Annotated in this window: 53 protein-coding genes; 46 read left to right on the top strand and 7 right to left on the bottom strand. The window is 41.8% G+C overall.

Annotated elements, in window-relative coordinates; all coding sequences use genetic code 11:
• The first annotated feature begins 439 nt into the window (after positions 1-439).
• The 28 genes from glyA to spoIID all read left to right on the top strand — a co-directional run bounded on the left by glyA (position 440) and on the right by spoIID (position 28,120).
• Positions 440-1,681 carry a serine hydroxymethyltransferase gene (gene glyA, locus Q8G36_RS00005; RefSeq protein ID WP_289333868.1) on the top strand — a complete coding sequence of 414 codons (1,242 nt, stop codon included), beginning with the start codon at positions 440-442 and terminating at the stop codon, positions 1,679-1,681.
• Between the two features lie 237 nt (positions 1,682-1,918).
• Positions 1,919-2,548, top strand: coding sequence for a uracil phosphoribosyltransferase (gene upp, locus Q8G36_RS00010; protein ID WP_034315825.1), 630 nt, complete (start codon positions 1,919-1,921; stop codon positions 2,546-2,548).
• Positions 2,549-2,571: 23 nt separating this feature from the next.
• Complete coding sequence (gene wecB, locus Q8G36_RS00015) at positions 2,572-3,714, top strand: non-hydrolyzing UDP-N-acetylglucosamine 2-epimerase (RefSeq protein WP_305158415.1); 1,143 nt, start codon at positions 2,572-2,574, stop codon at positions 3,712-3,714.
• Between the two features lie 86 nt (positions 3,715-3,800).
• Positions 3,801-6,026, top strand: a complete 2,226-nt coding sequence (locus Q8G36_RS00020; protein WP_305158416.1) for a S8 family serine peptidase — start codon at positions 3,801-3,803, stop codon at positions 6,024-6,026.
• Positions 6,027-6,483: 457 nt separating this feature from the next.
• Positions 6,484-6,852 carry an ATP synthase subunit I gene (locus tag Q8G36_RS00025; protein ID WP_305158707.1) on the top strand — a complete coding sequence of 123 codons (369 nt, stop codon included), beginning with the start codon at positions 6,484-6,486 and terminating at the stop codon, positions 6,850-6,852.
• A 22-nt stretch (positions 6,853-6,874) separates the two neighbouring features.
• Complete coding sequence (gene atpB, locus Q8G36_RS00030) at positions 6,875-7,570, top strand: F0F1 ATP synthase subunit A (RefSeq protein ID WP_305158417.1); 696 nt, start codon at positions 6,875-6,877, stop codon at positions 7,568-7,570.
• A 64-nt stretch (positions 7,571-7,634) separates the two neighbouring features.
• The gene (gene atpE, locus Q8G36_RS00035; protein ID WP_305158418.1) at positions 7,635-7,859 is read left to right on the top strand and encodes a F0F1 ATP synthase subunit C; all 225 of its coding nucleotides are present in this window, start codon (positions 7,635-7,637) and stop codon (positions 7,857-7,859) included.
• A gap of 165 nt (positions 7,860-8,024) precedes the next feature.
• Positions 8,025-8,546, top strand: a complete 522-nt coding sequence (gene atpF, locus Q8G36_RS00040) for a F0F1 ATP synthase subunit B (RefSeq protein WP_289318259.1) — start codon at positions 8,025-8,027, stop codon at positions 8,544-8,546.
• Positions 8,543-9,079, top strand: coding sequence for a F0F1 ATP synthase subunit delta (locus Q8G36_RS00045; RefSeq protein ID WP_289314312.1), 537 nt, complete (start codon positions 8,543-8,545; stop codon positions 9,077-9,079). Before atpF ends, Q8G36_RS00045 begins: the two co-directional genes overlap by 4 nt.
• A gap of 24 nt (positions 9,080-9,103) precedes the next feature.
• Positions 9,104-10,612, top strand: coding sequence for a F0F1 ATP synthase subunit alpha (gene atpA, locus Q8G36_RS00050; protein ID WP_048685849.1), 1,509 nt, complete (start codon positions 9,104-9,106; stop codon positions 10,610-10,612).
• A 38-nt stretch (positions 10,613-10,650) separates the two neighbouring features.
• The gene (locus tag Q8G36_RS00055) at positions 10,651-11,511 is read left to right on the top strand and encodes a F0F1 ATP synthase subunit gamma (protein WP_101223833.1); all 861 of its coding nucleotides are present in this window, start codon (positions 10,651-10,653) and stop codon (positions 11,509-11,511) included.
• An 88-nt stretch (positions 11,512-11,599) separates the two neighbouring features.
• Entirely contained in the window at positions 11,600-12,997 is a 1,398-nt protein-coding gene (atpD, locus tag Q8G36_RS00060) for a F0F1 ATP synthase subunit beta (RefSeq protein ID WP_101223832.1), read from the top strand.
• Between the two features lie 25 nt (positions 12,998-13,022).
• On the top strand, positions 13,023-13,424 hold the full coding sequence (locus tag Q8G36_RS00065; protein WP_048685840.1) for a F0F1 ATP synthase subunit epsilon: 402 nt from the start codon (positions 13,023-13,025) through the stop codon (positions 13,422-13,424).
• 342 nt (positions 13,425-13,766) lie between these two features.
• Positions 13,767-14,141, top strand: a complete 375-nt coding sequence (locus Q8G36_RS00070; protein WP_076368347.1) for an NADH-quinone oxidoreductase subunit A — start codon at positions 13,767-13,769, stop codon at positions 14,139-14,141.
• 26 nt (positions 14,142-14,167) lie between these two features.
• Positions 14,168-14,644 (top strand): NuoB/complex I 20 kDa subunit family protein, encoded by a 477-nt coding sequence (locus Q8G36_RS00075; RefSeq protein WP_305158708.1) that lies wholly within the window; start codon positions 14,168-14,170, stop codon positions 14,642-14,644.
• Positions 14,645-15,901, top strand: coding sequence for an NADH-quinone oxidoreductase subunit C (locus Q8G36_RS00080; RefSeq protein WP_305158419.1), 1,257 nt, complete (start codon positions 14,645-14,647; stop codon positions 15,899-15,901).
• Between the two features lie 5 nt (positions 15,902-15,906).
• A complete protein-coding gene (locus Q8G36_RS00085; protein ID WP_305158420.1) occupies positions 15,907-17,004 on the top strand; it encodes an NADH-quinone oxidoreductase subunit D in 1,098 nt (365 codons plus the stop codon).
• Positions 17,005-18,012 carry an NADH-quinone oxidoreductase subunit NuoH gene (gene nuoH / locus Q8G36_RS00090; RefSeq protein WP_305158421.1) on the top strand — a complete coding sequence of 336 codons (1,008 nt, stop codon included), beginning with the start codon at positions 17,005-17,007 and terminating at the stop codon, positions 18,010-18,012.
• A 33-nt stretch (positions 18,013-18,045) separates the two neighbouring features.
• Positions 18,046-18,465, top strand: coding sequence for an NADH-quinone oxidoreductase subunit NuoI (nuoI, locus tag Q8G36_RS00095; protein WP_048685828.1), 420 nt, complete (start codon positions 18,046-18,048; stop codon positions 18,463-18,465).
• On the top strand, positions 18,462-18,980 hold the full coding sequence (locus tag Q8G36_RS00100) for an NADH-quinone oxidoreductase subunit J (RefSeq protein ID WP_305158422.1): 519 nt from the start codon (positions 18,462-18,464) through the stop codon (positions 18,978-18,980). Before nuoI ends, Q8G36_RS00100 begins: the two co-directional genes overlap by 4 nt.
• Positions 18,977-19,291, top strand: coding sequence for an NADH-quinone oxidoreductase subunit NuoK (nuoK, locus tag Q8G36_RS00105; protein WP_063236468.1), 315 nt, complete (start codon positions 18,977-18,979; stop codon positions 19,289-19,291). Before Q8G36_RS00100 ends, nuoK begins: the two co-directional genes overlap by 4 nt.
• 34 nt (positions 19,292-19,325) lie before the next feature.
• A complete protein-coding gene (gene nuoL / locus Q8G36_RS00110) occupies positions 19,326-21,197 on the top strand; it encodes an NADH-quinone oxidoreductase subunit L (protein WP_305158423.1) in 1,872 nt (623 codons plus the stop codon).
• Positions 21,194-22,717: a complex I subunit 4 family protein gene (locus tag Q8G36_RS00115; RefSeq protein WP_305158424.1), complete on the top strand. Its 1,524-nt coding sequence runs from the start codon at positions 21,194-21,196 to the stop codon at positions 22,715-22,717. Before nuoL ends, Q8G36_RS00115 begins: the two co-directional genes overlap by 4 nt.
• A 3-nt stretch (positions 22,718-22,720) precedes the next feature.
• A complete protein-coding gene (gene nuoN, locus Q8G36_RS00120) occupies positions 22,721-24,247 on the top strand; it encodes an NADH-quinone oxidoreductase subunit NuoN (protein ID WP_305158425.1) in 1,527 nt (508 codons plus the stop codon).
• A gap of 149 nt (positions 24,248-24,396) precedes the next feature.
• On the top strand, positions 24,397-24,639 hold the full coding sequence (locus Q8G36_RS00125; RefSeq protein WP_034315776.1) for a DUF1146 family protein: 243 nt from the start codon (positions 24,397-24,399) through the stop codon (positions 24,637-24,639).
• A 158-nt stretch (positions 24,640-24,797) separates the two neighbouring features.
• Positions 24,798-25,547, top strand: coding sequence for a YwmB family TATA-box binding protein (locus Q8G36_RS00130; RefSeq protein ID WP_305158426.1), 750 nt, complete (start codon positions 24,798-24,800; stop codon positions 25,545-25,547).
• Positions 25,548-25,579: 32 nt separating this feature from the next.
• The gene (gene murA / locus Q8G36_RS00135) at positions 25,580-26,881 is read left to right on the top strand and encodes a UDP-N-acetylglucosamine 1-carboxyvinyltransferase (RefSeq protein WP_034315774.1); all 1,302 of its coding nucleotides are present in this window, start codon (positions 25,580-25,582) and stop codon (positions 26,879-26,881) included.
• A gap of 201 nt (positions 26,882-27,082) precedes the next feature.
• Entirely contained in the window at positions 27,083-28,120 is a 1,038-nt protein-coding gene (gene spoIID, locus Q8G36_RS00140; protein ID WP_305158427.1) for a stage II sporulation protein D, read from the top strand.
• A 20-nt stretch (positions 28,121-28,140) separates the two neighbouring features.
• Here spoIID and Q8G36_RS00145 read toward each other — a convergent pair whose 3' ends face one another.
• Positions 28,141-28,566, bottom strand: a complete 426-nt coding sequence (locus Q8G36_RS00145) for a VanZ family protein (RefSeq protein ID WP_305158428.1) — start codon at positions 28,564-28,566, stop codon at positions 28,141-28,143.
• Between the two features lie 152 nt (positions 28,567-28,718).
• On the opposite strand from Q8G36_RS00145, the gene Q8G36_RS00150 reads away from it, so the two are divergent.
• From Q8G36_RS00150 to Q8G36_RS00185, 8 genes are all read left to right on the top strand, one after another.
• Positions 28,719-29,735 carry a peptidoglycan DD-metalloendopeptidase family protein gene (locus Q8G36_RS00150; protein WP_305158429.1) on the top strand — a complete coding sequence of 339 codons (1,017 nt, stop codon included), beginning with the start codon at positions 28,719-28,721 and terminating at the stop codon, positions 29,733-29,735.
• 435 nt (positions 29,736-30,170) lie between these two features.
• The gene (spoIIID, locus tag Q8G36_RS00155; protein WP_034315767.1) at positions 30,171-30,443 is read left to right on the top strand and encodes a sporulation transcriptional regulator SpoIIID; all 273 of its coding nucleotides are present in this window, start codon (positions 30,171-30,173) and stop codon (positions 30,441-30,443) included.
• A gap of 310 nt (positions 30,444-30,753) precedes the next feature.
• Positions 30,754-31,755 (top strand): rod shape-determining protein, encoded by a 1,002-nt coding sequence (locus Q8G36_RS00160; protein ID WP_305158430.1) that lies wholly within the window; start codon positions 30,754-30,756, stop codon positions 31,753-31,755.
• Between the two features lie 277 nt (positions 31,756-32,032).
• On the top strand, positions 32,033-32,872 hold the full coding sequence (locus Q8G36_RS00165; RefSeq protein WP_305158431.1) for a flagellar hook-basal body protein: 840 nt from the start codon (positions 32,033-32,035) through the stop codon (positions 32,870-32,872).
• A gap of 49 nt (positions 32,873-32,921) precedes the next feature.
• The gene (locus Q8G36_RS00170) at positions 32,922-33,764 is read left to right on the top strand and encodes a flagellar hook-basal body protein (RefSeq protein ID WP_305158432.1); all 843 of its coding nucleotides are present in this window, start codon (positions 32,922-32,924) and stop codon (positions 33,762-33,764) included.
• Positions 33,765-33,932: 168 nt separating this feature from the next.
• Positions 33,933-34,187 (top strand): DNA-directed RNA polymerase subunit beta, encoded by a 255-nt coding sequence (locus tag Q8G36_RS00175; protein WP_305158433.1) that lies wholly within the window; start codon positions 33,933-33,935, stop codon positions 34,185-34,187.
• A gap of 128 nt (positions 34,188-34,315) precedes the next feature.
• Entirely contained in the window at positions 34,316-34,744 is a 429-nt protein-coding gene (fabZ, locus tag Q8G36_RS00180; RefSeq protein WP_034315755.1) for a 3-hydroxyacyl-ACP dehydratase FabZ, read from the top strand.
• 289 nt (positions 34,745-35,033) lie between these two features.
• Entirely contained in the window at positions 35,034-35,315 is a 282-nt protein-coding gene (locus tag Q8G36_RS00185) for a hypothetical protein (protein WP_305158434.1), read from the top strand.
• Positions 35,316-35,431: 116 nt separating this feature from the next.
• Here Q8G36_RS00185 and Q8G36_RS00190 read toward each other — a convergent pair whose 3' ends face one another.
• The gene (locus Q8G36_RS00190; RefSeq protein ID WP_305158435.1) at positions 35,432-35,866 is read right to left on the bottom strand and encodes a YwpF family protein; all 435 of its coding nucleotides are present in this window, start codon (positions 35,864-35,866) and stop codon (positions 35,432-35,434) included.
• A 355-nt stretch (positions 35,867-36,221) separates the two neighbouring features.
• Between Q8G36_RS00190 and ssb the strand changes: the two genes are divergently transcribed.
• The 8 genes from ssb (at position 36,222) to Q8G36_RS00230 (ending at position 47,904) form a co-directional block, all read left to right on the top strand.
• Positions 36,222-36,584, top strand: a complete 363-nt coding sequence (ssb, locus tag Q8G36_RS00195) for a single-stranded DNA-binding protein (RefSeq protein ID WP_305158436.1) — start codon at positions 36,222-36,224, stop codon at positions 36,582-36,584.
• 541 nt (positions 36,585-37,125) lie between these two features.
• Positions 37,126-38,130, top strand: a complete 1,005-nt coding sequence (locus Q8G36_RS00200; RefSeq protein WP_305158437.1) for an ABC transporter ATP-binding protein — start codon at positions 37,126-37,128, stop codon at positions 38,128-38,130.
• A complete protein-coding gene (locus tag Q8G36_RS00205; RefSeq protein ID WP_305158438.1) occupies positions 38,111-39,079 on the top strand; it encodes an ABC transporter ATP-binding protein in 969 nt (322 codons plus the stop codon). Before Q8G36_RS00200 ends, Q8G36_RS00205 begins: the two co-directional genes overlap by 20 nt.
• A gap of 42 nt (positions 39,080-39,121) precedes the next feature.
• Positions 39,122-40,738 carry an ABC transporter substrate-binding protein gene (locus tag Q8G36_RS00210; protein ID WP_305158439.1) on the top strand — a complete coding sequence of 539 codons (1,617 nt, stop codon included), beginning with the start codon at positions 39,122-39,124 and terminating at the stop codon, positions 40,736-40,738.
• A gap of 115 nt (positions 40,739-40,853) precedes the next feature.
• Complete coding sequence (locus Q8G36_RS00215; RefSeq protein ID WP_305158440.1) at positions 40,854-41,858, top strand: ABC transporter permease; 1,005 nt, start codon at positions 40,854-40,856, stop codon at positions 41,856-41,858.
• Positions 41,859-41,870: 12 nt separating this feature from the next.
• On the top strand, positions 41,871-42,773 hold the full coding sequence (locus Q8G36_RS00220; RefSeq protein WP_305158441.1) for an ABC transporter permease: 903 nt from the start codon (positions 41,871-41,873) through the stop codon (positions 42,771-42,773).
• 206 nt (positions 42,774-42,979) lie between these two features.
• Entirely contained in the window at positions 42,980-46,717 is a 3,738-nt protein-coding gene (locus Q8G36_RS00225) for a S8 family serine peptidase (RefSeq protein WP_305158442.1), read from the top strand.
• A gap of 770 nt (positions 46,718-47,487) precedes the next feature.
• Positions 47,488-47,904: a hypothetical protein gene (locus Q8G36_RS00230; protein ID WP_305158443.1), complete on the top strand. Its 417-nt coding sequence runs from the start codon at positions 47,488-47,490 to the stop codon at positions 47,902-47,904.
• 157 nt (positions 47,905-48,061) lie between these two features.
• On the opposite strand, the gene Q8G36_RS00235 is transcribed toward Q8G36_RS00230, so the two are convergent.
• Positions 48,062-49,507, bottom strand: a complete 1,446-nt coding sequence (locus Q8G36_RS00235) for a PLP-dependent aminotransferase family protein (protein ID WP_305158444.1) — start codon at positions 49,505-49,507, stop codon at positions 48,062-48,064.
• Positions 49,508-49,631: 124 nt separating this feature from the next.
• Here Q8G36_RS00235 and Q8G36_RS00240 point away from each other — a divergent pair, with 124 nt between their 5' ends.
• Complete coding sequence (locus Q8G36_RS00240) at positions 49,632-50,240, top strand: LysE/ArgO family amino acid transporter (protein ID WP_305158445.1); 609 nt, start codon at positions 49,632-49,634, stop codon at positions 50,238-50,240.
• 162 nt (positions 50,241-50,402) lie between these two features.
• Here Q8G36_RS00240 and Q8G36_RS00245 read toward each other — a convergent pair whose 3' ends face one another.
• From Q8G36_RS00245 to Q8G36_RS00255, 3 genes are all read right to left on the bottom strand, one after another.
• On the bottom strand, positions 50,403-53,375 hold the full coding sequence (locus Q8G36_RS00245) for a DEAD/DEAH box helicase (protein WP_305158446.1): 2,973 nt from the start codon (positions 53,373-53,375) through the stop codon (positions 50,403-50,405).
• Complete coding sequence (locus Q8G36_RS00250) at positions 53,368-54,993, bottom strand: hypothetical protein (protein WP_305158447.1); 1,626 nt, start codon at positions 54,991-54,993, stop codon at positions 53,368-53,370. The genes Q8G36_RS00245 and Q8G36_RS00250 overlap by 8 nt, the downstream gene beginning before the upstream one ends.
• Positions 54,994-55,533: 540 nt before the next feature.
• Positions 55,534-56,427, bottom strand: coding sequence for a helix-turn-helix domain-containing protein (locus Q8G36_RS00255; protein WP_305158448.1), 894 nt, complete (start codon positions 56,425-56,427; stop codon positions 55,534-55,536).
• Positions 56,428-56,972: 545 nt separating this feature from the next.
• On the opposite strand from Q8G36_RS00255, the gene Q8G36_RS00260 reads away from it, so the two are divergent.
• Positions 56,973-57,290 carry a hypothetical protein gene (locus Q8G36_RS00260; protein ID WP_305158449.1) on the top strand — a complete coding sequence of 106 codons (318 nt, stop codon included), beginning with the start codon at positions 56,973-56,975 and terminating at the stop codon, positions 57,288-57,290.
• Between the two features lie 28 nt (positions 57,291-57,318).
• Here Q8G36_RS00260 and Q8G36_RS00265 read toward each other — a convergent pair whose 3' ends face one another.
• Entirely contained in the window at positions 57,319-57,462 is a 144-nt protein-coding gene (locus Q8G36_RS00265) for a hypothetical protein (RefSeq protein WP_305158450.1), read from the bottom strand.
• Positions 57,463-57,671: the final 209 nt, after the last annotated feature.

Here is a 57,671-nt window from a genome sequence, read left to right on the forward strand (position 1 = left end):
TCGAATACCTAAAAAAGAAAGGCTATACAATCGCTCCATCTGAACAACAAACTGCATAACCAGTTAAATAACGACATAGTACATTTACCCCCATCAAAAAAATGAGAATATGGAGGGTTTATTTTAGCATGGCTTTTTTACTATTGTGTTTTCATACAAAAAATCCTTACTTAATAGTGCTAATAGAATGGCGATTTCGCTTATGAAATCTAGGGTGAAAGAGCTATTTATCATAATTTTGATGTTAAATACGAACATTTTTAAATGAAAAAACATCTAACGTTCGATAAAATTAGACTATCACTTCTAAATTAGACATGTTAAAATGGAGTAGAATTTCTAATGAATTATTGGTAAGGCTTTTTCATGCTTTTTTGAAGGCATGTTGCACATAAATACTAAAAAGCGAATCACGCACATTTTGAGGAGGAATTACGGAATGAATCGTTTAGCAAAGCAAGATGAGCAAGTGTTTAACGCAATTCAACTGGAATTAGGGCGTCAAAGAAGTAAAATTGAGCTTATTGCTTCTGAAAACTTCGTGAGTGAAGCTGTCATGGAAGCGCAAGGGTCGGTCTTGACTAATAAGTATGCAGAAGGATACCCTGGAAAACGTTACTATGGCGGTTGTGAGTATGTAGACATCGTTGAAGATCTAGCACGTGAGCGCGCGAAAGAAATTTTCGGCGGGGAGTATGTGAATGTACAGCCTCACTCTGGAGCTCAAGCCAATATGGCCGTTTACTTTACAGTGCTTCAAACTGGCGACACAGTGCTTGGAATGAACCTTTCGCATGGAGGTCACTTAACACATGGAAGTCCAGTTAACTTCAGTGGTGTTAACTACAATTTTGTTGAATATGGTGTAGACGAAAAAGATCACCGTATCGATTACAATGATGTATTGGAAAAAGCGCGTCAGCACAAACCGAAATTGATCGTAGCGGGTGCAAGTGCATATCCACGTGAAATTGACTTCAAGCGATTCCGTGAAATTGCAGATGAAGTCGGGGCTTATTTAATGGTCGATATGGCGCATATTGCAGGTTTAGTTGCGGCTGGATTACATCAAAGTCCAATTCCTTATGCTGACTTTGTAACGACAACTACTCATAAAACACTTCGCGGACCACGCGGAGGGATGATCATCTGTAAAGAAGAATTCGGTAAGAAGATCGATAAATCCATCTTCCCTGGAATTCAAGGCGGTCCGTTGATGCATGTTATATCCGCTAAGGCTGTTGCATTCGGAGAAGCGCTTCAAGATGAATTTAAAGTATATGCACAACAAATCATCGACAATGCTAAACGTTTGGGCGAAGGTTTGAAGAAAGAAGGGTTCACTCTTGTTTCTGATGGAACGGACAATCATTTGATTCTTCTTGATGTGCGCTCTACTGGATTAACGGGAAAGATCGCAGAGCATGTTTTGGATGAAATCGGTATTACCGTGAACAAAAATGCGATTCCTTATGACCCGGAAAAACCATTCGTTACAAGCGGTATACGTATTGGGACTGCGGCAGTGACATCACGTGGCTTCGGATTGGAAGACATGGATGAAATAGCTGCAATCATCGGACTTGTTTTGAAAAATAATGAAGACGCAGCTAAACTTGAAGAAGCGAAACAGCGTGTTGAATCATTAACGAACAAATTTGAATTATATCCTTCATTGTAATATCGGAACTGCTCCCTTTTAAAGGGAGCGGTTTTTTTTGTATCTTATGGAAGGTCATTGTGTTAGAAGAGTCAGAATAGTGAAAATAGGTCTGAAATCTAAACCTTTATTGAAGATTGAACCATTTTTCTGTAAAATAGGTTGAAGTGAATTTTAAAAGACACGAAAATTTTTCTATTCGATTAGGGAAATCATAAAAAAGCGCAAAACTAAGCAATGGAATTGGAGAGATGCTAAATGGGAAAAGTTTATGTTTTCGATCACCCGTTAATTCAACACAAATTAGCCTATATACGTGATATAAATACAGGAACAAAAGAATTCCGTGAACTAGTGGATGAAGTTGCATCATTGATGGCATTTGAAATCACGAGGGATATGCCGCTGGAAGAGGTTGAAATCCAAACGCCTGTAAGCACAGCGAAAGTGAAAATGCTTTCTGGTAAAAAAGTGGGGATCGTCCCGATTTTACGTGCAGGCATAGGGATGGTGGACGGAATCATTAAGCTGATTCCTGCTGCAAAGGTCGGACATGTTGGTCTTTACCGTGATCCAGAAACATTGAAACCGGTTGAATATTATGCGAAAATGCCAAGTGATTTGGCAGAAAGGGAATGCATAGTCGTTGACCCGATGTTAGCCACTGGCGGATCAGCCATCGAAGCGATCCATTCCATTAAAAAGCGCGGTGCAGTCAATATTAAATTCATGTGTTTGATTGCAGCTCCAGAGGGTGTAGAAGCTTTAAAAGAAGCTCATCCTGATGTTGATATTTATATTGCGGGTCTAGACGAAAAACTGAATGAACATGGTTATATCGTTCCCGGTCTTGGAGACGCAGGAGATCGTTTATTCGGCACAAAATAAGGAAAGAAACTGAGGTGTCACGAATGAATAAACCGATAAAAGTCATGACCATTTTCGGGACGAGACCAGAAGCTGTCAAAATGGCTCCCTTAGTACTCGAATTTCAAAAACACCCAGAATATTTCAAGCCGATCGTTGCTGTTACGGCTCAGCATCGCCAAATGTTAGATCAAGTTCTCGAACTATTTTCCATACAGCCGGACTATGACTTGGACATAATGAAGGAAAGGCAAACGCTTGCTGACATTACAACAAGAGCATTAAATGGTCTTGATTCCGTAATGAAGGAAGCTAAACCTGATATTGTTCTTGTACACGGTGATACAACCACAACGTTTGTCGCAAGTCTGGCAGCTTTTTATAATCAAATTGTCATTGGGCATGTAGAAGCGGGGCTGCGCACATGGAATAAGTATTCCCCCTTTCCCGAAGAGATGAATCGACAGCTTACAGGTACGATGGCAGATTTGCATTTTGCGCCGACTTCGAAAGCGGAGGGGAATCTGCTGAACGAAAACAAGAAGGATAATATCTTCGTGACGGGAAATACGGCAACCGATGCTTTAAAAACGACTGTAAGGTCCACGTATTCCCATCCGGTTTTAAATGGACTTGGAGAAGACAGGCTCATTTTGCTTACCGCCCATCGCAGGGAAAATCTAGGGGAACCCATGAGGAATATCTTCAGGGCCGTAAAGAGAATCATTGCTGAGCATGATGACGTTCAAGTGGTATATCCTGTCCATTTAAATCCGCTTGTTCAAGAATTAGCAAACGAAATTCTCGGGGACGATCCGCGGGTTCATTTGATCGAGCCGCTGGATGTATTGGATTTCCATAACTTCGCTTCAAGGGCCTATCTGATATTGACTGATTCTGGAGGAATCCAGGAAGAGGCACCGTCACTTGGTGTACCTGTCCTAGTTTTAAGGGATACGACCGAACGTCCTGAGGGGATTGCGGCTGGAACCTTAAGATTGGCTGGTACTGATGAACAAACCATATATAATTTGGCACATGAATTGCTCACCGATCAAGAGGTGCACGAAAGAATGTCCAAAGCTTCGAATCCATATGGGGACGGAAATGCTTCTGTCCGCATAGCTGAAGCCATCCGTTACTATTTTAAGCAGGTAAATATGCCGCCAACTAGATTCGACTCATAAAAAAGGAAAAGCCACGCGCTTTTCCTTTTTTTATTTGCATACTCCAAGGTTGTTGAGAAAAGATAACTGCTAAGGGGATGATTATGTTGGCAAAGAAAACGTTCATAGTGTTTGTTTTCCTTTTTATATTTACTTATCAAAATGAAAAGGGAATGGGATCCGTCATTCTGCCGCCTTTACCAAAGCTATCTGAATCTAAGGAAGTAACGGTTGTTGTCACGATGGATAAGGCGTTTCAGCGAAAAAAGATCGAAAAGCTGCTTCAAAAATATCCATCCCTTCAATTACGGAATGTTTATTCGGTGGCCCTGAATGGATTTTCCCTTCATGGGAAAATGAATGAGATAGAACAACTTAAAAAGGAGGATGAAATTCAGGCTGTAACGGAAGTATCCGTTTATCAAGCCGTGTTGGATAAAAGTGTCCCATACATAGGAGGAGGCAGGGTCAGGGGTTTCTTTGATAAGGAGAATCACCGGATCACCGGGAAAGGGGTAAAAGTAGGAATAATAGATACTGGAATCGATTATACACATCCAGATTTGCAACGTGCTTATAAAGGAGGCAAGGACCTGGTTGATGGTGATGAAGATCCGATGGAAACCAAAAATCAAGGCGACCTGGATACATTACATGGTACTCATGTGGCAGGCATCATTGCAGCCAATGGAAAAATGAAAGGCGTCGCACCAGAAGCGGAGATATATGCATATCGAGCTTTGGGACCAGGTGGTGCAGGAGATACAGATCAAGTACTGACGGCCATTGAGTCAGCCATGAAGGATAAGGTGGATGTATTGAACCTATCTCTGGGTAATAACGTCAATGGCCCTGATTTACCTATCTCCCTTGCGTTGAATAAGGCTGTGGAAAGCGGCATCGTTGCCGTGACATCAAACGGGAATTCCGGTCCGGCTGTATGGACCGTCGGCTCACCCGGAACAGCGGAAAAAGCGATTTCCGTTGGGGCCTCGACTCCTCCCTTAAGGGTTCCGTATATGATTTATGGACTTGGATCGAAAAAGCATCAATCTCATTTAACCCTGTTTCAAGGCTCTAAAAAATGGAACCTGACGTTTTCCGAGGATGTCATATATGGGGGGCTGGGTAATGAAAAGGACCTGAAACATGTTCGCGATAAGATTGTTTTGATGGAACGTGGCACACTTACCTTCCAGCAGAAAGTATCCAATGCAGAAAAGGCAGGTGCAAAGGGGGTAATTGTTTATAATAATACGAGCGGGACCTTTACTGGAAGCTTGGAAAAAGAAATGAACATCCCAGCTGCTTCTATTAATAGAAGAGATGGATTGCAGCTTAAGCAAATCATGGAGCAAGGGCAGAGCAAAACCGTTCAATTTGTTTATAAGAACGAGCAGGATAGGCTCGCGGATTTTAGCTCCAGGGGACCGGTAACCGTATCATGGGGAATAAAGCCTGACGTATTGGCACCGGGAGTGGCAATTGAAAGTACCATTCCTAAAGGATACATGTCCCTGGATGGAACAAGTATGTCCGCACCGCATGTTGCAGGAGCATGCGCCTTAATCCTGCAAAAACACCCTGAATGGACTCCTGATCAAGTGAAATCTGCATTGATGAGCACTTCAAAGCCATTGAGGAAATCTGTAAATCAATTGTATCACACATATGAACAGGGGGCTGGACGCATCCAGGTCGACGAAGCATTAAAAGCGGACACGCTCTTGAATCCAAGCTCATTGTCCTTTGGGATGTATACAAAAAAAGAAGGAATTGAAGAGCATCATGAAACGATAGTCATAGAAAATACCGGAACGGAAATAAGGAAGTACTCTTTCATGGTCCCATTAAAAGAGACGGGACTCACTTGGGAATTGCCGAAATCCCTGACTTTGAACCCGAAGGAAAAGAAACAGATAAAAGTGGGACTGCAGGTCAACCCAGCTGAGCTTAAAAAGGGAGTCTTTGATGGATACCTCATTATAATGGAAGGAACCAAAAGAATATCCCTTCCTTATTTATATGTAAAAGAAGAGCCGGATTATCCAAGGATCATGGGATTTGATTTTGGACAAGGGGACCGGGAAGGCACATATCGATACGAAATGTACCTTCCGCGTGGGGCTGAAGAATTCGGTATTGCCCTTTATGAGGAAGATAGCTTGAAATTCGCTGGATATTTGGATTGGTCCAGATCGGCACCTTCCGGTTTGATCAAAAAAGATGTATTGAAAAAGAACTTGCCGCCTAAAGGAGTGTATAAAGCGATAATCTTTGCGAGAAGGGGCGGAAGGGAAGATCGGATAGAAAAGACGTTACTTATTGAGTGAATAGGGGACAATAAGTAAAATAAAATGGATGTCAATAGTATAAAAAATATAATTTGTGAACAATTCGTTAATAATTACAAACCTGTGACAAATTTCACTAACCACTCATTGACAATGATTCTAGCCTATTGTATGCTAACAAAGGATGTAAAATGAGAGGGTTTTCAGTAGCCCGGCATGCAGATTTTTACAGCATGAAATGTTTTCTATCCTCCACCAAATTCAACCGCGAGGATGCAACTTGCGTCAAATGATCGCCGTCTAAAATGGCTATGACTTTGATGTCAGCGATTCTTTCTCAAATAGTCGGATCAGTTTTGTTCGGTATCTTCATTTACTTGTCAGAACCTAAGATTCGAACCGCTGCTATTAGTAATTGGCCTTCTTTGTAGACTTGCTAGGTTTACAAGCAATGCTTCATTCAGTACGAAAATATTTCTCAGGAGATTAAATGAAAATGCCAGAAATGAAAATCATATTCAACAGGCAGAGTAAATATATAATTTTTCTTCTGGCGGTTTATGTTGTTGGATGGGGACTTACGAGTTATCAAGCCGTTTTTGCTGGGCTTATACTGGGTACGAGTTTGAGTTTATACAATTTATGGCTGATCAATCAGAAAATGAAAAAATTCAGTCAGGCGCTTGATGAGGGAAAGAAAACTAAATCTCTTGGGACGATGACACGAATGGCATCCGCAGGTCTAGCGGTACTCATTGCATTGGAATTTCCGGAGCATTTTCATCTGATTAGTGTTGTATGGGGATTAATGACAGCTTATATTGTCATTTTTATAGATTTTTTCATCCAATTAATACGTCGATAGCGGGGAAGAGAGGTGAATATAGTTGAATCATGGAGCACCCTTATACGATTTTATGGGTCTAACCTTTAACTTGAGTAACGTCCTAATGATTACAGTTGCCAGTCTAGTTGTGTTCATACTTGCTGTGCTTTGTACACGTAAGCTGGCAATGAAGCCAACTGGCATGCAGAATTTCATGGAATGGATTATGGATTTCGTTAAGGGTATTATTAATAGTAACATGGACTGGAGAACAGGTGGTCAGTTTCAACTGCTTGGTATGACTTTGCTAATGTACATTTTTGTGTCCAATATGCTAGGTCTTCCGTTTGCAATTAGTTACGATGGAGTGCTTTGGTGGAAATCACCAACAGCCGACCCAGTTATCACATTGACTCTTGCAGTCATGGTTTTAGGTTTAACGCATTATTATGCTATAAAAATGAAAGGCGCCAAGGGTTACTTTAAAGCTTATAAAAACCCAATGACACTTGTAGAGGAATTTACAAACTCCTTGACACTTGGTCTGCGTCTATATGGTAACATTTATGCTGGTGAAGTTTTGCTGAGTCTATTAGCGGGAACCCTAGCATTTAGTGGAGCTGCCGGATTTATTGGTGCAATTGTGCCTACATTAGTATGGCAAGGCTATAGTATTTTCGTCGGTAGTATCCAAGCGTTTATCTTTGTCACGTTAACAATGGTTTATCTGTCTCATAAAGTCAGTGACGACCATTAATTATAAGTTCATTTAGAACTAAAAAAATAATAAATTTTGATACAATCTAAGGAGGATATTTATAATGACAGGTTCAGTAGGTCTTCTTGCAGCAGCAATTGCAATTGGTTTGGCAGCACTAGGTGCAGGTATTGGTAATGGTATGATCGTTTCAAGAACAGTAGAAGGTATCGCTCGTCAACCAGAAGCTCGCGGTATGCTTCAAACAACAATGTTCATCGGGGTAGGTTTAGTTGAGGCGATGCCTATCATCGCGGTAGTAATCGCATTTATGGTATTTGGTGCTTAATAGAACCTTTAAAAAGTTCAAAAATGGCGAAGTTCGTTCCATGTGAACCTTCGCCTTTCCTTTATGTCCACAATCCTGTTTTTATACAGTTTAAGAGCATAGTTTTCTAAAGTTCATATAATGAACGCTTTAAGAAGTGAAACTCGTGAAGGGAGTGAACCAAGCGTGTTAACAAGCAGCTTTGTACTTGGGTCAACGTCTCATGGCTTTAATGGCGGAGACATGTTATACCAATTAGTAATGTTTATCATTTTGTTAGCGTTGCTGAAGAAATTTGCATGGGGTCCTCTAATGGGCATCATGACTCAACGTGAAGAACATGTTGCAAATGAAATTCAAGCAGCTGAAGCTAGCAGACAAGAAGCACTTAAATATTTAGAAGAACAACGTGAAATCGTAAAACAATCTCGCACTGAAGCGGGACAACTCATAGAAAACGCAAAACTTCAAGGTGAAGCACAGCGTGAAGAGATCGTGAATCAAGCACGTCTTGAAGCTGACCGCGTCAAAGAATCAGCTAAGCGTGAAATCGTACAGGAAAAAGAAAAAGCCATTACGGCATTACGCGAGCAAGTGGCATCTTTATCCGTACTTATTGCTTCTAAAGTAATAGAAAAAGAACTATCCGAAGCAGATCAAGAGCAATTGATTAATGACTACATTCAAGAGGCAGGAGAAGGGAAATGAGCGATATAACAGTAGCAAAGCGTTATGCCGTTGCCCTTTTCCAAATTGCGAAAGAGCAAAATCTCATTAACCAACTTGAAGAAGAGCTTCGCATAGTGAATGAAGTTTTTACAAATGATAATGAGCTATTAAGCTTCCTGGCTCATCCTAAAATGACTAAAGATGCAAAAGGCGCTTTGATTGCAAATGCTTTTGCAAGCCTTTCTTCTTCCGTTCAAAACACTGTGATGTTAATGGTGGAACGTCATCGTACAGATGATGTGACAGCAATGGCACAAGAGTTCATCGAACTTGCGAATGAAGAAAACTCAGTAGCTGATGCAACGGTCTATACAGTTCGTCCATTGACTGAAACGGAAGTGGAAGCTGTGTCTACATCTTTTGCTGCAAAAATCGGCAAAAGAAATTTACGCATTACTAATATTACGGATAGCAATATCCTTGGCGGCATCAAACTACAAATCGGTAACCGCATATATGACGGGACGATTAGCGGTAAGCTAGATCGCCTTAGCAAACAACTATTAGGTTAATATTCACAGATAGGGGTGAAATTCATGAGCATCAAAGCTGAAGAAATCAGTGCGCTGATTAAAAAGCAGATTGAAAACTATCAGTCGGAAATTAAAGTAAGCGATGTTGGTACGGTTATCACTGTTGGTGATGGTATCGCACGCGTTCATGGTTTAGATAATGCAATGTCTGGGGAGCTCTTAGAATTTTCCAATGGTTCAATGGGATTAGCACAAAACCTTGAGCAAAATAACGTGGGTGTTGTTATTCTTGGACCATTCAGAGACATTAAAGAAGGCAGTGAAGTTCGCCGTACTGGAAGAATCATGGAAGTGCCAGTTGGAGAAGAATTAATCGGACGTGTCGTGAATCCGCTTGGACAACCATTAGATGGTCTTGGCCCGATCGCTACGACAAAAACTCGTCCAATCGAAAGCCCTGCAACAGGTGTAATGGACCGTAAATCAGTTCATGAACCTTTACAAACAGGTATTAAAGCTATCGATGCATTAGTTCCAATCGGTCGTGGACAACGTGAGTTAATCATTGGTGACCGTCAAACTGGTAAAACATCAGTTGCGATCGATACAATCCTTAACCAAGCTGACCAAGATATGATCTGTATCTATGTTGCAATCGGTCAAAAAGAATCAACGGTTCGTGGAACTGTCGAAACACTACGTAAAAATGGTGCTTTGGATTACACAATCGTTGTATCTGCATCAGCTTCTCAACCAGCACCACTTTTATACCTGGCTCCATACGCTGGTGTGACAATGGGTGAAGAGTTCATGTTCGCTGGCAAGCACGTTCTTGTGGTTTATGATGATCTTTCTAAACAAGCATCTGCTTACCGTGAACTTTCCTTGCTACTTCGCCGTCCTCCAGGTCGTGAAGCATTCCCAGGGGATGTATTCTACTTGCACTCCCGTTTACTAGAACGTGCAGCAAAATTGAATGACACTTTAGGTGCCGGTTCAATCACTGCGCTTCCATTTGTTGAAACACAAGCAGGCGACATCTCTGCTTACATTCCAACAAACGTAATTTCCATCACTGATGGTCAAATCTTCTTGCAATCCGATTTGTTCTTCTCGGGTGTACGTCCTGCGATTAACGCTGGTCTATCCGTATCCCGTGTTGGTGGGTCTGCACAAATTAAAGCGATGAAAAAAGTTGCCGGTACATTACGTCTTGACTTGGCTTCATACCGTGAATTGGAAGCATTCTCTCAATTCGGTTCTGACTTGGATGCTGCAACACAAGCAAAGCTTAACCGTGGTGCGCGTACAGTTGAAGTTCTAAAACAAGATCTAAACAAACCGATCAAAGTTGAAAAACAAGTCATGATTTTCTATGCATTGACTAAAGGTCATTTAGATGATATTCCTGTATCGGATATCCTTCGTTTTGAAGAAGAATACTATGTGTTCCTAGATCGTTCTCATCCGGAATTATTAGATCACATTCGCACAACTAAAGGTCTTCCTGAAGATGCTGCTATCGTTGCTGCAATTAACGAATTCAAAAAGAACTTCGTTATTTCTGAATAATAAAGGTCTAACTAATTTATAAAGGGTGGTGAGAATGAATGGCCTCTTTACGCGATATTAAGTCTCGGATTACTTCAACGAAAAAGACGAGTCAAATTACAAAAGCGATGCAGATGGTATCTGCTTCTAAAATGAACCGTGCGGAAGCTAATGCTAAAGCATATGTTCCATATATGGAAAAAATTCAAGAAGTGGTATCCAGTATTGCGAACGGAAGCACGGATGCATCGCATCCAATGCTTACTTCACGTCCCGTTAAGAAAACCGGTTACTTGGTAATCACATCGGACCGTGGATTGGCTGGGGCATACAATAGTAGCATCCTTCGCCACGTTCATAAAACCATTCTTGAACGCCATAAATCCAATGATGAGTTCGTCATTATCGCAATCGGAAGGGTTGGCCGTGATTTCTTTGTCAGCCGTAACATGCATGTAGAGCTTGAAGTAATTGGGGTTCCCGATCAGCCGTCTTTCGCTGACATTAGCTCCCTTGCAAAATCAACAGTGAATTTATATCTGAATGAGCTGTGTGATGAACTTTATATGTACTATAACCATTATGTCAGCCCAATCCAGCAGGATGTAACGGAAAAGCAAGTCCTTCCGTTAGCTGACTTCAATACTTCCAATGCAACATTGACTTCTTATGAATTTGAACCGAATGCAGAAGAAATTCTTGAGGTATTACTGCCTCAGTACGCTGAAAGTTTGATTTATGGTGCTTTGTTAGATGGTAAAGCAAGTGAGCACTCTGCACGTATGACTGCAATGAAAAATGCGACCGATAATGCAAAAGAGTTGATTGACTCACTTTCATTACAATATAACCGTGCACGTCAGGCAGCGATCACTCAAGAAATTACAGAGATTGTCGGCGGTGCAGCAGCTTTAGAATAAAATCATTAAAGGGGCGGTCGGCCCGGACGATATGCTGGCCGTTCCATAAACTTGATAGTCGTTATAAGCAACGTTAGGAGGGAAAACGATGAATATAGGACGCGTTACTCAAGTTATGGGTCCGGTTGTTGACGTGAAATTCGAAGACGGACAACTTCCTAAGATCTATAACGCGTTAAGAATCGAAAATACAGCGTCTGGTACAGGACTAACTCTTGAAGTAGCCCTTCAACTAGGTGATAATACAGTTCGTACTGTAGCAATGTCTTCCACTGATGGTTTAACTCGTGGTGCAGAGACTGTTGATACAGGAGCTCCAATTTCAGTACCTGTAGGTGAAGTTACTCTAGGTCGCGTTTTCAACGTATTAGGGGAAAACATTGACCTATTTGAACCACTTACAGCAGAGGTGCGTCGTGATCCAATTCACAGACAAGCACCAACATTCGAGGAATTATCAACATCAGTTGAAATTCTTGAAACGGGTATTAAAGTAGTAGATTTACTTGCACCTTACATCAAAGGTGGTAAGATCGGTCTCTTCGGTGGAGCCGGTGTTGGTAAAACTGTACTTATTCAAGAACTTATTAATAACATCGCACAAGAGCACGGCGGTATCTCGGTATTCGCTGGTGTAGGTGAGCGTACTCGTGAAGGGAATGACCTTTTCTACGAGATGACTGATTCTGGTGTTATTAAGAAAACGGCGATGGTATTCGGACAAATGAACGAGCCGCCAGGTGCACGTATGCGTGTTGCCCTTAGCGGTTTGACAATGGCTGAATATTTCCGTGACGAACAAGGACAAGACGTTCTTTTCTTCATCGATAACATTTTCCGTTTCACACAAGCAGGTTCTGAGGTTTCTGCCCTACTAGGCCGTATGCCTTCAGCGGTAGGTTACCAACCAACGCTTGCTACTGAAATGGGTCAATTGCAAGAACGTATCACTTCAACAAATAAAGGTTCTGTTACATCCATTCAAGCGATCTATGTACCTGCCGATGACTATACGGATCCGGCTCCAGCTACAACTTTCGCTCACTTGGATGCAACAACTAACCTTGAGCGTAAACTTTCTGAAATGGGTATCTACCCTGCAGTTGATCCATTGGCGTCTTCTTCTCGTGCCCTTAGCCCAGAAGTTGTTGGAGCTGAGCACTATAAAGTGGCTCGTCAAGTGCAATCGACTTTACAGAAATATAAAGAACTTCAAGATATTATTGCCATCTTGGGTATGGATGAATTAAGCGAAGACGAAAAAGTAATCGTTGCCCGTGCTCGTAGAATTCAAAACTTCTTGTCGCAGAACTTCCACGTGGCTGAACAATTCACTGGTCAAAAAGGATCTTATGTACCAGTTAAAGAAACAGTCCAAGGATTCAAAGATATCCTAGCTGGAAAATATGACGAACTTCCTGAAGATGCTTTCCGTCTAGTTGGCCGCATCGAAGAAGTTATTGCTAAAGCAAAAGAAATGGCTTAATTAAAGGGACCTAGGAGGGAATGAAATGAAGACCATTAAAGTCAATGTTGTTACTCCCGATGGCCCAGTATATGATGCAGAAGTTGAAATGGTAAGCACTAAAGCTAAAAGCGGTGAGCTGGGAATCATGGCTGGACACGTTCCAACTGTAGCCCCGCTTACCATTGGTGCTGTCCGTCTTAAAAATGGAAGCAACACAGACTATGTAGCTGTAAATGGTGGCTTCTTAGAAGTTCGCCCTGATGTGGTAACCATTTTGGCTCAATCTGCTGAAAGAGCTGAAACTATCGATCTTGCACGTGCTCAAGCAGCAAAAGCCCGTGCTGAACAAAGATTGCAGAACAATGATGGATCAAATGATGCCAAAAGAGCTAATTTAGCGCTTAAACGTGCCATCAACCGAATCCAAATTGCAGAAATGCGATAACTTTAATTGATGAAAACACCTGATCGAGCCATTCGTGGTAAGATTAGGTGTTTTTTTTAACCAAAAGGTTTTTGAGGATTATTGACATGGAATATCGGAATTTGGAAAAAAAGGTCGAATTATAGAGTAAAGTATTTTCCATTTTAAACCTTAACTCGTCGACATGCTTTTATCCTAATGTTATAATGTATACGCTTACATTTATTGCTTCATACCCCCTCCTTTCACGTTGCTTCTAAAAGAATGTTACCCTGCATAATATTTAAAACGGTATCCAAAAAGAAGACAAGCAAATTTAAATTGTACCCATTTAACATGATTTATCCATAAAGGGAGATGAACATGGGACAGCTGCATATTTACCAAAATAACTATTTAATTGTATTTGTTTTCCTTTGTCTAGGCATTTTATTACCCGTAATCGCTTTATTTCTTGGTAGACTGCTAAGGCCTTATAAACCGACAGATATGAAATATACGACTTATGAAAGTGGAATCGAGCCTTTTCAGGATTCAAGGGTTCAATTCAATGTCAGGTATTATCTATTCGGATTGATGTTCGTCATATTTGACGTAGAAACGGTTTTTCTTTACCCATGGGCGGTTGCCTATGATGAACTCGGACTGTTTGCATTGATTGAAATGCTGTTTTTTGTCCTGATCCTTATGCTAGGGCTAATCTACGCTTGGAAAAAGAAGGTGTTAAAGTGGAATTGAAGTTGGATGAACTTACCCCTAAAGAAATGGAAGAATTGCGCCACAGCATTTTTTTATCCACACTTGAACAAATAAAAGGCTGGGCTAGAAGTAACTCACTCTGGCCAATGACTTTCGGTTTGGCATGTTGTGCAATTGAAATGATGGGTGTCGGCTCCTCTCATTATGATTTGGACCGATTTGGTTCATTTTTTCGGACATCACCCAGACAATCGGATGTCATGATTGTCTCAGGAACGGTAACGAAAAAAATGGCTCCAATAATAAGTAGATTATACGAACAAATGCCAGAACCGAAATGGGTTATTGCAATGGGATCCTGTGCAACTGCTGGTGGGCCTTATGTTCACTCTTACTCAGTGGTCAAAGGAGTAGATCAAATTGTACCTGTCGATGTATATATACCGGGTTGTCCCCCAAACCCAGCTGCACTTATTTATGGAATCAATAAATTAAAAGAAAAAATCCGTTACGAGGCGAAAACCGGAAAGCGGGTGATATAGATGAGTGAAAAGGAAGACTTAGCAAAACAAAAGGCAGCGGCAGCGGCCAAGGCGAAAGCAGCGGCACTGGCCGGAAAACAGGCGAAAGAAGAAGCAGCGGAAAAGCCGGAAGGCGAAATGGATATAGCGAAGCAAAAGGCAGCGGCAGCGGCCAAGGCGAAAGCAGCGGCAATGGCCCGAAAACAGGCGAAAGAAGAAGCGGCGGAAAAGCCGGAAGGCGAAATGGATATAGCGAAGCAAAAAGCGGCGGCAGCGGCCAAGGCGAAAGCAGCGGCAATGGCCCGAAAACAGGCGAAAGAAGAAGCAGCGGAAAAGCCGGAAGGTGAAATGGATATAGCGAAGCAAAAGGCGGCGGCAGCGGCCAAGGCGAAGGCAGCGGCAATGGCCGGAAAACAGGCGAAAGAAGAAGCGGCGGAAAAGCCAGAAGGCGAAATGGATATAGCGAAGCAAAAAGCGGCGGCAGCGGCCAAGGCGAAGGCAGCGGCAATGGCCCGAAAACAGGCGAAAGTAGAAGCGGCGGAAAAGCCGGAAGGCGAAATGGATGCAGCGAAGCAAAAAGCGGATGCAGCGGCCAAGGCGAAGGCAGCGGCAATGGCCCGAAAACAGGCGAAAGAAGAAGCGGCGGAAAAGCCGGAAGGCGAAATGGATACAGCGAAGCAAAAGGCAGTGGCAGCGGCCAAGGCGAAGGCAGCCGCCGTTGCCAAAGCGAAAGCGGCTGCTGCGAAGAACAGGACTGCTGTAAAGGAAAGCAAGGAAGTTAACACCCCTAGCGAACTTTCTCCAAACCAGTCGAAACTCGATCAAATTGTTTCTGCTATTGAAAGCCATGTAGGACAAGGGGCATTATTAGAGCACTATATTAATAGATTATCAAAAGATGTACCCACTTTAGTGGCTAATCCGGATACATATTTCTCAATAGCAAAATTTTTGCGGTACGATGAACAGCTTAACTTTTCATATTTATCGGAACTTCATGGTACGGATTTTGAATCCCATATGGAAATCTATGTACATTTACATTCATTCAAAATGAACCAATCAGTTGCCTTGAAGGTGAAGCTTGATAGGGATTCTCCCGTTATTCCATCATTGGTCCCATTATGGTCAGGAGCAAATTGGCCAGAATGTGAAGCGTATGATTTATTAGGTATTAACTTTTATGAACATCCTGATTTAAAGCGGATTTTACTTGGTGAAGATTGGAAAGGGTATCCCCTTAGAAAAGATTATCAGCCTTATGATGTGGAGGTGTAAGCCCAATGTTAAGGACGGAAGAAATGCTTCTCAATGTCGGGCCGCAGCATCCGAGTACACATGGTGTTTTTCGGCTTGTCATCAAGATTGACGGTGAAATTATAAAAGAGGCTACACCTGTCATTGGGTATCTGCATCGCGGTACGGAAAAACTAGCGGAAAATCTGCAATATACACAAATAATCCCATATACCGATCGGCTCGATTATCTAGCGGCAATGACAAATAATTATGTGCTTTGCCATGCTGTTGAGACAATGATGGGGGTGGAGATTCCCGAAAGGGCAGAATATTTGCGGGTTATCGCAATGGAATTGGGCAGAGTTGCAAGCCACCTTGTCTGGTGGGGGACATACTTGCTGGATATAGGTGCGACGAGCCCTTTTCTATATGCCTTTCGAGAACGTGAAATGATCGTTAATTTATTGACTGAATTGTCAGGGGCACGCCTTACATTCAATTATATGCGTGTCGGAGGTGTGAAATGGGATGCTCCTGAAGACTGGATCGAGAAGGTTGCCGAGTTTGTCCCTTATATGAGGGAGCAGCTTGCCGGTTACCATGAGCTTGTGACAGGGAATGAAATCTTTGTTAATCGGGTTAAAGGGGTGGGCATCTATACGAAGGAAGAAGCCTTGCAGTATTCGCTTAGCGGTGCCAACTTAAGGTGTACGGGTGTGAAATGGGATTTACGGAAAAATGAACCATATTCCATTTACGACAGGTTCACATTTGATGTTCCTACAAGGGAAGAGGGTGATGCCTTTTCACGCTATCACTGTAGAATGGAAGAAATCGAAGAATCACTGAAAATCATCGAGCAGGCTGTTGAGCAATTTCCAGAAGGGCCGGTCCTTGCTAAAGTCCCTAAAATAATAAAGGTTCCTAAGGGTGAAGCATTTGTCCGAATTGAATCACCAAGAGGGGAAATCGGCTGTTATATCGCGAGTGAAGGGAAAAAGGAGCCATACCGTTTGAAATTTCGCAGACCTTCGTTTTATAATCTGCAAATTCTTCCGAAATTATTGGAAGGGGAAAATATGGCGAACTTGATAACGATATTAGGTGCAATCGATATCGTTTTAGGGGAGGTGGATGGATAAATGATCAAGGATCTTCTCCACTCCGCTCCAAGTCTACTGAATTTTGGCATTTTTTTTGGTTTGGCAGTCCTGCTCCTGTTCGTCGTATTAGGGTTTGTAACCTATGGAATCCTTTCAGAGCGAAAAATCATGGGATTCATGCAGATGCGTGTCGGCCCAAACCAAATTGGGGGGAAATGGGGTCTCTTGCAGACCGTTGCTGATGTTTTGAAACTCCTGATCAAGGAAGATACGATACCAAAAAAAGCTGATAAGCCGTTATATATTTTAGCCCCGGTAATTGCTTTTGCTCCTGCTTTCATGGTCCTTGCCACCTTGCCATTCACCGATGCCTTCCAATTTGCTGATATAGGTGTCGGATTGCTTTATTATATGGCGATTTCCGGCATATCGACCATCGGCATCGTCACTGCGGGGTGGGCATCCAATAATAAATATTCTTTAATTGGCGGAATGAGGGCAGCCGCGCAAATGATATCTTATGAGATCCCTTTGGTGATGTCCCTAGTGGGAATCGTCCTCTTAACAGGCAGTTTAAACTTGAATGATATAGTTGCAGCCCAGGAAAAGGTTTGGTTCATTTTTCTCCAGCCGATTGCGTTCATCGTGTTTTTTATTGCATCGGTTGCCGAGTTGAACAGGGTTCCTTTTGACCTTCCGGAAGCGGAATCAGAACTTGTTGCAGGCTATCATGTTGAATACTCTGGATTTCGCTGGGCCTTCTTTATGTTATCCGAATATGTGTATATGTTTGCAATGGCAACGCTAACCACTGTATTATTTTTAGGAGGATGGAATTCTATTCCGTTTTTGGATTTTATTCCGGCAGCCATCTGGTTCGGTCTGAAGTTCAGTGCCGTATTCTATGTATTGGTCTGGATTCGTGTAACCTTTCCTCGTATAAGGGCCGACCAATTGATGGAATTCGGGTGGAAAGTCCTGCTTCCGGTTGCATTAGCAAATATATTTTTGACGGCACTAATAAAAGAATTGATTAACCTTTTTTAGAAACTAAAGCTGGTCGGAAAGCGAGGGATTTATATGCTTGGTTTAGCAAAAGGTTTAACCTATACATTAAAGAACTTGACGAGGAAAAAAGTGACCTATGACTACCCGAATGAGCCGCTTCCGCTCCCTGACCGATTCCGCGGAATCCAAAAATTCTATCCTGAAAAGTGTATTGTATGCAATCAATGCGTGACGATTTGTCCAACGGATTGTATTCAATTAACTGGTAAGAAACATCCGGACCCGTCGAAAAAAGGAAAAATCATCGATACGTATGACATCAATTTTGAGATTTGCATTTTATGTGATTTATGTACGGAGGTCTGCCCTACAGAAGCAATCGTGATGACGAATCAATTCGAGCTGGCCGAGTATAGCCGTGATCATTTATTTAAAAATCTGGAGTGGCTGGATGAAAATGATGAAAATATCCGGAAGGTGAATAAAGTATGAGTTTGTCGGGTGAATTAATTGCCTTTATTGGTTTGGCACTCGTCGCGATATTAGGCGGGGTGCTGCTGATTACCTTAACAAAAGTGGTACACATGGTAATTGCACTTGTTTTTACTTTCTTGGGCATTGCAGGCATTTATATGCTGCTATCGGCCGAGTTTGTCGCCATTGTCCAAATCCTTATTTATTCAGGGGCAATTACGATCGTGATGCTATTCGGGATTATGCTGACAAAACACCAAGAAAATGATGCACCCGTTAAAGGGGGCTGGGGGAATTTCTCCTTTCTGGCAGCGATTGCTGGATTTGCCGTGGCGGTTTATCTGGGGATTTATAATCTGGATATACCTGTACAGCCAACGGCCTTGCATGAGGAAAATACAAAGCAAATAGGAATCGAACTTTTTTCAAAATATGTGATTCCATTTGAAGTGATGTCGGTACTCCTGCTGGTTGCTTTAGTCGGTGCCATTGTATTGGCTAAAAAAGATGATGAGGAGGGAGATCGATCATGACGGGAGTTCCCTTGTCGGCTTACCTTGTATTGGCACTCGTTTTATTTTGTATAGGGCTGTATGGGGCTTTGACGAAAAGAAATGCGGTCATTGTTTTGATTTCAATCGAGCTGATGCTCAACGCTGCGAATATCAATTTAGTTGCCTTCAGTAAATTCGGGGTAACGCCATCCATTACGGGTCAAGTTTTTTCCTTATTCACGATAACAATCGCTGCGGCCGAGGCAGCTGTAGGGCTGGCTATACTAATGTCCCTTTATCGCAATCGGAAGACGGTCAATGTCGATGAAATGGAAATTATGAAGCATTGAAGGTTTATATAAATGAAGAAGGGGATTTGATACGATGATGGAGCACGCATGGCTCATACCGATCTTTCCACTCGTCACGTTTCTGGTTCTGCTTCTATCAGGCGGGCGGTTGCGGGAACGAGGGGCTTTTATAGGAATAATATGTACATTGGCTTCGTTTGTTTTATCGTTGCTTGTCCTGATAGAACGATTTAAAGAACCTACTTATAATATATCGATGGATTGGCTTTCCTTCGGAGGGACGCAACTTACAGCTGGATTCGAAATCAATCAGCTTAATGCCTTGATGCTTGTGGTCGTTTCCCTTGTCAGCCTGCTTGTCCAGATATATTCGAAGGGGTATATGAAGGGTGAAGTGCGATTCTCCATTTTTTATGCTTATCTGGGCTTCTTCACCTTTGCCATGCTTGGACTTGTCATGGCACCCAATTTATTACAACTTTATATCTTCTGGGAATTGGTCGGGGTGGGGTCTTTCCTGCTCATTGGGTTTTACTTTTATAAACTGGAAGCTAAGGCTGCAGCGAAGAAGGCATTCATCATGACCAGGATTGGGGATGTAGGGCTCTTAATCGGCATCATTCTTCTATTCTGGGAAACAGGCAGCTTTGAATATGGAGAGATCTTTCAAGCCGTTCAATCGGGCATGATATCAAGTGAAAAACTGACTTTGATCGCTATTTTGATTTTTATCGGTGCGGTTGGAAAGTCTGGACAATTTCCACTTCACACATGGCTTCCTGATGCAATGGAAGGCCCGACTCCGGTTTCCGCTTTGATACATGCAGCGACCATGGTTGCTGCAGGGGTTTACCTGGTGGCGGCCATGTTTCCGTTATTCATGGCTAGTGAAGCAGCGATGCAGGTCGTAGCAATAACAGGTGGAGTTACAGCCATATTTGCCGCAAGCGTTGCCATAGTGCAAAAGGATGTTAAGCGTGTATTGGCCTATTCGACAATCTCTCAGCTTGGTTTTATGATGCTTGCTTTAGGTACTTCGGGATATGTGGCCGGGGTGTTTCATTTAATGACCCATGCCTTTTTTAAAGCATTGCTGTTTTTGGCAGCAGGCAGTGTTATTCACGCTATACATACACAGGATATGGAAAAGATGGGCGGCCTATGGGGTAAATTGAATTGGACTGGGCCGCTGTTCTTGACTGGCACTTTGGCGATATCGGGGTTTCCATTGCTCTCGGGTTTTTTCAGTAAAGATGAAATTCTAATGGCAGCCTGGGAGAATGGTAGTTATATACTGTTTGGTCTGGCAGTGGTTACCTCCTTTTTAACTGCGTTTTATATGTTCCGTCTGTTTTTCATGATGTTTGCAGGCGATTCGCGCAGTCAAGTAAAACAGGTCAAGGAATCACCTTTCATCATGTTAATTCCCATGCTCGCATTGGCTTTGCTTGCTGTAATCAGCGGGTATATCCAAACACCGTGGTTTGGAACTTTCCTTGGGGAGTGGCTTGTGGAGGGAAATGAAACTCTTCTAGGTGCCAGCCATAGTGAGGGGCCCGTTTGGATAATGTTGATGGCAGTGTTTGTATCTCTGGCCGGGATATACCTTGCTTATATGTTATACGCTAAAAAGAAGTTACCTCGGGAATGGCTTGTCAAAGAAAACTCCGAGGTATATAGGGTTTTGGAAAATAAGTATTATATTGATGAGATTTACCATTTTACTGCAGGCTATGCAATCAAAGGCTTTAGTATATTCCTATCTTATATTGAAAGGTTCATTGTCGGTGGCCTGGTTTCCACTGTAACAAGTTCAATAGAGGGATTGGGGAAAATAGGGTCTAAACTGCAAACGGGACAGGTACAGCAATATGGAATGATAGCCTTTCTGGGACTTGCGGTACTGTTGGTGATTTTTGCAGTGACTGGGGGGTATCTAAGATGAATGTCTATTTGCTCTCGCTTTTAGTGTTTTCACCGCTGCTGGGCATAGTGATGGTTGCCCTTATGCCGAAAAAAGAGGAAAGGACGATTAAACAATTTGGCTTTTTCGGAACACTGCCTCCCCTATTCCTATCGTTCTTTCTATGGAGCCAATATTATTCGGGTGTGGCCCTATCCTTATTTGACATTAAGTTGAATTGGATCAGGTTTGGTAATTTGGAGATGTATGATCCCAAGCTCTTCACGGTTGACTTTGAGTTGGGGCTGGATGGATTAAGTCTCATCTTCATATTACTGACAACAATCATTTCATCACTGGCCGCAATCGCATCCATTTATATAAAAAAAGAATGGAAAGGGTATTATTTGTTATTTTTGATCCTGGAGATTGGAATGCTCGGTGTCTTCACGGCAGAAAATTTGGTCCTTTTTTTCATCTTTTTTGAAATGACTTTGATTCCTGCTTTCTTTTTAATTGGTAGGTGGGGCTTTCTGGAGAGGGAGAAAGCTTCTTATAGTTTTCTGATTTATAATGGCGTTGGTTCGGCTGTTTTACTGGTGGCCATTTTGATTTTGTTTGCCAGGACAGGTACGACTAACATTGCAGCATTGACACAGATGATGACAATGGGCGGTGTTTCGCTTTTTGCACCCATATCCGGTTCGATGAAATATGGTTTATGTCTCGCCTTTCTCGTTGCATTTGCGATAAAGCTGCCCGTCTTTCCCTTTCACAGCTGGATGGTGCGGGTCCATGCAGAAGCACCTCCATCCATAGTCATGATACATGCGGGTGTCCTATTGAAAATAGGGGCATACGGAATCATCCGGTTTGGTATGGGGATATTTCCTGAACAATATAAAAGCTTGGCCTTTACCATTGTCCTATTTGGGGTCCTCAGTTTTTTATATGGTGCATTTCTAGCATTGGTACAAACGGATTTCAAGCTCGTTTTAGCCTACTCATCAATCTCACATATGGGTATCGTCATGATGGGGCTGGGAGCTTTGAATGAAGCGGGCATTCAGGGAGCTATTTTTCAAGTCATCTCACATGGGCTAATTGCTGCTTTGTTGTTTTTCTTGGTAGGAGTGTTGTATGAGCGGACGGGAACCACCATGCTTCCTAAGCTTGGGGGATTGGCCAAGTCGATGCCGGTTTTTTCAGGGTTTATGTTAGCTTGCGGGATGGCTTCACTCGGTTTGCCTGGCATGTCCGGCTTCATCAGTGAATTCATGGTATTTCTTGGCTTATTCAAGAGTCAGCCGTTGCTTGCGGCAATAGGGGTGATCGGCCTCGTATTAACCGCTGTTTATGTACTGAGGGCCGTCATGCTGATGACTTTCGGAAAAAATGATAGCTTGATAGAAAGAGAGAAACGGGACCTTGGAAGCTGGGAGTTTGTCCCGGCATTGGTTCTTCTCGGGTTGATTATATCTGTTGGGGTATACCCAAATTTGTTAGGCGGGCCTCTTCAAGGAACGATTGAAGCCATGATGCTAGCTCTAGGGGGGCGATGAAGGATGGATTGGAACACGATGCTTTCTTATGATTGGGGAGCGATGATGCCGGAATTCATCATCCTTGGAACGACCATGATTCTTTCGATATTGGATTTATTCTGGCCGAAGCACTTTAATCGGAGAAAACTGGCATGGCTCGCGCTAACCGGAATCATTTTGGCATGTTTGTCACTGATTAGCCTGCTATCCTTTGAGACAGTCAGTATCTTATCCGATACGTTTCGTTTAGATTCATTTGCAAAAGCTTTTAAGCTGCTACTGTTATTCGGAGCGGCCCTAATCATCCTTCTGGCTGAAGGATATGAACCGCAAGAGGGGCTGAAGGAGCACCGGGGGGAATTTTATTATCTGTTCCTGACCGCTTTGCTTGGAGCGATGGTCATGTCCTCAAGCGGTGATTTGATAACGCTGTTCGTTGGACTGGAACTTCTTTCAATTTCATCTTATATATTAGTCGGAATACGCAAGCATGATCGGAAGTCCAACGAAGCGTCCATGAAGTATGTGATAAACGGCGGCATTTCCACAGCGTTCACTTTATTCGGGATGAGCTATTTATATGGAGTGACCGGTTCCGTCAATCTAGGTGAAATGAGCCGGACGATGGCTGCGATGACGGACGGCCAGCTGCAATACATTATGGGACTCGCTTTCTTCATGGTATTTGTCGGTGTATCCTTCAAGATAGCTGCGGCACCATTTCATATGTGGGCACCGGATGTCTATGAGGGGGCACCGACACCGGTCGCAGCCTTCTTGAGTGTAATTTCGAAAATGGCGGGTTTCGTCATCATCCTGCGCATTTTTCTCTCGTTGTTCCTAACAGCTTCCGGTGATACGTTCGGAGCGCTCGAATTTTTGGAAAAAAATAATATCTATATAGCTTCATTGGCGGGGCTGACGATCATCATTGGAAATGTGGTTGCGTTAAGGCAGCAAAATTTAAAACGATTGTTCGCCTATTCAAGCATCGCTCATGCGGGTTACCTGCTTGTAGCGGTGGCAACATTGGGCGGGGGATATTTCCTGCTGGATACTGTCTGGTTTTACCTAATGGCTTATGTATTAATGAATATCGGTGTATTTGCAGTCATTCAGCTGCTCTCCAGCCAAAGTGGGTCAGAAGATATTAGCATTCTTGCAGGACTGGGGAGGAAATCACCGTATCTTGCTATGGCATTCACCGTATTTATCCTATCGCTTGCAGGAATTCCCGGGACGACGGGTTTCATTGGCAAACTCAATATCTTTCTTGGAACATTCATAACGGAGCCTGGACATTTTGTCCTTGCGGGAATCATGATTGCAGGTACCATTGTGTCCTATGTGTATTATTTCGGATTATTGGTGCAGGTCTTTTTCCGGCCCATTCATTCAGAGAAGGCCATTGAAATTCGTCCGGGTCTTTACACCGTGTTGATCTTTTGCGTAATAGGCACCATACTTTTCGGGGTGGCGCCAAATATTGCCTTTGATTTTATTCATGATCAATTTGGCGAATTCACAGACTTTATTTCGAGTAAATGATATAATGCCTGTATCAGAGGCTTGTTCCATTGGATCAAGCCTCTATTTACAGTTTTAAAAAGATATTTTGTAATTCTTCCTTTTAAATTCCAAATATGAAGGGGTTTTGTGTTAGAATAGAATTTGGGTGTCTTTTAGGAGGTATGTACATGTTTTCAGCAATGGGACAGCAGGCTTTAACGGGAATTATTGCACACTTGTTTTTCATCGCAGTTACCTGGTGGGCTTTACAGGCATTACATTTTGATAAAATGTTAAGATCCAATTCGGTCATCAAGGCCAGGGTTTTATATATTTTATTAACGGTTGCCATCGGTTCAGTTGTAAGTAATTTCTTCCTTGACTACCTGGGATTTGCAAACCAACTCCCGTATATGTTTAGTAATGACTGATAAGCTGTAAGACTTTTCTTATAGCAAAATATGATTCTACTCTTGTATTCGCTTTTGCTTCCTGCCAGTTTAAGGGGAAGGTGTCACCAATTGTCGGAAAACTCGAAGTATGATCTCTCTCCTTATGGAAAGAATGTGTAAAAGGGGAGGGATTTAACATGTATTTTTTAAATAAAAAAATGTTAACATACATAGTATTTCTTGGTTTGATGGTGATTTTAATTGGGAATAGTACGATTGTGGCAGAAAGTAAACCAGATATAGTTAAATTGGTGGGACTGTTACAAGATGATAAAGATTTAGACATAGGGGATTGGTCTGTACTCACTAGAGAAATAAATAAAGAGATTACAACTAAACAAGAGTTTGAAAGCGAAGTTACAGCTTTAAAACGAAAATACCCTCAATTTCAATGGCACCGGAAAGATGATGCTTCCGGCTGGAAGGCTGAGGCGTTAACTTACAATGTCGATTCAGGTCTGACCGAGTCTATCAAAATAATGACAACGGAAGAGAAATTTGATAAAGTTACCTATGTCATTTACGAAGTGAAGGGGGAAAAGTGGAAGAAAGCCAATGCGGCATTTTTTACTGCTACGTTCCAAAACAGGGTGAATGACCTATTTATAGGGACTCCTTCAATTTTTTCTTGTATTAAAGGGTCTATCAATGATAATATGGATTCGGTTTTAAACTCTAAAACTGAAGACCTGTTAGATATGTTCCAAGCAAGGGAAATTGAGAGTGTGCATGAAACAAACTTTACATCTATATCTGCACATTCAACATTGTTTAAACAACCTTTGACAAAAGAAAAATTAAATTTGCAGTTTGGGCTACGGACAGAAGGATTGGGTGACCGAACGAACTTTGTAGTTGGCACACCAATCATAACGTTTGAATATTAATATAGAGAAAATGGACGCGGAGGGGAATACTTTTGGAAAAAATCATCGTCCGCGGCGGAAAAAGGCTTAGCGGGACAGTTAAAGTAGAAGGTGCTAAAAACGCCGTTTTGCCAGTTATCGCTGCAACATTATTAGCAAGTGATGGGAAAAGTATCATTAAAGATGTTCCTACGCTCTCCGATGTATATACAATCAATGAAGTATTGCGCAACTTAAATGCAGATGTTGCCTTTCATGACAATCAAGTAACTGTAGATGCATCAAGAGAGTTATTAGAAGAAGCACCATTTGAATATGTACGTAAAATGAGAGCTTCCGTTTTAGTGATGGGCTCATTATTAGCAAGGAATGGCCGGGCCCGCGTTGCTCTTCCTGGTGGCTGTGCCATCGGATCACGTCCTATCGACCAGCATTTAAAGGGCTTTGAAGCGATGGGAGCAAAAGTGAAGGTCGGCAATGGTTTCATTGATGCCGAGGTAGAAGGCAGACTTAAGGGTGCAAGAGTGTATCTTGACTTCCCGAGTGTGGGTGCCACTGAAAACATCATGATGGCAGCAACACTTGCTGAAGGTATAACTATTCTTGAAAATGTGGCCAAAGAGCCTGAAATTGTAGATCTTGCGAATCTCCTTAATAAAATGGGTGCCAAAGTCAGAGGTGCCGGTACTGGTACGATGAGAATCGAAGGTGTCGATAAATTATATGGCACTGAACATACGATTATACCTGACCGTATCGAAGCTGGTACATTCATGACTGCGGCCGCTCTTACTGGCGGCAATGTTCTTGTTCAAGGAGCTGTACCTGAACACCTTACTTCCCTTATTGCTAAAATGGAGGAAATGGGCGTTAAAATTCTTGAAGAAGAAGATGGATTACGCGTTATCGGTCCAAAAACCTTGAAGGCCATTGATATCAAAACAATGCCGCATCCTGGTTTCCCGACTGATATGCAATCACAAATGATGGCATTATTATTGCGTGCTGAAGGAACAAGTATGATTACGGAGACCGTTTTCGAAAACCGTTTTATGCATGTTGAGGAATTCCGTCGCATGAATGCCAATATTAAAATAGAAGGTCGTTCCGTTATCGTTAATGGACCAACTAACATTCAAGGTGCTGAAGTAGCTGCAACAGATTTACGTGCCGCGGCAGCGCTCATCCTGACTGGATTGGTTGCAGATGGCATTACTCGTGTTACAGAATTGAAGCATCTTGACAGAGGGTACGTGAATTTCCATGGTAAATTGGCATCTCTAGGTGCTGATGTGGAACGTATTAACGAAGATGTACCTGCTGAAACTAAAAAAATTGCAGATTTAAACGCATAAGTTAGCTTATAAAACCATTCACGTTCGAGTCATTGAACCGTGAATGGTTTTTTTGTCTTGTTCCGGGTTCATCTCCTACAGTTAAATAGTTGTCGTTTTTCTATTCATAAAAGCTTGTCCTTCGACATACATTTGTTATGTAAAGATACCTGCTGATACGATTATACGGCAGAGAAAACAAGTGTAGGGAGGCTCAGGAATTTGAAAGCATTCAAACCGATGATCGTACTATTCATAGCAGTAGCATTCGTAATTATCATGATTCCAGCAGTGCTTGTGCTTCCATTTTCAAATGATAAGACAAGTGGGCAGTTAACCGAACAATTAGAAAAGAAAGTGAAGAATGAGGGTAAAGAGGTAGCTGCAAATGAAATGAGTTCCGTAGAAGTTGCCGTTTACCGCACATCTGCAAAAAAGATTGAAAAACTGCCGATTGAATCGTACTTGATTGGTGTGGTTGCAGCTGAAATGCCAGCTGACTTTGAAGAAGAAGCGCTGAAGGCACAAGCATTGACAGCGAGGACCTATATTGTCAATCAGCTCATAAGCGAAAGTCGATTAGGCTTGCCGGATGGTGCCGATGTAAGCGATACGGTCATGCACCAAGTTTATAAGAATAATGATGAGCTGAAAAAACAGTGGGGCTCTGATTATAAATCGAAGATGCAAAAAATCAACAAGGCTATAAAGGAAACGGCGGGTCAAATCTTAACCTATGAAGGAAAACCGATTACTGCCACTTTTTTTTCGACCAGCAATGGCTATACGGAGAATTCCGAGGACTATTGGCAAGCTGATTTCCCCTATTTAAAAAGTGTATCCAGTCCGTGGGATAAAGAAGAATCACCAAAATTTTATAATAAAGTTGTAGTAGATACTGCAGATTTTGAAAAAAAACTGGGAGTAAGTCTTTCTTCGGGAACATCAATAGGGACTGTCATTGAAAGAACATCGGGTAATCGCGTAGGTGTAGTGGAAATCGGAGGAAAGAAAATGACAGGAAAACAGATTCGTGAGAAGCTCGGGCTGACATCATCCGATTTTGACTGGGAGCGTCAAGGCAACCAGATTGTCATCACGACAAAAGGGTCTGGACACGGAGTTGGAATGAGCCAATACGGTGCAAATGGCATGGCCAGGGAAGGGAAAACCTATGAAGACATCGTGAAATATTATTATAAAGGCGTCAAAGTTCAGTCTTCAAGTAAGTGGCTGAATACGATGACGGCAAAAAAATGAGAGATGGGGATTCCCATCTCTCATTTTTTTTCGTTTAATTTTTCTATAATCGTCAAAAAGCCCCGTTCACGCTTGAAATAATGATATTGAACATGAAAATAGACTGCAGCTACCCCAATGATATCTTTAATGACATCTATTAAGGTAGAGGAGCGGTATGGGATGAAAGATTGGTGGTATTCATCAATAACTCCGTAAAGGCAAGCTACAAGGGCCGCCAACAGGCTTAAACCAGGTTGCAGTTTTTGATTAGCAGCAAGTGCCGAAACTAATAATATATACAAAAGGGCAAATTCGACGAGATGAAGTGCCTCTTTGATAAATCGGTCAATTGAAGATGAGGGAAGATCAAGAATCATATCATCAGGGTTACTCGACATTATCCAAATGGCAATCATATATAGAAAAGGCAATAACGTTAACACAAGTTTAAAAGCTTTTTTCATGATTTAAACATCCTTCAACAGTAAGATACCAAACATTTTACCATTCTACGAATAAAATCGGTTTCATTTCCACAAAATAAATCTAAAATTTTTTTTTCCTGAATGTATATAATCTTAACAAAATGTTCAGAATGATTGCTGAGGTGATTAATATGAGAGAGGAAGAAAAGAAACCAACTTCCACAATCCGACGTATACTAAAACAACGTTGGGCATTATCAGCAATCTATATCGCAAGTGCAGCCATAATCTTAGCCGCGGCCTTCTTATTACAAAATAGTTTTGATGATTCAGCTAAAGATGGCAAAGAGGAATCGGCTGAAACAGGAAAAAACTATGATCAGCCTTCTGTAGAGGTTAATAGCAATCTTGAGACAATCAAGATGCCTGTAGCCGATGCAGACAAATCGGTTATCAAGAAACAGTTTTATGATGTGAATGCGGATGAAAAGGCACAAGAAGAAGCATTGGTTTTCTACAACAATAGATATGAGCAAAACAAAGGTATAGACATTGCAATGGAAGATGGAAAGTCTTTCGATGTAAAAGCTTCCTTAAGTGGAAATGTAACGAAAGTTCAAGACGATGCGTTACTTGGAAATTTAGTTGAAGTAGAGCATGAAGATGGCGTCGTTACTCGTTATCAATCTGTTAAAGACATTAAGGTTGCAGTCGGTGACAAAGTGAAACAAGGACAAGCAATTGCTACAGCTGGAAAAAGCCAAATCAATGAAGAGGCTGGCGTACATGTACACTTCGAAATCAGAAAAGATAACATTGCGTTAAACCCACTTGATTTCGTTGATAAACAAGCTTCTGCGATTCAATCGGCAACTGATGCCGAAGGAAGTGAACTTGAAGATTCAGCTAATAAAGAAGAAACACCTGCAGTCGAAGGGTCTGAAGCTGATAAAGGAGAAACACCTGCAGTCGAAGGGTCTGAAGCTGATAAAGAAGAAACACCTGCAGTTGAAGGATCTGAAGCTGATAAAGAAGAAACGCCTGCAGTCGAAGAATCTGAAACTGGCACGGAAGAAGCACCTGCAGTTGACGAAACTGACGAGAGCACTGATTTAGAGAGTGGCACTGATGAGGAAGGCTCTGTCCCTGGTGAAGATACAACTGAAGAAAGCGATTCCTTAAAAGATTCGTTAAATCAATCTAATTAAGATTAAGATTTTTAATAAAATCAAAACAAAAACCTAGATCGTTACGAATGACAACAACTGAAAATTTGGTAAAAGGAAGCCGTTCACTTTGAACGGCTTCCTTTTTTTCTTTCGAGGAAATATTGGCCAATATGCTGAAACCTTTGAATTTCTGACAAATTTCTCGGGAAATAATTTGCGCTTTATGAAAATAAATAGATGAAAATCAGAAATAAATCCAAACCTCCTGTCCCATTAGGCATATATTCTTAACCAAGCTAATAAGATGTTATAAACCATGCAAAGAGAGTGTTTGAGGTGAGGAATCGTTTATTACAAATTATCTAATAGGTGAATAATTCTATCTTTCATTGTTTATAGGGCAGCGGTATTCGATTCGAAAAATACGAATCTCATTTCACACTTCTCACATCCAATTTGGGGAGGTCGAGTGGTGTGCACGATTACATCAAAGAAAGAACTATCAAGATAGGAAAGTATATCGTGGAAACTAGAAAAACAGTCCGCGTCATTGCAAAAGAGTTCGGAGTCTCTAAAAGCACGGTGCATAAAGACTTAACTGAGAGGCTGCCAGAAATTAATCCTGATTTGGCTAACGAAGTGAAGGATATATTGGATTATCATAAATCCATTCGTCACCTTAGAGGTGGAGAAGCGACAAAATTAAAATATAAACGTTCTGAAAGAGAAGAAGAAATCGTTAAATGATACTTTTTAATCATTCCGGCAATTGGAAGTAAATCGGGCAATCGGGGAATGAATAAGGGGACATGAAAGTGAGTGTCAGCTTTATTCTTAACCTTGATTGCGGTTCCATGCCGGGATTTTTTTATGGGGAAATACGGAAATGTAGTACTATAGGCATCGATTTTTTTTACATTTTGTCAAAATAGGAAATAATAGTCTATATTAGTGTTTATTTATAATTCATACTTACTTGTGTCAATGCAATATGGTAAAATAAACAATTAGGACAGAAGTAGGTTATATGTGAGGATATTCAAGGAGGATTTAAGAAATGTTTGCTAGAGATATTGGGATAGATCTTGGAACAGCCAATGTTCTTATACATGTCAAAGGTAAAGGAATTGTGTTAAATGAGCCTTCGGTAGTTGCGATTGATAAGAATACGAACCGTGTTCTTGCCGTCGGGGAAGAAGCTCGTAAAATGGTAGGCCGTACTCCAGGAAACATCATCGCAATCCGTCCTTTAAAAGACGGTGTCATTGCGGATTTTGATGTTACAGAATCGATGCTTAAGCATTTTATCAATACATTGAATGTGAAAGGCTTCCTTTCAAAGCCTAGAATTTTAATCTGCTGCCCGACCAACATAACAAGTGTCGAACAAAAGGCGATTAAAGAAGCTGCTGAAAAAAGCGGCGGGAAGAAAGTATTCCTTGAAGAAGAACCAAAAGTGGCTGCAATCGGTGCCGGTATGGATATTTTTCAACCAAGCGGCAATATGGTCGTAGACATTGGCGGGGGTACAACGGATATTGCCGTTCTTTCAATGGGGGATATCGTTACATCTTCTTCTATTAAAATGGCCGGTGACAAATTCGATAATGAGATTTTACATTATGTCAAGCGGAAGTATAAGCTCCTGATTGGTGAACGGACAGCGGAAAACATTAAAATCCAGGTTGCAACCGTCTTCCCTGGATCTCGTAATGAAGTCATCGATATCCGTGGGCGCGATATGGTATCGGGATTGCCTAGAACCATTTCGGTCAATTCGAAAGAAATTGAGGAAGCTCTTCGCGAGCAGGTTTCCATCATTGTACAAGCTGCAAAAAGCGTACTTGAGCGGACGCCGCCAGAACTTTCTGCTGATATCATCGACCGCGGCGTCATTTTAACTGGTGGGGGAGCATTGCTTCACGGGATTGATTTACTCCTTGCTGAAGAACTTAAGGTCCCAGTACTCGTTGCCGAGCAGCCAATGGATTGTGTAGCAATCGGAACCGGTATCATGCTTGATAATATGGATAAATTGCCACGGCACAAATTCAACTAAAAAGCGGATGGAAATCCGCATCATAAGATAGGGGTCTAAGGTTCAGACAAACGTGAGGCATAGTGAAAGTGCGTGCAGTTCTATTACTGATGAGCAATAGGCCCTCTTCTTTTAGTCGAGAATTTAACACCATTCCTTTAAATCTGACCTAGCCTACGATATAGACAAATTCTTCTGCCTAATGCTTTTCCTTTTCCTTAAGATACTTATGTTCATGACCGATAAGATAGATATGAGATTGAACGGGATAAGTTATGTAGATTGAGGAGTGAAGAAAATGTTAAGAGGTTTTTATACGGCTGCTTCCGGGATGCTTACACAGCAAAGGCGCACAGAATTGCTCACAAACAATATGTCCAATGCGAATACAACAGGGTATAAAGCGGATCAAATGAGTGTAAGGTCTTTTCCGGAAATGCTCATAAGCAACATGGGTGGTAAAACGGTTCCTACGGAGAACAAATTGCACATGCCTGGATTATCCCAGGTTGGGGGGCTCAGTACGGGTGTTTACGTACAGGAGGCGAATTCTTTATTTACCCAGGGTACATTGGAGGAAACACAGCTTAATACGGATATTTCCTTGGTTGATGAAAACCTTCCGATCAATGAAGGAACGGGTCGGCCAGGGTCGGTGTTTTTTACTGTCCATGATGGTGATGGAGCTATCCGTTATACGCGTAACGGCAGTTTCACCCTGGATGGGCAAGGTTATCTGACTACACCTTCCGGTCATTATGTATTGAACGAAAATAATGAAAAGATCCAGCTTGATAGCGATCAGTTCACAGTAGCGGAAAAAGGTGTTATTTTAGAAGGAAATGTTCAAACCGCACGTATGGGCATCGGTTATTCGGATGATCCGTCATTACAGCTCATCAAGGATGGGGAAGGCCTATACAAGGCTGTGAATGATGGGGATTTACCTAGCGCATACGCGGCTGCAGATGTCGGTTTTTCTACTAAGCAAGGCTTTCTTGAAGGCTCTAATGTTGACCAATCGAGAACGATGACAGAAATGATGTCGGCATACCGCTCTTTTGAAGCGAGTCAGAAGGTTCTTCAAGCCTATGATAAAAGTTTGGATAAAGCGGTCAATGAAGTTGGCAGGCTTTAATTGAACAGTAGGTGAAATTCGGAAATTTGAACATGTAAGGGGAAAAACCATGAATCGGACGATGATGACGGCGACGAATACGCTGAACCAACTTCAAAGTAAAATCGATCTAATAAGTAATAATATCGCGAATGCGGACACGACTGCCTACAAAAAGACCCAAACGAGTTTCAATGACTTATTGACACAGAGTTTCAATAATCAACCGAGTGAGACCAGGGAAAGAGGAAGATTGACCACACCTGGCATCCGGCAAGGAACAGGTGCTATGATAAGCCAATCTCAATTGGTGCTTTCACAGGGAGCGTTAAAGACTACGGACCGCAACCTTGATGCTGCATTCACCCGGGACGACCTATTCTTCACTGTAAGCGTTCAGGACGATAATGGGGTCAATACAAGGCTTACAAGGGATGGGGCCTTTTATTTATCTCCTAATGCTAACGACCAAATGATGCTCGTTACCTCTGCTGGACATAAAGTCCTTGATGAAAATGGTGAACCGATCCTCATAGAGGGAAATATTAAAGACATTAAGATTTTGGAAAATGGCTTATTGATAGTGGATACAGAAGATTATGGCGAAAAGAGTTTTGGGCTCGGAATTGTCTCGGTCAAGAAACCACAATTTCTTGACCGGCTAGGCGGAAATTTACTTGGCCTGCGCAAAAACTTCAATGCCTTGGGTGTTGCTGAAGACGATATCATGACTGCATTAACAGAGGATTCCCGCAACCAGGCAGCAGTCCGTCAAGGCACTCTGGAGTCCTCAAATGTCGAACTTTCCAAAGAAATGACGGATCTAATCAATGTTCAGCGGTCTTACCAATTTCAATCCCGGGCGGTAACGATGGCTGATCAAATGAGCGGATTAGTCAATGGAATCCGTTAAGGTATCTGGTAAATAAAATGTCTCCCTGCGGAATTAGAGCAAATCGGTTATAATGAATTCATAACAAAGAGAATCATTCGTGCCGATCATTTTGCATAGCTGCTGAATTTCTGGTGTATAGGGAAAATCAGTCGGCGAGTTTTCTTAAAAGGAGCTTTCACATTCTATATGGAACAAAATCGTGTAATGAGACAACAAATTGAAGAAGAGATACAGGAAGTTGAGGCGAAACCGAATCGTAGAATCAAGGTCCGTCTTTTGCCCATTTGGCTTCGTTTACTCATTGTTATCGGATTGATTTTCATTGCTGTATTATCCGGGGCACTATTAGGATATAGTGTGATTGGTGGAGGACATGCAATGGATGTTTTCCAAAAATCCACATGGACCCATATTATTGATATAGTGAACAAGGGCGCGTAGTTCCATGTTTTTTTGAAGTAGTTGCTGTCGTTAGCGGATTTATATTACATGGCAACTACGCCTCTGTCTACATGACAGGGGCGAATTTACGTTATGTTTGAAATATTTAAGTCATAGGAGGAACAAGTATGCTTGATATCACACAAATAAAGGAAATTATCCCGCATCGTTACCCATTTTTATTAGTCGACCGGATCATAGAAATAGATGAAGGGAAAAGAGCGGTTGGATTGAAGAATGTCTCAGCAAATGAAGAATTCTTTAATGGTCATTTCCCCGATTATCCAGTTATGCCTGGAGTTTTAATTGTAGAGGCATTAGCACAAGTTGGCGCTGTAGCCGTTTTGAAACAAGAAGAATACAAAGGGCGGCTTGCATTTTTTGCTGGGATTGATAATTGCCGCTTTAAAAAGCAAGTTAAACCAGGTGATCAGCTGCGTCTGGAAGTGGAAATAGTGCGTATGAGAGGGTCAATGGGTAAAGGGAAAGCAGTGGCAACGGTAGATGGAGAAACAGCATGTGAAGCCGATATCATGTTTGCTTTTGGTGACAAATAAGATTCATTTTCAGTGAAGGGGAAATAGGATATTTTAACTGCATTTTCCGAAAAATGGTTTAATGAATCGTGAAGCGGTGTATATAAAGCACTGCATTGCTTTTTAAAGCAAGAGCGGTTTTTAGAACTTTCTATTCTCCCTTTGAATGCCGGACATTTTTATGTCCGGCATTTTTTAATGATTAAATTCCAATTAGCAGATTTTCTTTTTAAATTTAAAATAGGACGCAAGTTATTTTCACATTCGGGCAAAATAGCTAATGATAAAGAAAGAAGGGAGGTTGCCAAAAATGATGAAGAAAATTTTTGCACTAATTGGGGGATCTTTATTATCTATTATGTTCCTTGCTGGATGTGGAACGGATAATGATGACAACAACAATCCCGCACCAGAAGAAGATAACAACATCATTGAAGATGATAACAACGGTAAAAATGATAACAACGGCACGGATGATAACGGCATGAACGGTAATGATGATGGATTGCTTGAAAACGACGATAATAACGTCGATAATGATGCCGATGACTTGATTGAAGACGCTGATAAAAATGACGACAACAATAAGTAAGTAGCACAGAATGACAAAGACTGGCTTAGGCAAGAAGAGGATTACTATCCTTATTCGTCTAAGTCAGTCTTTTTTATGTGCATTCGATTAGGGGATGGGAATTAAGGGAAGGGTTTTTATTTATTGGTTGCTAATTTAGGCTTTGAGCGGATTTTTTGCTTGAACTCATTTATTAGTTCATCGCCGACGAGACCCTTTTGGACCAAATCTTCAAGAAGGAGTTCGGCATATTTGCTCCGTGTTTTTTGGATGTGACCAACGAATAGAAGGCTATAATGGCTGCCGACTTTTCTTATTGTGCGTAGTACAGTGTGAAACAAAGCCGGTTCATTATCCTTGTTGGTAATGACGGCCTGGATATACACCTCTCCGTTTATATCGGGAAGTGAAGGTTCAAGCTCTTTGAAATGATTTTCTTCTACAAAGGCTTCCAGTAACCACGATCTAGCGTCGTTTTCTTTATTTATAATCAATCCATCTGTTAATACAATATCAATCAAGTTAAAATTTTCAGTTACAATTTGCAACGAGATCAATTTAAATGATTTCATCTAATTCCTCCGTTTCTTGCAAGAAAGAGCGGTAATTACCTCTCTTTAACGTAAATTTTGGTACATATCGATTAATCCTTTTAAAGGTAATTATATCATACTAAAAAAAAGTCCCTTAATGAAATGAAAACCCAACATTTGTCTAAATTATGAAGGATAGGATATAAATTTGCAAAATATTTAATTTTGTTAACTATTCGTTTTTCACCTGATTTTAATCAATAAAAAATGATTTTGCATCAATCCAAACGGTTTTTTATGAAGAAAAATGAGGTAAAAAGACCATTTCCTCCATTTTTTAATCAATGGAAGAAAGAGTATGATTAAAGCATATTAAAGAGGAAGGAGTGAAAAAATGATTAATCAAGTTACCCTCGTCGGCAGGCTTACGAAGGATCCCGAATTAAGATACACACCCGATGGCAAGGCTGTTTCCAATATCACGTTAGCAGTCAACCGGAACTTCCGTAATACTGTCGGTAACTATGAGGCAGACTTTGTACAGTGTATCATATGGAAAAAGTCGGCTGAAAATACTGCTCAATATTGTAAAAAAGGTGCCATAATCGGCATAACTGGCAGAATACAAACAAGGAGATACGAAAATCAGGAGGGTAAATATGTATATGTAACTGAAGTGGTCGCCGAGAGGGTTCAATTCATTGGGTCTAAACAAAATGATGTTAAGCCTCAGGAATTTGAACATATTGGTTTATAGTGTTACGTGGAGGGTGGGCATGATAGCTTCCCTAAGGACGGAACAAGATTGTTTTTAAGAAAATGTTAAGAGTGGAAAAACCTAAGTGATTTTTTCCGTCATGTGGTGAAGACCCATGAAAACTTGTAATAATGAATATTAGGACCGATAATTTGATGCTTACTCAATTGGAAACACAAAAAAATATTTATATGACCATAATGAAAAAAAATGCACAAAATTTCAGAAATATTTAGTGAAACCTGACAGTAGTATATAGAATTTATTTTTCATCCATTCATTCCCCAGAGCTAATAAAGCTTCTTCCCCGCTGGAACCCCCGATTTACCCTCAACAAAATCGAGTTATCTGATTTCCCCCTTGTAATGACTGCAAATAAGCAGTCTTTTTTTGTGCCAAAATGTGTGTAAATAGAAAAAATAAAAAAATAATTCTGTTAAATTAGAATTTTTAGAAAATATATTGTAATATTTTAATTTTGATGCAATAATAAACCCAATAATATAATTGGAAAAAAAGTTATATATTAGGAAGTGATTTGATGGACGAACCAATTATTAAGGTGAATGGGCTGCGAACCAGTTTTCGTACTGACGATGGGGTGATCCCTGTCGTGAATTCAATCGATTTTCATGTCAATCCTGGTGAGGTTTTAGGGATTGTAGGAGAATCGGGATGCGGAAAAAGCGTAACTTCTCTGTCCATCATGGGTCTGGTTTCTTCACCGGCTGGTAAGGTGGAGGGGGAAATCCTTTTTAAAGGAGAGAACATCGCAAATGCCTCTGAAGCGAAAATGAGAAAAATTCGCGGGAATGATATAGCGATGATATTTCAGGAACCGATGACAAGCTTGAATCCTGTGTTCACCATTGGCGAGCAGTTGGTCGAGACGCTTCGGATACATAAAAAATGGAACAAAAAACAGGCCCGACATAGAGCGGTGGAAATGTTGAAGCTGGTTGGGCTTGGCCGTGCCGAGGAATTGCTCAAAGAATATCCGCATCAGCTTTCAGGTGGAATGAGACAAAGGGTCATGATAGCAATGGCCATGATTTGTGAGCCGAAACTCCTTATAGCCGATGAACCGACAACGGCTTTGGATGTGACGATCCAGGCGCAAATCCTAGAGTTAATGAAGAATTTAAATAAAGAAACAGACACGGCAATCATGATGATTACCCATGATCTTGGGGTAGTGGCGCAAATGTGTGAACGTGTCATTGTCATGTATGCCGGCAAGGTGATAGAGGAAGGAAATGTGCAAACGATTTTCCAAAACCCTAAGCATCCTTATACGGTCGGTTTACTTCAGTCGATTCCCGATATGCGAATAAAGAAAGATCGCCTTTACTCGATACCGGGTAATGTGCCAAAACCTGGGACAAGCAACCTAGGATGCCAGTTTGCCCCTCGGTGCTCCCATGCCATGGAGCAATGCATAAATGAGACCCCGTCTCTATTGAAATTCGAAGAGGGTCAGCATGTTCGCTGCTGGCTGTATGAAGATGGGAAAGGAGCTGCCTTTCATGAATCAAACATTGGTTAAGGTAGAAAACCTAAAGAAGCATTTTCCGATTAAAGGAGGGGTTCTAGGCAAGACAATTGGAGAGGTCAAGGCAGTTGATGGTTTGTCTTTTTCCATTTATAAAGGGGAAACCTTAGGACTTGTCGGTGAAAGCGGTTGCGGAAAGTCGACGACGGGAAGATTATTGCTTCGATTGCTTGAGCCGAGTGAGGGTAATGTTTATTTCGAAGGAAAGGACTTGACAGCTTTATCTTCCAGTGAAATGAGAAAGATGCGCCGTGAAATGCAGATGGTCTTCCAGGACCCATTCGCTTCCCTCAATCCCAGGCATACTATTGAAAAAATATTGGAAGAACCGCTCATCGTTCATGGGGTTAAAGATAAAAAGGCGCGTAAGGCCCGTGTACAGGAACTTCTTAAGGTTGTTGGCTTAAGCAGTTACCATGCTAAAAGGTATCCGCATCAATTCAGTGGGGGCCAGCGGCAGCGTATTGGCATCGCGAGGGCACTTGCAGTCAACCCCAAACTGATCATTGCCGATGAGCCGGTATCTGCACTGGATGTGTCGATCCAGGCCCAGGTCTTGAATCTGTTGCAGGATTTGCAGGAAGATTTTGATTTGACCTACTTGTTCATTGCCCATGATCTTGGAGTGGTAAGGCATATCTCCGACCGTGTCGGTGTCATGTATCTTGGACATATAGTTGAATTGACGGAAAGTGAAGGACTTTATGAAGATCCTCTTCACCCATATACGCAGGCTTTATTATCAGCCGTGCCCATCCCGGATGTGGAATACAAGGGGGATAGGGTAATCCTGCAGGGAGATGTTCCAAGTCCATCAAACCCGCCCAGCGGCTGTCCATTCCATACGAGGTGTCCGAAGGCGATGGCAGAATGCAATAAGGAAAAGCCAATCCTGAATGAACATAAACCTGGTCACTACGTTGCTTGTCATCTATACAATTGACACGACGTATACATAAATTCGCAAATAATAAGGGGGAAGAATATGAAGAAAACATTGGCATTATTGCTGACTGGTATCCTGGCTCTTTCGCTAGCGCTTGCGGGATGCTCCTCGTCTACATCAAAAGAGAAAGATGATGGTAAAGGGGGATCGAGTGAAGCGAAGGGCGGCGTATTGATATATGGTAAAGGCGGAGACGCTGTCGGTCTTGACCCAGCTATCGTAACCGATGGGGAATCATTCATCGTCACACAGCAGATTTTTGAAACGCTTGTGAAATATGGGGAAGATGATACGGAAATCAATCCGGGTCTTGCAGAATCATGGGAAGTGTCCGATGACGCAAAAACATACACATTCAAATTGAAAACCGGAATCAAGTTCCATGATGGTACGGATTTCAATGCAGATGCTGTCGTAAAAAACTTTCAACGTTGGGCACAAAGTAAGGATGAGGGTAAATTTGCATACTATGCCTCCATGTTCGGAGGATTTGAAGGTGATGAAGGCCATGTTATCAAAGAAGTAAAAGCGATTGATGCCAGCACGGTGGAATTCACTTTGAACCGTCCGCAGGCGCCGTTCCTGAAAAACCTTGCCATGCCTACATTTGCAATAGCCAGTCCGGCTGGAATTGAAAAAGAGGGTGACGACTTCACCAAAAATCCAGCTGGTACAGGTCCTTTCAAATTCAAATCATGGAAACCTGGCGATACGATTGAAGTGGTGAAAAACGATGACTATTGGCAAGATGGACTGCCGAAACTTGATGGAATCACTTTTAAGGTCATTAAAGATAACTCTGCGCGTTTAAATGCTGCAATCAAGGGTGAAATCGACCTGATGGACGGGTTGAATCCAAGTGATATCAGTAAGGTTACAGGAGATGAAAAACTGCAAATATTCGAACGAGCATCCATGAACGTCGGGTACTTTGCTTTCAATGTTGAGAAAGCACCATTCGACAAGAAAGAAGTGCGTCAAGCCATCTCGCATTTGATCAACAAAAAGGAAATCATTGATAATTTTTATGAAGGCACAGCAGAGCCTGCCAAGAATCCTATGCCGCCATCCGTTTCTGGCTACAATGACAAAGTTGAAGACTATGATTACGATGTAGAAAAGGCGAAAGAACTGCTGAAAAAAGCTGGACTTGAAGACGGATTTAAAATGGACCTATGGGCAATGCCGGTACCGCGCCCATATATGCCAGATGGTCAAAAAGTGGCTGAAGCCATTCAAGCAAGCCTAAAACAAGTCGGCATCGAAGCGAATATCGTTTCGTACGAATGGGCTGCATATTTAGAGAAAGTGCAGGCCGGTGAAGCCCAATCCTTCATGATGGGCTGGACAGGCGATAATGGAGATGCGGATAACTTCCTTTATACATTATTGGATAAAGATAATATCGGCTCCAACAACTATGCCCGTTATGCAAACGATGAAGTCCATAAACTGCTGATCGAAGCTCAGTCCACGGCAGATGAAGCCAAGCGTAATGAGTTGTATGGAAAAGCCCAGGAAATCATCCATGATGAAGCTCCATGGGTTCCGCTTGTACACTCTTTACCGCAGTTAGCCGGATCTAAGACGGTCAAAGGGTTTGTTCCACATCCAACTGGGTCACAATCCCTTGTTAATGTTTCTCTAGAAAATTAACCGTACGAACCGGGTAGTATGGAGTCTTGCATGCTTCCCGGTTTTGTTATGGAATGCATTTCAAAATGATCGAGGGTGCTTCGAAGGAACCTTATTTAAAAGGCGGGTGATTGTTTTGTTTTCCTATACTGTACGACGTTTAGGATCTCTCATTCCAGTATTACTCGGAATGGCGTTTATTGTATTCATGATGATTCGGGCGATTCCTGGAAATCCAGCACAGGTGATTTTAGGGCAGCAAGCAACGGAAGAGGCAGTCGCTGCAATGACAAAAGAACTTGGTCTGGATAAACCTTGGTTCATTCAATTTTGGGATTACTTATCAGGCCTGTTAAAGGGTGACCTCGGTGTTTCGTTAAAAACGAATAGTCCGGTTTCTGAAGAAATTGGGCCATACCTAATGGCCACGATAGAACTGGCCTTGATTGCCATGATCATCGCTGTGGTTATAGGCGTGAATGCAGGAATAATATCAGCTTGGTTCCAAAACTCATGGTTTGATTATGTCGCCATGGTGATTGCGTTGATTGGTTTGTCCATGCCTATTTTCTGGCTGGGATTAATGGAGCAATACATCATTTCAATTCAATGGGACTTACTTCCGACGACAGGGCGGGACAATATCAGGGATCCCGTTGAGGCCATAACCGGCCTGTATTTGATAGATACACTCATTGCTGGCAGGGTTGATCAGTTTTTCGAGGTGATTAAACATCTCATTTTGCCGGGGATAGCGCTTGCGACCATTCCGATGGCCATTATTGCAAGAATGACACGTTCGTCCATGCTGGAAGTTATGAGATCTGATTTCATTCGTACGGCTCGTGCTAAAGGAATGAAAATGTTTTGGGTTGTTTACAAGCATTCCTTTAAGAATGCCCTGATTCCAGTGGTGACGGTTATCGGGCTGCAGACAGGATTACTTTTAGGCGGCGCCATATTAACGGAAAATATTTTTGGATGGCCAGGTATCGGTACATATATTTATGATGCAATACTATCTCGGGATTATCCGGTGATACAGTCCGGAATTCTCGTCATCGCCTTTTTATTTGTCATGATTAATCTAGTTGTGGACTTGTTGTATGCAGCGATCGATCCTAGGATTAAGTATAAATAGGGAGGGAAACTCATGCCTGAAATAGCAACGAACACTTCACCAATCCTTCCTCCAAAAGAGGCAGAGGAAAAAGTCATCTCTCCCTGGAAGGAAGGATGGAAAAGTTTTAGGAAAAATAAGGTAGCCCTTGTGGGTCTGGGGATTGTTTCATTTTTCATCCTAATCGCCATCTTCGCGCCTGTTATAGCACCTTATTCATTTGAGGGGCAAAAGCTAAGTGATAAACATTTGGCCCCGTCTGCGGAGCATTGGTTCGGAACGGATGAATTTGGCCGTGATATTTTGAGCAGGGTCATTTATGGATCGCGCATATCAATAGGGGTCGGCTTCTTATCTGTTGCCGGATCTGTTGTGGTTGGGTCTTTTTTGGGAATCATTGCCGGTTATTACGGCAGGTGGATAGATACGATCATATCGAGGGTCTTTGACATCATTCTGGCCTTTCCAAGTATCTTGCTTGCCATTGCTGTCGTAGCCGTTTTGGGGCCCTCCCTTCGCAACGCACTTATTGCCATTGCCATCGTCAATGTCCCGATATTCGGCCGGCTTTTACGTTCACGGGTCTTAACGGTGAAAGAAGAGGAATATGTAACGGCTGCAAAGGCAATTGGAATGGGGGATGGTCGCATTCTCCTTCACCACGTCCTTCCGAATAGCCTTGCACCGATTATCGTTCAAGGTACCTTGGCGATTGCAACTGCCATTATTGAGTGTGCAGCACTCGGCTTTCTCGGTCTCGGTGCACAGCCGCCAGCACCAGAGTGGGGAAAAATGCTTGCCGATTCCAGGGCGTTCATCATTCAAGCACCATGGACGGTTCTTTTCCCTGGGCTTGCGATCATGCTTACGGTACTCGGCTTTAACCTAATGGGGGATGGGCTGCGCGATGCCTTGGATCCAAGAATGAAAAACTAGAAGTAAAAGGGTGATGTTAGTTTAACATCACCATCTTTTTGTCGTTTATCTTGTAAATCTATTAAAACATAAAAAATAATAACAAAATCCTAGTTTTAAATAGGAAAATAGTGACTATTATCTCTTAAAATCACTCCAAAAGTTGTGATACTTTTATACTCAGTAAGAATATTCCAAAAATTTCTTGTTTAGAGGAGGAAAGTTCATTGATTAAACGTAGCTTGTCCATTCTAGCAATCTTTCTATTAGTATTTACTGCAAGCGTTTCCGCAGCCAAGCTCCCAGATCCCCCGACAGGCTCGGGCGGTGCAGGTAAGAAGAATCAGGAAAGTATTATAAAGCTGAAGAAAAATGATTTGGGGAAGAAATACAAAAGTAACGAGAAGGTCAGGGTCATCGTAGAGATGAAGGAAGCCCCGGCAATAGAAACAGCTTCGAAAGAAGGGAAACTTTTTAAACAGCTATCGAAAAATAAGAAACAACAATTAAAGTCCGAAAAGCTAGCTAATCAGAAGAAATTGAAAAAAAAGGTGAAAGAGAAAAAAATAGCTTTCAAGGAGCTTGAAAGCTTTACGACAGTCGTCAATGGGTTCAGCGGTGAACTTCAGTATGGTGAAATCAAAAAGGTGGAAGCCATGCCTGAAGTTGCTGAAGTACATATAGCGAATGAATATGAACGTCCTGTAGAAAAACCAGAGATGCTTTATAGTAAAGAACTTGTCCAAGCCCAGGAAGCTTGGCGGGAATATGGATATAAAGGGGAAGGGATGGTCGTCGGGATTATTGATACTGGAATCGACCCATCTCACCGCGATATGGTCCTGAACAACGAGAATAAGGCAGAACTGACTGAAAGTGAAATTAGCGGGATAAAGGAATCTAGCCATCTATTAGGCAATTATTATACGGCGAAGGTTCCTTATGGATACAATTACATGGATGAAAATGAAGAAATCCTTGACCTTGGTGAAGGGGCTTCCATGCATGGAATGCATGTAGCAGGTACGGCCGGTGCCAATGGAGATGAGGAGAATGGCGGCATTAAAGGGGTTGCTCCTGAAGCCCAGCTGCTTGCTTTAAAGGTCTTCGGGAATGATCCCGACATGCAGACAACTTGGGGCGATATATATATTAAAGCGATTGACGATGCCATCATCCTTGGGGCGGATGTGCTGAACATGAGCTTGGGCTCCACTGCAGGTTTTGTATCGGCAGAAGATCCGGAGCAGCAGGCGGTATCCAGAGCTGTTGATAATGGGATCCTCATGTCGATTTCAGCAGGAAACTCGGCACACTTTGGAAACGGATTTGCAAACCCATCAGCCTCGAACCCGGATATTGGCGTTTCAGGTTCACCTGGACTTGCTTACGATTCTGTACAAGTGGCATCGGTAGAGAATAACTATATGGATTTGGATGCAGCGACTTATGATATAAACGGACAAGCAGGAAAAGCTCCGTTCATGTCGGCTTCAAGCGTACATCCCAATGCTTTGAAGGATAAAACACATGACTTGGTGGCTGCAGGTCTTGGGACGCCAGAGGAGCTTTCCAAAGTGGATGTTAAAGGCAAGTTCGCCCTCATCGAGCGCGGCACGCTTTCTTTTATAGAAAAGGCGCAAAACGCCCAGACAGCAGGAGCGACAGGAGTCATTATTTACAATAATGCCGATGGATATATTTCCATGGCAACAGATCCAAGCATCACCATTCCTCAGCTGTTCATGTTGAAATCGGATGGTGCAAAGCTGAAAGCGGCTTTAACGGATGGCGAAAAGGTGGAGATTACCTTTAATGGTGATAAAACAAAAGCTGTAAATCCAGAAGCAGGGAAAATGAGCTCATTCAGTTCATGGGGAGTCGCGCCTAACTTGGATTTCAAACCAGAAATCACTGCTCCGGGCGGACAAATTTATTCGACGCTGAACAACGATGAATATGGAATGATGAGCGGTACTTCAATGGCGGCACCACATGTTTCCGGAGGCTCGGCACTGGTTCTTGAAAGAGTGGATAAAGAATTTAAATTAGAAGGATCTGCCCGGGCTAATTTTGCTAAGAACCTGATGATGAATACTTCAAAACCATTAATGGATCAAGGTGTCGTCAATAAGGCCCTTGACTGGGAAAACACTTATTCGCCTCGCAGGCAGGGAGCAGGAGTCATGCAGCTGCAATCTGCATTGTCCACACCTGCTGTCGTGACCGAGGCATTCACGAAAGAAGCGAAGGTTGCAATGAAGGAGATCGGCAATAAGTTCGCCTTTACTTTAAAGGTTGAAAACTTCAGCAACAAAGCAATTAAGTATGATGTAAAAGGAAATATCCAAACAGACTATGCAATCCAGGGACAACTGGGTTATTCCGCTAACGAGCTGGAAGCACAGGAAATTAAGAACGCTTCGATTAAAATCAATAATAAAAATACAAATAACATTACCGTTCCTGCAAAAAAATCGGTTACATTCGAAGTGAAAGTGGACATATCCGATGCAAAGGTACTTGGCGATGACCTTCAGACTCTTGTAGACATTGACAAGGTCTTTCCAAACGGATATTTTGTTGAAGGGTTCATTTCATTGAAGGATCCAGCCGATACGAACCCGGCACTGAATATACCGTATGTAGGATTTAAAGGGGAGTGGGGCAAAGCCCCGATCCTTGATGGCACTAAATATGATAAAGAGTCTTTCTATGGCATGGCAGGAGGAGTATCGACAGCAGGTAAAGATTTCACTTACCTTGGCTATGACCCAGCGGGGAAAGCATTCAATGGCAAAAATATTGCAATTTCCCCAAATGGTGATGGTGCACAGGATGACTTCGTGCCGGTCCTATCATTCTTAAGAAATGCGAAAAAGGTAGAATACAATATATTGAATGGTGAAAACAAGTCAGTCCGGAAACTTCGCACAGAGAATAATGTACGTAAGGACTATTATGATGGCGGACAAGGGACCGCATACACCCTGGATCCGGCCCGTAAATGGGACGGTAAAATCAATAATGCACTCGCTAAGGATGGGGTCTATTATTTTGAAATCAAAGCGATGATAGATTACGAGGGTGCAAAATGGCAGACGTTTAAAATGCCTATCAAAATCGATACGGTAAAGCCGACAGTCAGGATTTCGAAAAAAGGCAATGTATTAACCATCCAAGGTAAGGATAATTTGAATGGTTCAGGGCTTGCTTATTACGATGTACAAGTCGATGGGGCATCCATCATGGTAGAGCCGCTCCCGGCTAATGCGAAACAATTCAGCCTACCTGATGTAAAAGGGGAAAAGGTTCAGGTTGTGGCAATTGACTATGCAGGTAATGAAAAAACGGCTGAAACCGAATTAGCAAGTGATTCAGCTCCAATCGATAATCATGCACCAGCTGTAAAGATCAAGAGTCCTGAAGCCTTGAGCGTGAACAATAAAAATAAAATCAAAATAACAGGAGAAATTGAAGAAGCGTCGGAAATAAAGGAATTCAAAATCGACAATAAAACGGTACCTGCAACGTATAACAAAACGAATAATAAATATGAATTCTCATATGAAAAGAAATTTGAAGATGGTGTCCAAAGCTTCACGGTTAAGGCAACCGATAAATGGGATAACACGGTTTCCTTTAAACGGACGTTTATTGTCGATGCAACAAAGCCGGGTTTAAAAGTTAAAGGTGTACCGGAAACTGTGGGAGTCAAAGGCAAAAATCCTAAAGTGGACGTGACGGTAGAAGATAATTTCGATGAAATCCGCCTTTACCTGAACGGAAGCGAAGTATTCTATCATGAATTCAAGGAACCATACAAAATGCGTGCCTATAAGAAGAAGATAGAGGATTTGGAGCTGCCGCTTAAAACAGGCAACAATAAGTTTGAATTTAAGGTGACCGATCTTGCAGGAAATGAATCGAAGAAATCCTTTAACATCAATAAAGCAAAAAAATAACGAAAGGCAGCCCTCTTATCCAAGAGGGCTTAGACTGTAGACAAATTCGAAGAAAGCGAGTGTGCCTACAGTTTTTTTTTGAAAAACGTTCCAGCTTATTTCAGAAACCTGCTCCCTTTCCGCCGACTGTCTGCCAAGCCGCATCAAAGTAAACGTCTGTGGGGTCTCGACTAGCCAGTTATTCGGCAGGAGTGTCGCAAATTTCTTCAATCTAATGAGGGTTTCATTCCATATAAAAAGGTGAAAATTCATGAAGGATAATCAAGTTCCACCTTTCTAATCATGGTTTGGGGTAATCCATTAACGAATCTCCTTTTGTACGAAGCCTACAGTATTCTTTAAAAAAACATACCAGTTGATTGGAATGGAAGGTACGAGACTCCTGCGGGAAAAGCGTGTCCAAGGGAGACCCCACAGGCGCAAAGAGCGCCGAGGAGGCTCCCGGACCGCCCGCGGAAAGCGAGTGCCTGGAGTGGAAATCAACGTTCCAATTGTACAAACCCTCAAAAAAATTGTAGGTAAAATCAATTATTATCGAGTTGGTGTATTGTTAAGCCCTCTTATCCAAGAGGGCTGTTTTTGCGTAATAAGATTTTCGGATTATGAATTTGAAGTATGAATTCTTTCGTGCTGATTTTGGAGTAGTTTGCTGTGTCTTCACCGTAAAAATAGGGAAATCTATTAGTGAGGAAGTATTTTCATTATCCGGCAGGTATATGGTGCGGGATAAAAGAATTAGGTATAAAGAACCTAATAAAAGGAGGGTATCTATGAATTATAAGAAGAAATCTAGCAATAAAGTAACTATTCGTGGAATTACAGTGAAATTCGAAAGGAGAGGAAGCGACAGGTCATATCTTACAAAGCCGAGTTTCTTTGATGCACTTCAGCACGTCAATTCTCCCTTTGAAAAGGATCCCCGCTCAGATTCACCCTATCAGGATTTTCCTCTATGTCAGGAGGTAACCCTTTCTTTTTTTGAAAGAGGTGCTAAAACATCTATTAATTATGACCCCCACCAAGAAAAAATCATCATTGAGGTAAGTTCAGAGACATATCAGACGAATAAGGGTGAGGCGCTTACTGCAATCCTCGATCATATCATGATCAACCATGGCTATCACCATTCTTTTTTCATTATCCAGCAAAAAGAGCGGAACGTAAAAATTGAAGCGGCTACTCCGTGATTTCATCTTCTAAAACTATCTTGGGCAGGGCATTGTAAGGCATGAGACTTCCGTTAATGTAACGTAATTCGAAAAGATACTTTACTCAATAAGGGTAGAGCTGCCACGGCAGCTCCACTAATGTTTTAATGATGAGCTTCCCCTATCCTTCAAGATGTCAAACCAACCGCCGAATGATCTTTGAAAGGGTTTGGATGCCATAAGCTAATTGTTCCTCCGAGGCGTATGAATATGAAAGCCGTATATGTGTATGGTTATTTGGTTCGTATATGTATCCCGGATTAAGGAGTATGTTCTCCTTTATCGCTTGCTTGAAAAGGTTTGGATTCACGATGGGTTTACATAATTTTAACCATATATAAAATCCGCCTTGAGGTATTTGCCATTCAGCCAGTCCCCTAAAATATTGATTGAGCAGAGTTAATGTAAAATCTCTACGTTCTATCAACTCATGCCTTAGCCACTCCAAATGCTTTGAATATTGACCATTTGCTAACCACTCTGCCACAAGGTGTTGGGAAAGTGCACTGGAACCGTAATCCATTTGCATTTTAATGTCCGCTAAACGTTCAATCACAGTTATGGGGCCAGTAATCCATCCGATACGCAATCCGGGGCTTAATGTTTTGGACATACTGCCAATGTGCAATACAAGGCCATCTGCATCAAGGGATTTTAAAGGCGGCGGTGGTTCCTTTTCAAACCACAAATCACTGTATACGTCATCTTCAATAATCGGGATCTGTTCTTTTTTGCATAGTGATAGGAGGTTAAGCCTTTCTTCTTTTGTCCATGTAGTATTCGTTGGATTGTTAAACGTTGGAACCGTATAAAACAGTGACGCTTTCTTCCTTCCATTGATGCGCTTTATTTGTGTCGGGATACTTTCATGGCCTTGTATTGATAAACCTACCAAGTGCATGCCCGCAGATTGAAAAGGGTGAACGGAATTTAAATAGGAAGGGGATTCATGTAAAATCATCGATCCCTTTTGAAGTAAACCAACTGAAATCAACTGGAGTGCCTGAAGCCCGCCAGAAACGACCATGAGGGAGCTGGGACTTGTGTTGATCCCTTTTGTTTCTAAATAAACACTTATACATTGGCGAAGTCTCTTATCACCCTTGGGTTCGGAATAACCTAATGAGTGGGCATCAAAAGAAGTGGATCGCAACGTCTTTTCGATTTGTTTTGTAGGCAATAGAGCTGGAGATAGTTCGCCCGTGCCTAATCTGATGATGGCAGTGTCCGTTTCATACTGATTAATGTCCTGGATCGTTTTTAAATTAGGTTCATGAAGGCCATTACGGACATAGTTTTTCCAGTCAGGCTGTTTGCTGGAGACGAGCACATTCCATGTATTGTTCGAAACGAATGTGCCGGACCCAATCTTAGTTTCCAATAATCCGTCTGCAATCAACTCATCTATGGCTGTGATGATGGTACTTCGGTTTACACCAAATGAGTCGGCCAATGAGCGTTGTGATGGAAGCTTAGTACCAACTGGCCATTCCCCTCGTGTAATTTGTTGTTTGATCCAATCTACTATTTGTTGGTGAAGTGATTGGTCGGAAGTCCGGTTTGGTCTCCATTCGATAAACATACGAAAACCACTCCTTTCATGTTCTATATTCATCATAAATTGGTTGGTTTGAAAACCAACCAATTGGATGGTCAATTCCTTTGTTTTTTTCATTATACTGAATATGAAGGGAGGGGGTATTCGTATGGGGCCATTTTTTCACGGATTATTATTGGCATTAGGGCTGATACTTCCGTTAGGAGTGCAAAATGTATTCATTTTTAATCAAGGAGCAATCCAATCTACAATAAAAAAAGCATTGCCAGCAACGATCACCGCTGCAATTTGTGATACAGTGCTCATTCTGTTAGCTATTTTAGGTGTTTCGTTGGTTGTCATGCAATATGATTGGCTGCGCCTTACATTAATCATAATCGGAGTTATATTTTTATTGTATATGGGTTTTCAGATTTGGTTTGCCAAATCGAATGCACAGTCAGGTGCCCAATCCATGCAGATGTCGACCAAAAAACAAATTGTATTTGCCCTATCCGTCTCATTACTGAATCCGCATGCAATTTTGGATACGATAGGTGTAATCGGTTCGAGCTCACTTGTTTATTCAGGAAAAGATAAAATGATTTTCACCATAACGTGCATCTTTGTGTCTTGGTGCTGGTTCCATGGACTATGTCTAGCGGGGCGATTGCTGAAAAAGGTTGATACATCTGGAAAATTCCTTGGAATAGTAAATAAAATTTCTGCAATCATCATTTGGATTACAGCTCTCTATATGGTGAAATCACTTTTTTGAATCAGATGAACGTATTCGGACTAGACCATGCCAGGTATTCAAGAGTTTAAAAGTTACAGGATGCTTATGTATAAAAAAAGGGGAATGCATATGCATTCTCCCTTTTTTTGCCTTGATAAGCAAACAACCTGCCCTCATTCATCTTCATATCGTGAGAGCGGTTTATTGAAGAGCAACCAAGTCCTTGATTTCTTCTGTGGAAAGTTCGGTGATCCAGTTGTCACTGCTGATGATCTCGTCGTTCAGGGCTTGCTTTTTATCAAGCATCTGGTCGATTTTTTCTTCCAGGGTCCCTGTGCAGATTAGCTTATGAACGTGAACGAAACGCTGTTGCCCAATTCGGTAAGCACGGTCGGTGGCTTGATTTTCAACAGCTGGGTTCCACCAGCGATCATAGTGAATCACGTGGTTTGCTTCCGTAAGATTAAGACCAGTGCCGCCTGCTTTCAACGAGAGTATGAAGATGGGGAATTCCCCATCTTGGAATCGGGTGATCATTTCATCACGCTGCTTCTTGTTCGCACTCCCGTTCAGGAACGGCACTTCAAAGCCATATCGTTTTTCCAGCAATTCTTTAATCATATTGCCCATCCCGATATATTGTGTGAAAATGAGACAGCTTTCATCCTGTTCGCGGACAGCATCGATAAGCTCGGTCAGCTTCTCTAGTTTGCCTGATCGGGTAGGCGCCTTCATGATGTTTTCCTTTTCCGTCTCTTTTAAGTAAAGAGCTGGATGATTGCAAAGTTGCTTGAGCTTATTCAGCATCTGAAGGATGATGCCTTTTCTTTCAAAGGCAGACAGTTGTTCGATATCAGTGAATGTATCTTTTATCAGTTGTTCATACAACGATGCTTGCTCAGTGGTAAGCGGTACGAATTCCTTTTGTTCTTGCTTATCCGGAAGATTAAGAGCGACTTCTTTATCGCGTTTTGTACGGCGAAGTAAAAATGGCTGTATCAAACGCTGCAATTCCTTGATTTTACCCTTCTGTTCATCACGCTCAATGGTCGCCACATACTTTTCCTGAAACTGACCTAGCGTTCCGAGATAACCTTTATTGATGAAGTCGAAAATCGCCCATAGCTCACTTAAACGGTTTTCCATCGGCGTACCCGATAAGGCGATATGATGTCTGCCATTTAGCTTGCGGACCGCTTTGGATTGCTTCGTTTGGGCATTCTTGATGTTTTGTGCTTCATCAAGGATAACGCTGCTCCAATGGATGGAGGCCAGTTCAGCCACATCTTGGTGAGTCAGTCCATATGATGTTAAGACAATATCATGATCGGCTGCCAGTTTAGTAAATGTTTCACCTTTAGCACGATTCGATCCGTAGTGAAGGTGAACTTTAAGTGATGGTGCGAATTTTTCCAATTCCTTTTGCCAGTTGCCAAGCACCGATGTCGGGCAGACGATGAGCGCCGATTGTACAGAGACGGATTCAGGGGCAGTGGTAATGACCTCAGCCTCATCACTGCTCTCTGCGCTACTATCCTCTTCGACGATGATCGGTTCTCTCTTTTGTTCGTCCCTGGGGGCGGTGGGCAGCTCTTTACCGGCTCCTTCTTTGCCTTTCACATGAAGTAGGTAGGCAATCATCTGGACGGTTTTTCCAAGTCCCATATCGTCGGCTAGACAAGCACCAAAACCATGCTCCCTTAAAAAAAGGAGCCAGCTCATGCCAAGTTTTTGATAGGGGCGTAAATCACCTTGAAGTGCATTAGGGACGGGCAGGATGGATATGTTTTTGGTTTCCCGGAGTCTTCCCACCATTTTACGAAGCTCCTGGTTCAATTCAAATTGAATCCTGAGCATTTCGTCGTTTTCAGAATCGTTATCGCCATCTTCATTTATGCCATTCAACAGTTCCTGCTGCAGCAAGTCAGTCAGTTGGATGCCTTTTTCATTAGCTGTTTCCATCAGCTCCTGAATTTGTTTAATGAAAGCTGGGTCAAGCTTGACCCATTGGCCGCGGATGAAGACAAGCCGCCTTTTTTCATTGACGAGCTCCTCGAACTCCGCCTCAGTGAGCTCTTTGCCATTTAATGAGAACCGCCAATCAAAGTCCATTAAAGCTTTTAACCCGACATAAGACGGACCGCGGCTCGATTGGCTCTTCACTTTCGCCTTGACCTTCAATGAGGACTCCTTCAAGGCAAGCCACCACGATGGAAGGAGAATTTCGACGCCAAGAAACAGGAGCTTTTCGCTTGCGTCGGTCAAGAACTCCCATGCATCAGTTTCGGAAAGCTCCCTTTTCAGACGGCCATTCTCCCCAAGCCAAGGCACAACGAGTTGCCAGCGTTTCGTAGCACGCACCACTTCACTTGCATACTTATTCCAGCCGCGCGGCAGTTTTTTTCCTGTATATGTTTCAATGATATTCTCATCCCTTTTGGAACGAAGGGTAACATCGAGTATCCAAGGCCCATTGCCATCAGGAGGCTCAGTTAAACGGAGACCTATAGTGAATGGTTTGGGATCGGGTAGGGTACCGAGCCATTCCTGCCAGCTGTCTTTGTCAAAAAAGGCCTGCAATTCTTCGGGAGAGAGTCGTGTATCCTTTAATGCCCCGACGGCTTCACTCCATTTATGCTGCATGGGTGAATAGTTTTTTAAATACATATTAGCGGCACCGTTATACCACTTTTCGATAAATGTACGGTTTGTTTCCAGTTCAGGTGAAGGGAGATCCAAAGATATTTCTTCTTCCCAAAAGGAAGGGACGAATTCCTCTTCCACTTCTTCCGGCAGCTTCCAGCCGATGGAGTCCAACTGAAGATTAGTGAAATCCGGTACGGGGATTCCAGCTTCAATGGATTCATGAAGAACGGGAGCTGCTGACAGGCAAAGGGAGGATATCTCGGACCATTCCCATTCTATGAAGGAGTTAAAGCTTTCCCTCGCAAAAAAGTTGAGAAGCCCCCAAGCGTCAAGAATGAATACTTGATTTCCATCCACTATATCCGTAGTCATTTTAGTACCATAAAAGCTTGCGTCATCCCAGTTGAATAACAGCCTGCGTATATAATTCGTAGTGAGGAAGGTATTCTCTTCATTGACGACACCAAGGGCGTAAGTTCCGTTTTCGAGAGCCGCTATTTTGATTTTTAATTTTCCTGGATTAAACATCGATAAGCTTACCCCTTTTTAGTTCTTCTTGGAAAGCGCGAAGCCGTTTGGTTGAATCTGCTACATAAAGTATATAACGTTCGAATACGTCTTCCTTTTTGCTCTTTTTATAGATGGTGCGCATCCTTTTCAAATAACGGACAGCTTGCTTATAAGCAGGCCGATTTTTCAAAGAAACTTTTTCCTGGACCGCATGATAATAGAGGGGCAGGATTAGTTCCGGTTCTTTTGAGACCACTTCTTTGATGGATTCACTGCTGATTAAGTCAATGCTGATTTCTGAGTAAATATGCATCTCCACCCATTTTTTATATTGTCCTTGTTCAAAAAGGAAATTTGCATAGTTCCAATAGCTGTGCGGAAGGGTGGCCCTGTAAAATTTCTCAAGCAAATCGGTCCGTTTTAATTTATAACAGCAACTGTTAATTAAAGTCGTAAAGGTCCGGACGAAATCCACCCGTTTATAATAATCGGATAAACCGGCAAGGAACTCCTGGACATTATTATTGATGAATTCAATGAAAGGAATGGCCCGTGACCGGTTTTCGGATTCAGCCAGGAGATTCAGCCAATAAAAAATGTATGGACAGGCTTCCTTCTTCAATTCATGAAGAAGCTTAATCGCTTGTTTATCATGGTTATCCAAAAGGGATAGGTGAATGGCTGCGAGGGAATAGGACGTCCTCTCAGTGGTGCCCATATACTTCTCGGGAAGTTCTTTATTGATTCGTTCCAGTTCCTCTTTACGCCATGAGGAGTTGGAGAATAAGTAGCTCCATATCTCCCGGTAGAGGTCGATCTTTTCGTATTCCAGGCCTTCTCCTCCATCCAGAAGTTTAGCTACATCTTCCTTGATGCTGAAAACGAAGGGATCAAAGGCGAAGGGCCTTGCTTGCCTGCTGAGCGGCTGTACCGTTTCATGCAGCTCTTCTGCCAGGTCGATGGCAAGTGCATAAAAGACCCTGATCGTTTGCGTTTCACTTTTATGCAGCTGAATCATTCTCAGTGTCTGCTGCATTGTGCAAAATTGCGTAACGAAATGATAAAGCAATTTCCATTCCCTTTCCATTGGAGCTTTTGAGCTAAGGCGTTTAAAGTAAGTTTGTATATGATTTTCAATCATATAAGTAGCCTCGCCTATATGAGGCTCGACATGTTCCGCAAAGGCATCATTGACGAATTGCTTCCATGATGGATAGCTTTTATCTAAGATGATGGATTTCCCTGCCTCCTGTTTAAGTAATTCACTTGCCCGTTTCACCTGCTGCAGTGCTTGGGCGGGTGAGGTGTTTTTTGGTGCTTTCCATTCGCTCAGCCATTCGGAAACACTAGCGTGTTCAGAATATGCAGAAAAGAAAACGGCCATTTGATGCCGGCAAATGAACCTTGAATCACATGTACAGCTTCCATCCTGAGGGAAGAGGAGATTCAGCCTGGCCTTAAAGCGTGTCTCATCCTGTACCTCAGCCGCAATCGTATCCACCGCTTCTTCTTTAATATCAACGAGCCCCTGACGGTATAACTGGAGCCCTTGATTCACCACATCCGAATCTTCAGGATCCCCGGCCTCCAAAAATTCCGCCAGCCGCTCCCCAACTAACAACAACTCCCGCTCCATACTCTCCTCCTTCAGGGACAAGCCCTGTTTACCAAAAATATATTTTTGTATGATCAAGAACCATTAGTACTTTAACTTATCGTATACCGCCTCGGGTTACCGAGGATTTACATTCTGGGCACGGCATATATATGACATCCCGAGATCGAATGCTGGACTATGGCCGTTTTCTTTACGTTCCAATCCATATAATCGAACAACCCATCACAGATTCTGGCCGTATATTCATAAAAACCCTGTAAAAGTCAATATCGTCAAAAATCCCCTTGAATATAAGCGGTTCGGATATAAACAGGAATAACTGGCAATCACGTTAACATGCCTGAAATCCTTCATCCTCATTACGCTTCACAAAACTAAGTGATGAGGGGCCGGAACCTTTTAAAAGTCCGTTTTTTGAAGCATCTCTTTATTATACTTCATTTTGACTTGGAATTTAAAATGTAGAATGGTGGTTTTGAAAATGATGAGTGTGAGATTATACATATTCCTGGTGAATGGGAAGAGCCATTCCCGTGGGAATGGCTATAAAATATAGAATTAGTTTATTTTCATTTCGTTCTTCCAACTGTCCAACTTTTTATTGATGAATGTAACAAAGGTATGATTATTTTGTAAATTGAATAGAAACGCTGACTTTTCCAAGTACTCTTTTGCTTCTTCAAAGTTACCCACGAGTTCAAAATTGTAACCTAAATGGTAATGTAAATCCGCTAAAGCATATAATTGATCATGTTCGAGGCACCACTTAATGGCATCTTGGCAGCAGGTAATGGACTCTTCGTATCGGCCCAGGCGTGTTAACACTCTGCCAAAATTATAGGATAGGCGGGTCTTTAGTGTTTTATCCGTCAAAAAGGGCAGGGCTTTCAAGTGATCTAAAGCTTTCCTTAACAAGGCGAATGCATTTTCGTACTGTTCTTCGGCAACATACATTACGCCAAGACTGCTTAAGATTTCAAGCTCCCGTTCAGAATAAATTTTATCGGTCGTATGAGTAATGGCGATGGCCCGATTGATGAATTCTATGGCTTTATCTAAATCTTTATTTTTTTCATATTCGTATATTCCCTTGTGCCAAAGAATCAACTGATGATTCTTTTTATTCTGAAGAAAGAGGGGACTGTTTTCCTCAGCCTTTACAATTTGCTGCATTTCCTCATAATTTCGGGTTCTTCTGGCTATTTTTAATTGATATATCACTTCTTCCACGTAATCCAGCCTAGGGGTCATTCCAATATCGAAAAAATAGTTTACATCAACGCCTAAACGTTGGGATATTAAGTAGAGAGTGGATGCATATGGATAGACATCGCCCTTTTCAATCTTACTGATCTGTGCTTGAGTACAAATACCGGATGCCAACTCTTCCTGGGAAAGCCCGATTTGTTTACGTAGCTCTTTGATCTTTTGTCCAACTGCAAAAAAATCCATTTTGATTCTCCTTAAAATATGCCTAGAGTTATATTTTGTTATGAAAAATCGGTGAAAGCGGTATGTACAGGTCCTGAACGGTTTAAATAGATTCTTTAGTCGAAATATATGGTTTTAAGAATTGTGGTTAAATATAACTATAGAATTATTTTCTATTTTAACCAATATTTTTTTAAAAGAAAAGGAGGAATGACCTATGAAAAAAAGTACTAAAGCATTAGTCGTATCTTTTCTTATCATCGCTGCTTTTGTTATTGTCCCAAGCGAATTACCAGGCCTTTACGCAGAACTTCCAGGTTTATATAAATAAGTATTGAAGCTTCTCTATCAATCATTCAAGCATCTTCAATTGAAGATGTTTTTTTATTTTCATTAAAATGATTATTCTTTTGCGCATATTCCTATAGTTATAATTATCCATGAAATGGGAGTGTAAGGTCCATTTGGTAGGTGGGGAAGAAACGTAAGCGTAGTTTGTAACGCCTATTTCCTTTTAATGATTTTGTTATAGTGTAAATAACAAAACGGAGAGAGGTGTAAAGTTAATGATTGATATTAATATGAAAGTTCAACCCTCTTTTTACGATGATGAATGTGCCATTGTGTTTTCTTTTTATTTTGATAAGGCAACCAGGAAAATTGGTGAAGCTGTGGTGTACACATGCCAAAAATCAGATGAAAAAGAATACAGCCAAGATCATATAGATACAGATGTACAAGAAAAAATCGCTTATCTTAAAGAGTTTTCCATTGTAGATGAATATCAGGCAACCTCGATGGAGAAAATTCAACATTTCTTGAATGTAATCGGTATCAAGAAATGTGTAAAGCACAACCTTCAGGGAAATGAAATCGCATTTTAAACGATAAAAACTCATGACATCCCACATGTCATGAGTTTTTACCATTTAAATGAGAGTTTTGAGCATTCATTTTCTTTTTGATGAAATCGCTCATTTGTTTCCGTTCACTTGGTTTAGCGTTATTTGATCTTTCAAAAAATTTAAAGTGTTGTTTATTACTATCGGTTTTCATGATGTCTCTCCTTTGCTTTTTTTTATTTACCCATTTCTCATTATTTAAAACATGATTTTCATGATAAAGGGATAAATTAATGAACAAAAGATTTCATAATTATTCCTATAGTTATATTTTCATCTGTGAATCCGTGTATATAAGGATTTATAAGATGATAATAACAGGTAAAGCCCAAATATGGAGGAATTTCGTGTTTTATCATACTT

Origin of the sequence: Peribacillus frigoritolerans, assembly GCF_030676415.1 — a bacterium.
In the GTDB taxonomy this organism is placed as follows: Bacteria; Bacillota; Bacilli; order Bacillales; family DSM-1321; genus Peribacillus; species Peribacillus frigoritolerans_A.

Bases quoted from the DNA above. Each gene is read 5' to 3' on its own strand.
- glyA (WP_289333868.1), top strand. From the start codon at position 440: ATGAATCGTTTAGCAAAGCAAGATGAGCAAGTGTTTAACGCAATTCAA.
- upp (WP_034315825.1), top strand. From the start codon at position 1,919: ATGGGAAAAGTTTATGTTTTCGATCACCCGTTAATTCAACACAAATTA.
- wecB (WP_305158415.1), top strand. From the start codon at position 2,572: ATGAATAAACCGATAAAAGTCATGACCATTTTCGGGACGAGACCAGAA.
- Q8G36_RS00025 (WP_305158707.1), top strand. From the start codon at position 6,484: ATGCCAGAAATGAAAATCATATTCAACAGGCAGAGTAAATATATAATT.
- atpE (WP_305158418.1), top strand. From the start codon at position 7,635: ATGACAGGTTCAGTAGGTCTTCTTGCAGCAGCAATTGCAATTGGTTTG.
- Q8G36_RS00045 (WP_289314312.1), top strand. From the start codon at position 8,543: ATGAGCGATATAACAGTAGCAAAGCGTTATGCCGTTGCCCTTTTCCAA.
- atpA (WP_048685849.1), top strand. From the start codon at position 9,104: ATGAGCATCAAAGCTGAAGAAATCAGTGCGCTGATTAAAAAGCAGATT.
- Q8G36_RS00055 (WP_101223833.1), top strand. From the start codon at position 10,651: ATGGCCTCTTTACGCGATATTAAGTCTCGGATTACTTCAACGAAAAAG.
- atpD (WP_101223832.1), top strand. From the start codon at position 11,600: ATGAATATAGGACGCGTTACTCAAGTTATGGGTCCGGTTGTTGACGTG.
- Q8G36_RS00065 (WP_048685840.1), top strand. From the start codon at position 13,023: ATGAAGACCATTAAAGTCAATGTTGTTACTCCCGATGGCCCAGTATAT.
- Q8G36_RS00070 (WP_076368347.1), top strand. From the start codon at position 13,767: ATGGGACAGCTGCATATTTACCAAAATAACTATTTAATTGTATTTGTT.
- Q8G36_RS00075 (WP_305158708.1), top strand. From the start codon at position 14,168: ATGGAAGAATTGCGCCACAGCATTTTTTTATCCACACTTGAACAAATA.
- Q8G36_RS00080 (WP_305158419.1), top strand. From the start codon at position 14,645: ATGAGTGAAAAGGAAGACTTAGCAAAACAAAAGGCAGCGGCAGCGGCC.
- Q8G36_RS00085 (WP_305158420.1), top strand. From the start codon at position 15,907: ATGTTAAGGACGGAAGAAATGCTTCTCAATGTCGGGCCGCAGCATCCG.
- nuoH (WP_305158421.1), top strand. From the start codon at position 17,005: ATGATCAAGGATCTTCTCCACTCCGCTCCAAGTCTACTGAATTTTGGC.
- nuoI (WP_048685828.1), top strand. From the start codon at position 18,046: ATGCTTGGTTTAGCAAAAGGTTTAACCTATACATTAAAGAACTTGACG.
- Q8G36_RS00100 (WP_305158422.1), top strand. From the start codon at position 18,462: ATGAGTTTGTCGGGTGAATTAATTGCCTTTATTGGTTTGGCACTCGTC.
- nuoK (WP_063236468.1), top strand. From the start codon at position 18,977: ATGACGGGAGTTCCCTTGTCGGCTTACCTTGTATTGGCACTCGTTTTA.
- nuoL (WP_305158423.1), top strand. From the start codon at position 19,326: ATGATGGAGCACGCATGGCTCATACCGATCTTTCCACTCGTCACGTTT.
- Q8G36_RS00115 (WP_305158424.1), top strand. From the start codon at position 21,194: ATGAATGTCTATTTGCTCTCGCTTTTAGTGTTTTCACCGCTGCTGGGC.
- nuoN (WP_305158425.1), top strand. From the start codon at position 22,721: ATGGATTGGAACACGATGCTTTCTTATGATTGGGGAGCGATGATGCCG.
- Q8G36_RS00125 (WP_034315776.1), top strand. From the start codon at position 24,397: ATGTTTTCAGCAATGGGACAGCAGGCTTTAACGGGAATTATTGCACAC.
- Q8G36_RS00130 (WP_305158426.1), top strand. From the start codon at position 24,798: ATGTATTTTTTAAATAAAAAAATGTTAACATACATAGTATTTCTTGGT.
- Q8G36_RS00145 (WP_305158428.1), bottom strand. From the start codon at position 28,566: ATGAAAAAAGCTTTTAAACTTGTGTTAACGTTATTGCCTTTTCTATAT.
- Q8G36_RS00150 (WP_305158429.1), top strand. From the start codon at position 28,719: ATGAGAGAGGAAGAAAAGAAACCAACTTCCACAATCCGACGTATACTA.
- Q8G36_RS00160 (WP_305158430.1), top strand. From the start codon at position 30,754: ATGTTTGCTAGAGATATTGGGATAGATCTTGGAACAGCCAATGTTCTT.
- Q8G36_RS00165 (WP_305158431.1), top strand. From the start codon at position 32,033: ATGTTAAGAGGTTTTTATACGGCTGCTTCCGGGATGCTTACACAGCAA.
- Q8G36_RS00170 (WP_305158432.1), top strand. From the start codon at position 32,922: ATGAATCGGACGATGATGACGGCGACGAATACGCTGAACCAACTTCAA.
- Q8G36_RS00175 (WP_305158433.1), top strand. From the start codon at position 33,933: ATGGAACAAAATCGTGTAATGAGACAACAAATTGAAGAAGAGATACAG.
- fabZ (WP_034315755.1), top strand. From the start codon at position 34,316: ATGCTTGATATCACACAAATAAAGGAAATTATCCCGCATCGTTACCCA.
- Q8G36_RS00185 (WP_305158434.1), top strand. From the start codon at position 35,034: ATGATGAAGAAAATTTTTGCACTAATTGGGGGATCTTTATTATCTATT.
- Q8G36_RS00190 (WP_305158435.1), bottom strand. From the start codon at position 35,866: ATGAAATCATTTAAATTGATCTCGTTGCAAATTGTAACTGAAAATTTT.
- ssb (WP_305158436.1), top strand. From the start codon at position 36,222: ATGATTAATCAAGTTACCCTCGTCGGCAGGCTTACGAAGGATCCCGAA.
- Q8G36_RS00200 (WP_305158437.1), top strand. From the start codon at position 37,126: ATGGACGAACCAATTATTAAGGTGAATGGGCTGCGAACCAGTTTTCGT.
- Q8G36_RS00205 (WP_305158438.1), top strand. From the start codon at position 38,111: ATGAATCAAACATTGGTTAAGGTAGAAAACCTAAAGAAGCATTTTCCG.
- Q8G36_RS00210 (WP_305158439.1), top strand. From the start codon at position 39,122: ATGAAGAAAACATTGGCATTATTGCTGACTGGTATCCTGGCTCTTTCG.
- Q8G36_RS00220 (WP_305158441.1), top strand. From the start codon at position 41,871: ATGCCTGAAATAGCAACGAACACTTCACCAATCCTTCCTCCAAAAGAG.
- Q8G36_RS00230 (WP_305158443.1), top strand. From the start codon at position 47,488: ATGAATTATAAGAAGAAATCTAGCAATAAAGTAACTATTCGTGGAATT.
- Q8G36_RS00235 (WP_305158444.1), bottom strand. From the start codon at position 49,507: ATGTTTATCGAATGGAGACCAAACCGGACTTCCGACCAATCACTTCAC.
- Q8G36_RS00240 (WP_305158445.1), top strand. From the start codon at position 49,632: ATGGGGCCATTTTTTCACGGATTATTATTGGCATTAGGGCTGATACTT.
- Q8G36_RS00245 (WP_305158446.1), bottom strand. From the start codon at position 53,375: ATGTTTAATCCAGGAAAATTAAAAATCAAAATAGCGGCTCTCGAAAAC.
- Q8G36_RS00250 (WP_305158447.1), bottom strand. From the start codon at position 54,993: ATGGAGCGGGAGTTGTTGTTAGTTGGGGAGCGGCTGGCGGAATTTTTG.
- Q8G36_RS00255 (WP_305158448.1), bottom strand. From the start codon at position 56,427: ATGGATTTTTTTGCAGTTGGACAAAAGATCAAAGAGCTACGTAAACAA.
- Q8G36_RS00260 (WP_305158449.1), top strand. From the start codon at position 56,973: ATGATTGATATTAATATGAAAGTTCAACCCTCTTTTTACGATGATGAA.
- Q8G36_RS00265 (WP_305158450.1), bottom strand. From the start codon at position 57,462: ATGAAAACCGATAGTAATAAACAACACTTTAAATTTTTTGAAAGATCA.